General features: G+C 71.5%; 53 protein-coding genes and 1 tRNA gene (2 of these 54 cut by a window edge). 20 read left to right on the forward strand and 34 right to left on the reverse strand.

The window, feature by feature from the left end; genetic code table 11:
* A protein-coding gene (locus ACH4RC_RS24425) for an acyl carrier protein (RefSeq protein ID WP_398204487.1) crosses the window boundary here: on the forward strand, positions 1–13 show its end. It extends 791 nt beyond the left edge of the window; only the last 13 of its 804 coding nucleotides appear in the window; the start codon falls outside the window, past its left edge; its stop codon occupies positions 11–13.
* Positions 14–31: 18 nt separating this feature from the next.
* Here the strand turns inward: ACH4RC_RS24425 and ACH4RC_RS24430 are convergent, their stop codons facing one another.
* From ACH4RC_RS24430 to rsmI, 6 genes are all read right to left on the reverse strand, one after another.
* Positions 32–931, reverse strand: a complete 900-nt coding sequence (locus tag ACH4RC_RS24430; RefSeq protein WP_398204489.1) for a 4-(cytidine 5'-diphospho)-2-C-methyl-D-erythritol kinase — start codon at positions 929–931, stop codon at positions 32–34.
* Positions 928–1800 (reverse strand): 16S rRNA (adenine(1518)-N(6)/adenine(1519)-N(6))-dimethyltransferase RsmA, encoded by an 873-nt coding sequence (gene rsmA, locus ACH4RC_RS24435; RefSeq protein ID WP_398204491.1) that lies wholly within the window; start codon positions 1798–1800, stop codon positions 928–930. The genes ACH4RC_RS24430 and rsmA overlap by 4 nt, the downstream gene beginning before the upstream one ends.
* A 33-nt stretch (positions 1801–1833) precedes the next feature.
* A complete protein-coding gene (locus ACH4RC_RS24440) occupies positions 1834–2982 on the reverse strand; it encodes a ubiquitin-like domain-containing protein (RefSeq protein WP_398204494.1) in 1149 nt (382 codons plus the stop codon).
* A 1280-nt stretch (positions 2983–4262) separates the two neighbouring features.
* On the reverse strand, positions 4263–5147 hold the full coding sequence (locus tag ACH4RC_RS24445; RefSeq protein ID WP_398204497.1) for a TatD family hydrolase: 885 nt from the start codon (positions 5145–5147) through the stop codon (positions 4263–4265).
* 23 nt (positions 5148–5170) lie between these two features.
* Entirely contained in the window at positions 5171–5653 is a 483-nt protein-coding gene (locus ACH4RC_RS24450; protein ID WP_398204499.1) for a hypothetical protein, read from the reverse strand.
* Between the two features lie 197 nt (positions 5654–5850).
* Entirely contained in the window at positions 5851–6762 is a 912-nt protein-coding gene (gene rsmI, locus ACH4RC_RS24455) for a 16S rRNA (cytidine(1402)-2'-O)-methyltransferase (protein WP_398204502.1), read from the reverse strand.
* A 92-nt stretch (positions 6763–6854) separates the two neighbouring features.
* Between rsmI and ACH4RC_RS24460 the strand changes: the two genes are divergently transcribed.
* Positions 6855–8621: a dolichyl-phosphate-mannose--protein mannosyltransferase gene (locus ACH4RC_RS24460; RefSeq protein ID WP_398204505.1), complete on the forward strand. Its 1767-nt coding sequence runs from the start codon at positions 6855–6857 to the stop codon at positions 8619–8621.
* Between the two features lie 134 nt (positions 8622–8755).
* Here ACH4RC_RS24460 and ACH4RC_RS24465 read toward each other — a convergent pair whose 3' ends face one another.
* Positions 8756–9025 carry a DUF397 domain-containing protein gene (locus ACH4RC_RS24465; RefSeq protein ID WP_398204508.1) on the reverse strand — a complete coding sequence of 90 codons (270 nt, stop codon included), beginning with the start codon at positions 9023–9025 and terminating at the stop codon, positions 8756–8758.
* Between the two features lie 61 nt (positions 9026–9086).
* On the opposite strand from ACH4RC_RS24465, the gene ACH4RC_RS24470 reads away from it, so the two are divergent.
* Positions 9087–9281 (forward strand): ATP-binding protein, encoded by a 195-nt coding sequence (locus ACH4RC_RS24470; RefSeq protein WP_398204511.1) that lies wholly within the window; start codon positions 9087–9089, stop codon positions 9279–9281.
* Positions 9282–9352: 71 nt separating this feature from the next.
* Entirely contained in the window at positions 9353–10126 is a 774-nt protein-coding gene (locus ACH4RC_RS24475; RefSeq protein WP_398204513.1) for an SDR family NAD(P)-dependent oxidoreductase, read from the forward strand.
* Positions 10127–10136: 10 nt separating this feature from the next.
* On the opposite strand, the gene ACH4RC_RS24480 is transcribed toward ACH4RC_RS24475, so the two are convergent.
* From ACH4RC_RS24480 to ACH4RC_RS24490, 3 genes are all read right to left on the reverse strand, one after another.
* On the reverse strand, positions 10137–10334 hold the full coding sequence (locus ACH4RC_RS24480; RefSeq protein WP_398204516.1) for a hypothetical protein: 198 nt from the start codon (positions 10332–10334) through the stop codon (positions 10137–10139).
* Between the two features lie 129 nt (positions 10335–10463).
* Complete coding sequence (locus ACH4RC_RS24485; protein ID WP_398204519.1) at positions 10464–12158, reverse strand: penicillin-binding transpeptidase domain-containing protein; 1695 nt, start codon at positions 12156–12158, stop codon at positions 10464–10466.
* A gap of 97 nt (positions 12159–12255) precedes the next feature.
* Complete coding sequence (locus tag ACH4RC_RS24490) at positions 12256–13893, reverse strand: penicillin-binding transpeptidase domain-containing protein (RefSeq protein ID WP_398204522.1); 1638 nt, start codon at positions 13891–13893, stop codon at positions 12256–12258.
* 272 nt (positions 13894–14165) lie between these two features.
* Between ACH4RC_RS24490 and ACH4RC_RS24495 the strand changes: the two genes are divergently transcribed.
* A complete protein-coding gene (locus ACH4RC_RS24495; protein ID WP_398204524.1) occupies positions 14166–14588 on the forward strand; it encodes a hypothetical protein in 423 nt (140 codons plus the stop codon).
* A gap of 650 nt (positions 14589–15238) precedes the next feature.
* Here ACH4RC_RS24495 and ACH4RC_RS24500 read toward each other — a convergent pair.
* The 5 genes from ACH4RC_RS24500 to ACH4RC_RS24520 are packed head-to-tail and all read right to left on the reverse strand — an operon-like array spanning position 15239 to position 19569.
* Complete coding sequence (locus ACH4RC_RS24500) at positions 15239–16447, reverse strand: serine hydrolase domain-containing protein (protein ID WP_398204526.1); 1209 nt, start codon at positions 16445–16447, stop codon at positions 15239–15241.
* Positions 16448–16492: 45 nt separating this feature from the next.
* On the reverse strand, positions 16493–17002 hold the full coding sequence (locus ACH4RC_RS24505; protein ID WP_398204528.1) for a GNAT family N-acetyltransferase: 510 nt from the start codon (positions 17000–17002) through the stop codon (positions 16493–16495).
* On the reverse strand, positions 16999–17760 hold the full coding sequence (locus ACH4RC_RS24510; protein ID WP_398204532.1) for an energy-coupling factor ABC transporter ATP-binding protein: 762 nt from the start codon (positions 17758–17760) through the stop codon (positions 16999–17001). Before ACH4RC_RS24510 ends, ACH4RC_RS24505 begins: the two co-directional genes overlap by 4 nt.
* Positions 17748–18509, reverse strand: coding sequence for a cobalt ECF transporter T component CbiQ (gene cbiQ / locus ACH4RC_RS24515; RefSeq protein WP_398204535.1), 762 nt, complete (start codon positions 18507–18509; stop codon positions 17748–17750). The genes ACH4RC_RS24510 and cbiQ overlap by 13 nt, the downstream gene beginning before the upstream one ends.
* A 1-nt stretch (position 18510) precedes the next feature.
* Positions 18511–19569 carry an energy-coupling factor ABC transporter permease gene (locus ACH4RC_RS24520; RefSeq protein WP_398204538.1) on the reverse strand — a complete coding sequence of 353 codons (1059 nt, stop codon included), beginning with the start codon at positions 19567–19569 and terminating at the stop codon, positions 18511–18513.
* A gap of 152 nt (positions 19570–19721) precedes the next feature.
* Between ACH4RC_RS24520 and ACH4RC_RS24525 the strand changes: the two genes are divergently transcribed.
* Positions 19722–20099: an SsgA family sporulation/cell division regulator gene (locus tag ACH4RC_RS24525; protein WP_398204541.1), complete on the forward strand. Its 378-nt coding sequence runs from the start codon at positions 19722–19724 to the stop codon at positions 20097–20099.
* 3 nt (positions 20100–20102) lie between these two features.
* On the opposite strand, the gene ACH4RC_RS24530 is transcribed toward ACH4RC_RS24525, so the two are convergent.
* The gene (locus ACH4RC_RS24530) at positions 20103–22298 is read right to left on the reverse strand and encodes an MMPL family transporter (RefSeq protein WP_398204544.1); all 2196 of its coding nucleotides are present in this window, start codon (positions 22296–22298) and stop codon (positions 20103–20105) included.
* Between the two features lie 109 nt (positions 22299–22407).
* Complete coding sequence (locus ACH4RC_RS24535; protein WP_398204547.1) at positions 22408–22995, reverse strand: TetR/AcrR family transcriptional regulator; 588 nt, start codon at positions 22993–22995, stop codon at positions 22408–22410.
* 201 nt (positions 22996–23196) lie between these two features.
* Here ACH4RC_RS24535 and ACH4RC_RS24540 point away from each other — a divergent pair, with 201 nt between their 5' ends.
* Positions 23197–26520 (forward strand): S41 family peptidase, encoded by a 3324-nt coding sequence (locus tag ACH4RC_RS24540; protein ID WP_398204549.1) that lies wholly within the window; start codon positions 23197–23199, stop codon positions 26518–26520.
* Between the two features lie 63 nt (positions 26521–26583).
* On the opposite strand, the gene ACH4RC_RS24545 is transcribed toward ACH4RC_RS24540, so the two are convergent.
* From ACH4RC_RS24545 to ACH4RC_RS24560, 4 genes are read right to left on the reverse strand one after another with little or no spacing between them, the layout of a single operon-like run.
* Positions 26584–26853 carry a hypothetical protein gene (locus ACH4RC_RS24545; RefSeq protein WP_398204552.1) on the reverse strand — a complete coding sequence of 90 codons (270 nt, stop codon included), beginning with the start codon at positions 26851–26853 and terminating at the stop codon, positions 26584–26586.
* A gap of 55 nt (positions 26854–26908) precedes the next feature.
* On the reverse strand, positions 26909–27784 hold the full coding sequence (locus ACH4RC_RS24550) for an SDR family oxidoreductase (protein WP_398204554.1): 876 nt from the start codon (positions 27782–27784) through the stop codon (positions 26909–26911).
* Positions 27781–28731, reverse strand: a complete 951-nt coding sequence (locus ACH4RC_RS24555; protein ID WP_398204557.1) for an alpha/beta fold hydrolase — start codon at positions 28729–28731, stop codon at positions 27781–27783. The genes ACH4RC_RS24550 and ACH4RC_RS24555 overlap by 4 nt, the downstream gene beginning before the upstream one ends.
* The gene (locus tag ACH4RC_RS24560; protein ID WP_398204559.1) at positions 28728–30266 is read right to left on the reverse strand and encodes a flavin-containing monooxygenase; all 1539 of its coding nucleotides are present in this window, start codon (positions 30264–30266) and stop codon (positions 28728–28730) included. The genes ACH4RC_RS24555 and ACH4RC_RS24560 overlap by 4 nt, the downstream gene beginning before the upstream one ends.
* 198 nt (positions 30267–30464) lie before the next feature.
* Here ACH4RC_RS24560 and ACH4RC_RS24565 point away from each other — a divergent pair, with 198 nt between their 5' ends.
* Complete coding sequence (locus tag ACH4RC_RS24565; protein WP_398204685.1) at positions 30465–31088, forward strand: MerR family transcriptional regulator; 624 nt, start codon at positions 30465–30467, stop codon at positions 31086–31088.
* A 56-nt stretch (positions 31089–31144) separates the two neighbouring features.
* Here the strand turns inward: ACH4RC_RS24565 and ACH4RC_RS24570 are convergent, their stop codons facing one another.
* On the reverse strand, positions 31145–31282 hold the full coding sequence (locus ACH4RC_RS24570) for a hypothetical protein (protein ID WP_398204562.1): 138 nt from the start codon (positions 31280–31282) through the stop codon (positions 31145–31147).
* A gap of 49 nt (positions 31283–31331) precedes the next feature.
* Positions 31332–32153: an exodeoxyribonuclease III gene (locus tag ACH4RC_RS24575; protein ID WP_398204565.1), complete on the reverse strand. Its 822-nt coding sequence runs from the start codon at positions 32151–32153 to the stop codon at positions 31332–31334.
* Positions 32154–32199: 46 nt separating this feature from the next.
* Here ACH4RC_RS24575 and ACH4RC_RS24580 point away from each other — a divergent pair, with 46 nt between their 5' ends.
* Entirely contained in the window at positions 32200–32706 is a 507-nt protein-coding gene (locus tag ACH4RC_RS24580; RefSeq protein ID WP_398204567.1) for a GNAT family N-acetyltransferase, read from the forward strand.
* A gap of 122 nt (positions 32707–32828) precedes the next feature.
* On the opposite strand, the gene ACH4RC_RS24585 is transcribed toward ACH4RC_RS24580, so the two are convergent.
* The 7 genes from ACH4RC_RS24585 to galU form a co-directional block, all read right to left on the reverse strand.
* Positions 32829–32902, reverse strand: a tRNA-Ala gene (locus ACH4RC_RS24585).
* A gap of 69 nt (positions 32903–32971) precedes the next feature.
* Entirely contained in the window at positions 32972–34105 is a 1134-nt protein-coding gene (locus ACH4RC_RS24590; RefSeq protein WP_398204570.1) for a hypothetical protein, read from the reverse strand.
* Between the two features lie 160 nt (positions 34106–34265).
* Positions 34266–34934, reverse strand: a complete 669-nt coding sequence (locus ACH4RC_RS24595; protein ID WP_398204688.1) for a GNAT family N-acetyltransferase — start codon at positions 34932–34934, stop codon at positions 34266–34268.
* Positions 34931–35482, reverse strand: coding sequence for a molybdenum cofactor biosynthesis protein B (locus ACH4RC_RS24600; RefSeq protein WP_398204572.1), 552 nt, complete (start codon positions 35480–35482; stop codon positions 34931–34933). Before ACH4RC_RS24600 ends, ACH4RC_RS24595 begins: the two co-directional genes overlap by 4 nt.
* On the reverse strand, positions 35479–35970 hold the full coding sequence (gene moaC / locus ACH4RC_RS24605) for a cyclic pyranopterin monophosphate synthase MoaC (RefSeq protein ID WP_398204574.1): 492 nt from the start codon (positions 35968–35970) through the stop codon (positions 35479–35481). Before moaC ends, ACH4RC_RS24600 begins: the two co-directional genes overlap by 4 nt.
* 105 nt (positions 35971–36075) lie before the next feature.
* Entirely contained in the window at positions 36076–37437 is a 1362-nt protein-coding gene (glp, locus tag ACH4RC_RS24610) for a gephyrin-like molybdotransferase Glp (RefSeq protein WP_398204577.1), read from the reverse strand.
* A 4-nt stretch (positions 37438–37441) separates the two neighbouring features.
* On the reverse strand, positions 37442–38344 hold the full coding sequence (gene galU / locus ACH4RC_RS24615) for a UTP--glucose-1-phosphate uridylyltransferase GalU (RefSeq protein ID WP_398204579.1): 903 nt from the start codon (positions 38342–38344) through the stop codon (positions 37442–37444).
* Positions 38345–38438: 94 nt separating this feature from the next.
* Between galU and ACH4RC_RS24620 the strand changes: the two genes are divergently transcribed.
* A complete protein-coding gene (locus ACH4RC_RS24620; RefSeq protein WP_398204582.1) occupies positions 38439–39062 on the forward strand; it encodes a 5-formyltetrahydrofolate cyclo-ligase in 624 nt (207 codons plus the stop codon).
* 63 nt (positions 39063–39125) lie between these two features.
* On the opposite strand, the gene ACH4RC_RS24625 is transcribed toward ACH4RC_RS24620, so the two are convergent.
* Positions 39126–41981: a penicillin acylase family protein gene (locus ACH4RC_RS24625; RefSeq protein WP_398204585.1), complete on the reverse strand. Its 2856-nt coding sequence runs from the start codon at positions 41979–41981 to the stop codon at positions 39126–39128.
* A 223-nt stretch (positions 41982–42204) separates the two neighbouring features.
* Here ACH4RC_RS24625 and ACH4RC_RS24630 point away from each other — a divergent pair, with 223 nt between their 5' ends.
* From ACH4RC_RS24630 to mscL, 6 genes are all read left to right on the forward strand, one after another.
* Positions 42205–43674, forward strand: a complete 1470-nt coding sequence (locus ACH4RC_RS24630; RefSeq protein ID WP_398204588.1) for a potassium/proton antiporter — start codon at positions 42205–42207, stop codon at positions 43672–43674.
* Between the two features lie 316 nt (positions 43675–43990).
* Positions 43991–45292: an MFS transporter gene (locus ACH4RC_RS24635; protein WP_398204591.1), complete on the forward strand. Its 1302-nt coding sequence runs from the start codon at positions 43991–43993 to the stop codon at positions 45290–45292.
* A 69-nt stretch (positions 45293–45361) separates the two neighbouring features.
* A complete protein-coding gene (locus ACH4RC_RS24640; RefSeq protein WP_398204593.1) occupies positions 45362–45733 on the forward strand; it encodes an FmdB family zinc ribbon protein in 372 nt (123 codons plus the stop codon).
* Between the two features lie 173 nt (positions 45734–45906).
* Entirely contained in the window at positions 45907–46764 is an 858-nt protein-coding gene (locus ACH4RC_RS24645) for an S-methyl-5'-thioadenosine phosphorylase (protein WP_398204596.1), read from the forward strand.
* A gap of 159 nt (positions 46765–46923) precedes the next feature.
* Complete coding sequence (locus tag ACH4RC_RS24650; RefSeq protein ID WP_398204598.1) at positions 46924–47481, forward strand: hypothetical protein; 558 nt, start codon at positions 46924–46926, stop codon at positions 47479–47481.
* Between the two features lie 132 nt (positions 47482–47613).
* Positions 47614–48075, forward strand: coding sequence for a large conductance mechanosensitive channel protein MscL (gene mscL, locus ACH4RC_RS24655; RefSeq protein ID WP_398204600.1), 462 nt, complete (start codon positions 47614–47616; stop codon positions 48073–48075).
* 73 nt (positions 48076–48148) lie between these two features.
* Here the strand turns inward: mscL and ACH4RC_RS24660 are convergent, their stop codons facing one another.
* Positions 48149–48331, reverse strand: coding sequence for a hypothetical protein (locus tag ACH4RC_RS24660; protein ID WP_398204603.1), 183 nt, complete (start codon positions 48329–48331; stop codon positions 48149–48151).
* Positions 48332–48867: 536 nt separating this feature from the next.
* Here ACH4RC_RS24660 and ACH4RC_RS24665 point away from each other — a divergent pair.
* The 4 genes from ACH4RC_RS24665 to ACH4RC_RS24680 all read left to right on the forward strand — a co-directional run bounded on the left by ACH4RC_RS24665 (position 48868) and on the right by ACH4RC_RS24680 (position 53714).
* Positions 48868–50145, forward strand: coding sequence for a low temperature requirement protein A (locus ACH4RC_RS24665; protein ID WP_398204605.1), 1278 nt, complete (start codon positions 48868–48870; stop codon positions 50143–50145).
* A 92-nt stretch (positions 50146–50237) separates the two neighbouring features.
* Positions 50238–51329, forward strand: coding sequence for a P1 family peptidase (locus ACH4RC_RS24670; protein ID WP_398204608.1), 1092 nt, complete (start codon positions 50238–50240; stop codon positions 51327–51329).
* A 215-nt stretch (positions 51330–51544) separates the two neighbouring features.
* Positions 51545–52720 carry an Ig-like domain-containing protein gene (locus ACH4RC_RS24675; protein ID WP_398204691.1) on the forward strand — a complete coding sequence of 392 codons (1176 nt, stop codon included), beginning with the start codon at positions 51545–51547 and terminating at the stop codon, positions 52718–52720.
* 208 nt (positions 52721–52928) lie between these two features.
* Positions 52929–53714 (forward strand): DUF6227 family protein, encoded by a 786-nt coding sequence (locus ACH4RC_RS24680; protein WP_398204611.1) that lies wholly within the window; start codon positions 52929–52931, stop codon positions 53712–53714.
* A gap of 15 nt (positions 53715–53729) precedes the next feature.
* Here ACH4RC_RS24680 and ACH4RC_RS24685 read toward each other — a convergent pair whose 3' ends face one another.
* Positions 53730–53975: a hypothetical protein gene (locus tag ACH4RC_RS24685; protein WP_398204613.1), complete on the reverse strand. Its 246-nt coding sequence runs from the start codon at positions 53973–53975 to the stop codon at positions 53730–53732.
* 211 nt (positions 53976–54186) lie between these two features.
* A protein-coding gene (locus tag ACH4RC_RS24690) for a fructose-specific PTS transporter subunit EIIC (protein WP_398204616.1) crosses the window boundary here: on the reverse strand, positions 54187–55922 show its 3' portion. 376 nt of this gene lie beyond the right edge of the window; only the last 1736 of its 2112 coding nucleotides appear in the window; its start codon lies off the right edge, out of view; the stop codon is at positions 54187–54189.

The following is a 55922-nucleotide window of genomic DNA, read 5'->3' on the forward strand; positions in this document are numbered from 1 at the left end:
GCCCCGCACCTGACCACCTGCCGACGGCGCCTCATTCGGCGACGAGTGAGGCGCCCGGCGCGGGCGACGCCGCCACGCGCGCCGTCCGGCAGGTCCCGGAGGCGGTCAGCGCGGCGGCGATCCGGCGCGCGGCCGTCTCGTCCGCCGCCAGGAACGCGGTCGTCGGCCCGGAGCCGGAGACCAGCGCGGCCAGCGCCCCGGCCCCCGTACCCGCGTCGAGCGTGGCCTTCAGGGACGGGAAGAGGGAGAGCGCGGCGGGCTGGAGGTGGTTGGTGACGGTGGCCGCCAGGGCGGACGCGTCGCCGGTGCGGAGCGCCTCAAGGAGCGCCGGGGACGCGGCCGGTTCCGGCGCCTGCGGCGTCAGGCGGTCGAACTCCCGGTAGACGGCGGGGGTGGACAGGCCGCCGTCCGCCACCGCGAACACCCACCAGAACGTCCCGGTCACGTCCAGCGGTTCGAGCTTCTCGCCGCGGCCCGTGCCGAGCGCCGCCCCGCCCACCAGGCTGAACGGCACATCACTGCCCAACTCGGCGCAGATGTCGAGGAGTTCCTCGCGCGACGCCCCGGTCCCCCACAGCGCGTCGCAGGCCATGAGCGCGCCCGCCGCGTCCGCCGAGCCGCCCGCCATGCCGCCCGCGACGGGGATGTCCTTGGCGATGTGGATACGGATCTTTGGGTCGTCGCCGAGCCCGTGCCGCTCGGCGAGGGCGATGGCCGCGCGCGCCGCCAGGTTCGTACGGTCGAGGGGGACCTGGTCGGACCCGGGGCCCGTACAGGTGATCTCGAAGGCCGGGGCGGGCTCCACCGTGACCTCGTCGAACAGGCCGACCGCGAGGAAGACGTTGGCCAGGTCGTGGAAGCCGTCGGGGCGGGCGGCGCCGACCGCGAGCTGGACGTTGACCTTGGCGGGGACGCGTACGGTCACGCTCACGCGGCCGTCTCCTTGTGCTCGGCGATCCGGGCGAACTCCTCGACCGTCAGCGCCTCGCCGCGCGCCTGGGGCGAGACCCCGGCCGCGACGAGCGCCGCCTCGGCCGCGGCGGCCGAACCGGCCCATCCGGCGAGCGCGGCGCGCAGCGTCTTGCGGCGCTGGGCGAACGCCGCGTCGACGACCGCGAAGACCTCGTTCTTGGAGGCCGTCGTGGCGACCGGCTCGGCGCGGCGTACGAGGGAGACGAGGCCGCTGTCGACGTTCGGCGCGGGCCAGAAGACGTTGCGGCCGATGCTGCCCGCGCGCTTGACCTCGGCGTACCAGTTGGCCTTGACGGAGGGGACGCCGTAGACGCGGGAGCCGGGGCCCGCCGCGAGCCGGTCGGCGACCTCGGCCTGGACCATGACGAGGGTGCGTTCGATGGTCGGGAAGGTGTCGAGCATGTGCAGGAGGACCGGGACCGCCACGTTGTACGGGAGGTTCGCGACCAGGGCGGTCGGGGCCGGGCCCGGCAACGCGGTGACCTGCATCGCGTCCATGTTGACCAGGTCGAAGGCGTCCTTCTTGGCCGGGATGCGGGCCGCGACCGTGGCGGGCAGCGCGGCGGCGAGCGTGTCGTCGATCTCGACGGCGGTCACGTGCCGGGCCGCGTCGAGCAGCGCCAGGGTGAGCGAGCCGAGGCCCGGGCCGACCTCGACGACCACGTCGTCCGCGGTGACCTCCGCGGTGCGGACGATCCGGCGGACCGTGTTGGCGTCGATGACGAAGTTCTGGCCGCGCTGCTTGGTGGGGCGGACGCCGAGGGCGGCGGCCAGCTCGCGGATGTCGGCGGCGCCGAACAGGGGGCCTTGGGGGTCAGGGGTGCTCACCGTTCAAGGGTACGGGGCGGCGCCGCCCGGGGTTCACCCGTGCAGGCGGGGCCCGCAGTGCGGCCAGGGGCTGGTGCCGCGCCGCACGTACAGCTTCTTCGCCCGGTACGTCTGCTCGGCGGCGGGGGCGTCCTGTGGGTGGCCCGAGCCGCCGAGGCTCTGCCAGGTCTGCGTGTCGAACTGGTAGAGGCCGCCGTAGGTGCCGGTCGCGTCGGTGGCGGCGGGGCGGCCGCCGGACTCGCAGGCGGCCAGCGAGGACCAGTTCAGGGTGTCGGCGCCCGCCACGGAGCTGGGCAGCGGCCGCGTCCCGACCCGGATCATCTGCGTACGGGGTTCGCGCACCGTCTCCGCGCCCGCGCGGCGCGGCTTCTGCTTGACGCCGTTGACGGTGCGCAGCGCGTACGTGACCCGGCGCATGCCGGGCTCGCCGGCCTGGGTGACGACCTCGGTGCCCTGGAACAGGGCGGGGTCGTCGATGCGCTCGGTGGCGAACGGGACGATCTCCTCGCGGACCTCCTTCCCGCCGGTCACCCGCATCACGGTGATCGTCTGTCCGTCGCGGGGGAAGCTCCGCGCCGGTACGGAGGTGGTGTCCTGGCCACGCAGCCGGACCCCGGCGGCGTCGACGGCCTCGCCGACGGTCGCCGCGTTCGTGCGGATGGTGCGGCGGCGGCCGTCGGCCATGACGGTCACGCTCCGCTCGGTCCGTACGTCGAGGTCGAGGCCGTGGCGCTCGATGCGGCGGGAACGGGACACCGAGACGTACGCGCCCTCCGCCCGCACCCCGAGCTGTCTCAGCGCCCCGGCGACAGTCCGCTCGGTGGTCCACACCTGACGGCGCTGTCCGTCGAGGGTGAGCCGGACGGGGCGGCCGTAGCGGACGGCGATCTCGTCGCCGCTGGTCAGGGCGGTGGTGCGGCCCGGCGCCACGACGTCGTGGGCGCCGACGTCGACGCCCTCGTCCGCGAGCAGCTCGGTGACGTCGTCGGCGAAGGTGTGCAGCGTGCGCTCCTTGCCGTCGACGGTGAGCCGGATCGCCTTGTCGTCGGCCACGAACGCGGTGGTGCCTCCGGCCAGGAACGCGACCACCAGCGCCTGCGGCACGAGCCTTCGCAACGCCTCCGGCCGCTGCTCGGCCTTCCGCCGCCGCGCGGCCCTCCGAGCGGCGATCCGCCCGGTCACGGGCCGCGCTACGGGTTGGGGCGCCCGGGGTTGGGTCGTCCGCGGCGGGGGCGTTCGCTGCGCGGGCGTTGGCGGTGGGGGCGTTCGCTGCGGAGGCGTTCGCCGCGGGGGCGTTCGCTGCGGTGCGGGTTCGGCGGGGGTGGGCTGGCGGTTGTAGGTGTAGGCGGGGCGGTAGGTATCGCGGGCGGGGTAAGAGCCCGGCGCGTTGCGGGGATCGGGCCCGGCTGGGGGGTTGGGCCCGGCGTACGGATCGGACCCCGCGTATGGATCGGACCCGGCGTACGGATCGGACCCGGCATATGGATCGGGTCCGGCATATGGGTCGGGTCCGGCGTAGGAGCTTGGCCGGGTGTGCGCGCCGCGGGCGGCTTGAGGGGCGGGCGGGCCATATGCGTGGCGAGGGGCTTGAGGGGCCGGGGGGCTGTAGTTGCCGCGAGCGGCTTGAGAGGCGGGCGAGCCGTAGCCGCCGCGCGCGGCTTGCGGGGGCGGCTCGTGTGTGGCCGGCGAGGCGTAGGCGCCGCGCGCGGGTTGAGTAGCGGGCGAGTCATAGCCGTCACGCGCCGCGTGCGGGGCAGGTTCGTAGCCGCCGTGCGCGGGTTGAGTGGCGGGTGAGGCGTAGGCGCCGCGAGCGGCCTGAGCGCTGGACACCCCGTAACCGCCGCCCGCCGCCTGCGCGCTGGACACCCCGTAACCGCCGCCCGCCGCCTGCGGAGACGGCTCGAACCCGCGCGCGGGTTGCATGGTCGGCGAGCCGTAGGCGCCGCGACCAGCCTGAGGACGGGGCGAGCCGTAGGCGCCGCCAGCGGCCTGAGCGCTGGGCGGACCGTAACCGCCGTCCGCCGCCTGCGCGCTGGGCACCCCGTAACCGCCGCCCGCGGCCTGCGCGCCGTATGCGCTGTGTTCCGGAGCAACGGCGGGCGCGTCATATGTCTCGGGTGGGCCGTACTCGTTGTGCGGGTTCGAGCCCTCGGCCGCGTACGGGCTGTGGCCGGTCTCCTCCGGGTACCGGTGCGGCGGCGTCACTCGCGGGTCGGGGGCCGGTCCCGGAGGTCCTCCGTACCGGGCGGGCGGGATGTAAGGGCCGTACGTGTCCTCGTACGTCTCGTACGGCGTATTGCTCACACGACGCTCCAGGCGCTCCAGGGGTCCGGACCCCGGGCGGGGGCGGAACGGGCGAGCAGAACCTAGCGGAGGAGTGGTCACTCTCCAAAGCAGATTGGTTACTCAGTGTCGCTATGTCGTGTGTGCGTCGGCGAGTGAGCGCGGGGCGGCGTTATCGGTCAGTAATCGAATGCGCGGGCCGTGTTGGCGGAGACCGACGTGGCGAGGGTTTCCTCCGTGACGCCCTTGACCGCCGCCATCGCGCGCAGCGTGACCGGAATGAGATACGGCGCGTTGGGCCGTCCGCGGTACGGCGCCGGGGTCAGGAAGGGCGCGTCGGTCTCGACGAGGACCAGTTCGATGGGGGCGACGGCGAGCGCGTCGCGCAGCGGCTGCGCGTTCTTGAACGTCATGTTGCCCGCGAACGACATGAAGTAGCCGTTCGCGGCACAGACTTGGGCCATGGCGGCGTCGCCGGAGTAGCAGTGGAAGACGGTGCGTTCGGGCGCGCCCTCTTCCTTCAGGATGCGTAGCACATCCTCATGGGCCTCGCGGTCGTGGATGACGAGCGCCTTGCCGTGACGTTTGGCGATCTCGATGTGGGCGCGGAACGAGCGCTCCTGCGCCGCCTTGCCCTCCGGGCCCGTCCGGAAGTAGTCGAGGCCCGTCTCGCCCACGCCCTTGACCTGCGGGAGCGCGGCGAGCCGGTCGATCTCGGCGAGCGCCTCGTCGAGCCCGGTCTCGCCGAGCGGCTGGCGTGCACCCTGGCGGGACCATCCGTCGGGGTCGCCGTGGACGATGCGGGGCGCCTCGTTCGGGTGCAGGGCGACAGTGGCGTGCACGCGCGCGTGCTGCTCGGCCACGGACGCGGCCCAGCGCGATCCGGCCAGATCGCAGCCGACCTGCACCACGGTCGTCACGCCCACCGACGCCGCTTTGGCGAGGCCCTCCTCCACGGTGCCCGCCTGCATGTCCAGGTGGGTGTGGGAGTCGGCGACCTCCACCGCGAGCGGTGCGGGCAGCGGGGGCGGGGTGACGTCCTTGGCGGTGCGGTCGGAGCTCATGCCCCGATTTTACGAACCCGCGCTCACGCTTCTTTTTTGTGGTGCGCGAAGGGGTGCAGCAGGTCGGACAGGTGCCAGTGGTGGCGCTGCCTGTCCGCGGAGGACGCGGAGGACGCGGAGGACGCGGCGAGTGCCGGTGTTCCGGCCTCGGGCCCGGGGGCCTCCACCGGGCCCGCGGCCGGGGTCTCGTGACGGCGCGAGGGGTGCATCACGTTCTGCGCCGAGGAGACGCGCCCCGCCCGCATGATCCGCAGGACGTGCCCGTCGCAGTTCAGACAGGTGGGCCGGGTCAGCGGCGACGGCACCCGCTCCCCGCCCGCCACGTACTGCACGTACGGCGCGCCGTCCCCGTCGACGTGGTGCTCTATCTCGTACGACTGCTCCCAGCCGTGCCCGCACCGCATGCAGGCGAACGCGTACGACTCGTGGGCGATGGGTATCGCCGCGCCGCGGTTCGCGGGCGTTGCAGCTCCGGTCGACGTCCCGGGGACCCCGAACTCGCTCATGCCGACTCCTCTTGTCCGCTGGACAAGCGCTGCCCGTGGGCAGCGTGGGGACGGGTGCGTCCCTTCAACCAGTGGACGCCTCCGCCGGGCCGGGCGCAAAAGCCCTGCCGACTATTGGAGCCGATTTGGCCTTTCCCTGCCTGAACGGCCGTGACACCCGGTCTTCGCTTTGCTTTTCAGGTTAGTCCTTTACGCCCCTATGGGGTCTCCCGCGCCGCGTTCTTTGCCGCCACGACGGCATCGAATACGTCCCGTTTGGGTAGCCCGGCGTCCGCGGCGACGGCGGCGATCGCCTCCTTGCGCCGCTCCCCCGCCTCCTCGCGCACCCGCACCCTGCGCACCAGCTCATCGGGGGTGAGGTCGTCGCCGGACCTCTCCGGGGCACCTTCCACCACGACGGTGATCTCGCCCCGTACGCCGTCCGCGGCCCATTCGGCGAGCTCCTTCAGCGGACCGCGCTTCACTTCCTCGTACGTCTTGGTCAGCTCACGGCAGACGGCGGCGCGGCGGTCCTCGCCGAACGCCTCGACCATCGCGGCGAGCGTGTCGTCGAGGCGGTGCGGGGCCTCGAAGTAGACGAGGGTGCGGCGCTCGTCGGCGACGTCCTTGAGGCGGCTCAGCCGTTCGCCCGCCTTGCGCGGCAGGAACCCCTCGAAGCAGAACCGGTCCACGGGGAGCCCGGAGAGCGCGAGCGCGGTGAGCACGGCGGACGGACCGGGCACCGCGGTGACCCGGATGTCCCGCTCGACCGCGGCGGCGACGAGCCGGTAGCCAGGGTCGGAGACGGACGGCATGCCCGCGTCGGTGACGAGCAGCACGCGCGCGCCGCCCGCGAGGGCCTCGACCAGCTCCGGTGTGCGCGCGGCCTCGTTGCCCTCGAAGTAGGACACGACACGCCCGCCGACCTGCACGCCGAGCGCCTGCGTGAGCCGCTTCATGCGCCGGGTGTCCTCGGCGGCGACGACATCGGCGCCGGCCAGCTCCTGGGCGAGCCGCGGCGGCGCGTCGGAGACGTCGCCGATGGGGGTACCGGCGAGCACGAGCGTTCCGGCGGCGGCGGCAGAGCCGGCGGACCGGTCGGGCTGGGAAGAATCGGGGCTACCTGTCACCCTCCCATCCTCGCAGGCGGCCATGGCGGCCACGGCCGCCGAGTCGGGCCCGCGCACGGGACTCGCACAGCCCTGTTCCCTACGATGGCGCGGTGACCAGTACCGCGTCGTCGTCCCACCCGGCCCCGACCAGCGCCCCGCCCGAGCAACCGCCCACCGGGCAGCGGCCGTCGTCGGCGTGGCTGCACGGCCTGCGCCGGTTCGGGTACCGGGTGCCGCAGGACCGTGGCGGCGACGTCCGCGCGCGCCTCGTACCGCCGTATCCGGCGCCCTCGTCCCGGCTGTGGGCGTCGTTCGGCCTGAGCCGGTTCACCGCCGGGCAGGCGGGCCGGCTGCTCGGCTGGGCGGGCCCGCTGCTCGTCACGCTCGTCGCCGGTGTGCTGCGCTTCTGGAACCTCGGCAGCCCCAAGGCGGTGATATTCGACGAGACGTACTACGCCAAGGACGCGTGGGCGCTGATCCACCGCGGGTACGAGGTGAACTGGGCCAAGAACGCCAACGACCTGATCCTGGAGAAGAACGGCCACATCCCGGTCCCGACGGACGCCTCGTACGTCGTGCATCCGCCGGTCGGCAAGTACGTCATCGGCGTCGGCGAGTGGCTCTTCGGGTTCGACCCGTTCGGCTGGCGGTTCATGACGGCGGTCCTAGGGACGCTGTGCGTGCTCATGGTGTGCCGGATCGGCCGGCGCCTGTTCCGCTCGACGTTCCTCGGCTGCCTGGCCGGGGCGCTGCTCATGGTCGACGGCCTCGCGTTCGTGATGAGCCGCACCGCGCTGCTCGACTCGGTGCTCGTGTTCTTCGTGGTGGCGGCGTTCGGCTGCCTGCTCGTGGACCGGGACAAGGCACGGGAGCGGCTGGCGGCGGCGCTCCCGGTCGACGAGCACGGCCTGGTCCGCCCGGACGCGCACATCGCCGAGACCCTGCGCCTGGGCTGGCGCCCCTGGCGCCTGCTGGCGGGCCTCTGCCTGGGCCTGGCGGCGGGCACGAAGTGGAACGGCTTCATCTACCTGGCGGCGTTCGCGCTGATGTCGGTGCTGTGGGACGTCGGCTCGCGGCGGGTGGCGGGTGCGCACCGCCCGTGGAAGGCGACGTACGAGTTCGACCTGGGCTGGGCGTTCCTCTCCACGGTCCCCGTCGCGATCGCCACGTACGTCCTGTCCTGGCTGGGCTGGATCCTCTCCCCCGCCGACGGCTCGGGCGGCTACTTCCGCGACTGGGCGGCGACCACGGGCAAGGGCGGCCACTTCACCTGGCTGCCCGACTGGCTGCGCAGTCTGTGGCACTACGAGCACGAGGTCTGGGAGTTCAACACCCACCTCAGCTCGCCGCACACCTATCAGTCCAACCCCTGGAGCTGGATGGTCGACGGCCGCCCGGTCTCCTACTTCTACGAGTCCCCGTCCGCGGGGCAGCAGGGCTGCCCGGCCGACGCCGCGGACAAGTGCGCCCGCGAGGTCCTGGCCCTGGGCACCCCGCTCCTGTGGTGGGCGGCCTGCTTCGCCCTGCTCTTCGTCCTGTGGCGCTGGTTCTTCCGCCGCGACTGGCGGGCGGGCGCGATCGTCTGCGGCGTCGTCGCGGGCTACGCCCCCTGGTTCCAGTACCAGGAACGAACGATCTTCTACTTCTACGCGGTCGTCTTCGCCCCGTTCCTCTGCCTCGCCCTGGCGATGCTCCTCGGCGCGGTCATCGGAAAACCGGGGTCGAGCGACCGGCGCCGGGTCGCGGGCGCGGCGAGCGCGGGCGTCCTGGTCCTCCTGATCACCTGGAACTTCATCTACTTCTGGCCGATCTACACGGGTACGGCGATCCCGATCGACTCGTGGCGGTCGCGGATGTGGCTGGATACCTGGATCTAGCTGGGTGAATGAACGAGAGGGGCGCGCTTCCGGCTTGCCGCCTCAAGCAACAGCAAGTACACGCGCCGGTAGGAGCGTGCTCGTCCGAAGATCGCCGCGGGGCGCGCCTGCCAACCCTCGTTGCAGTGGAACGTCTACGGCTGCGGCAAATTTACGAGTCCGGTGACGAACCCTGCCCAGCTCTCAGGCCCGAAGCGCAGAGCGTTGCCGTTCGAATCCTTGCTGTCTCGTATGGCTATGTCCTCAGACAGTTCGGCGATTTCGACGCAGTCGCCGCCGCCTGAGCCGCCTCCGCTGTAGGTGCTCTTGCGCCACATGACGCGGCCGAGTTCGGGGGCAAGCATCGTTCGTACCTCGATTTCCTGTCCGCTACAGCTCATGCCGGACTTGCTGGATGAGGTCACGGCTGGCTGCTGGGCTCACAATCAGCAAGTCGAGACCAGGTTCGTACGAGGAGCAGATGAGGTGCGCATTGAGGTGCACGACGCGTCCCCCGACCCCGTGAGGGCAGTCGACGCCGATGAACTGGACTGCGGCGGGCGAGGCCTCCACCTCGTCGAGGTGTTGGCGGACTCCTGGGGGACGAGACTCCGGGAGGAGCGACCGGGAAAGGTCGTGTGGGCCGAGGTGTCGGCCCACACGCTGAAGAGACCCACGTAACGCGCTCAAAGAGCAAGTCGGTTGCGCCCAGCCGGTGATCTCGCGTCCCCTCCACGAGTAGCGTCGGGGCCATGACACGCTTCGAGGGATACGCGGCCATGGTCACCGGCGCGGGGCGCGGCATCGGGGCCGCCGTCGCCCGTCGTCTCGCCTCCGAGGGCGCTCAAGTCCTCGTCACCGATGTCGACCTGGCGGGCGCGGAGAAGGTGGCCGGAGAAATCCGGGAGCGGGGCGGCACCGCCACCGCGTACCTCTGCGACGTCGGCGACCGGCGCTCCGTGGAGGCGGCCGTCGCCGCCGCCGTCGAGAGCCTCGGGCGGCTCGACGTCCTCGTCAACAACGCCTACGCCTGTCACCCCGACGCCGCGCTCTTCGAGGACGAGGACGACGAGGCGTGGGCCCGCGACCTCGACCTCACCCTCACCGGGACCTACCGCTGCTGCAAGGCGGCCATGCCGCACCTCGCCGCGTCCGGGCACGGCGCGATCGTCAGCATCGGCTCCGTCAACGGCCTCCAGGACTTCGGCTGTCACGCCTACAGCGCCGCGAAGGCGGGCCTCGTCTCCCTGACCCGTACGCTCGCCGGGCACGCGGGCCCGCGCGGCGTCCGCGTCAACCTCGTCGCCCCGGGCACGGTCCGGACCCCGGCCTGGACGGGCCAGGGCCGCGACCCCGATGTCCTGCGCGACCTGTATCCGCTGGGCCGGGTCGGCGAACCGGAGGACATCGCGGCGGCCGTGGCGTTCCTCGCGTCCGGCGACGCGGCGTGGGTGACGGGCGTGACGCTCCCCGTGGACGGCGGCATCACAGCCGTGAACTCCGGGTTCAAGCGCTCGGCTCCCTGAAGCACGGGCCTCACCCCGCGTGCAGCATCAGCCCGATCCCCGACACCGTCACCCCCGCCGCCACGAGGCCGTGCGCCAGTACGGACAGCGCCGCGCCGACGAGGCCGATCCGAGCCGAGCCGAGCGAACGGCCGCAGTCGGCCGAACAGTTCGCCGCGCCGGCGGTACGCCGCGTACACCGGCACCGCGCGATCCCTCCGAGGATCATCAGCCACGCGATGTATGTACCCGGTCGAGATGCCGGAGGCCCGCACCCCGAGCCCGTCCACGACGCGTGGGTGGCCGCGGTCGGCAGGACCGCGGCGGCGGCCATCGGGGTCACAGGCCGGCGGGCCGTTCAGCCGGCGCCGCCCAGCAGCATCTCGCGGACGACCGGACCCGCCGAGTCGCCGCCGTGACCGCCCTGCTGCACCACCGCCGCCGACGCGAGGTCACCGCGCCAGGCTGTGAACCAGCCGTTGGGCTCCTTCTGCCCGTCGACCTCCGCCGAACCGGTCTTCGCGCCCATGTCGGAGCCGAGCCCGGACATCGGCTTCACGGCCGTGCCCGCGATCGCCGTGTAGTGCATCAGCTCCCGCAGCGAGGCGACCGTACCCGCCGACATCGTCCGCGACGCCTTCGCGAGCGCGCGGTTGTCGACGTCCGGCGAGACCAGGTAGGGCTGGTGGAAGGTGCCGGACTTCACGGTCGCCGCGACCGACGCCATGTTCAGCGGGTTCATCCGCACCCCGCCCTGCCCGATCAGCGACGCCGCCATCTGCGCCTCCGACTGCACGGGGACCGAGCCGTCGAAGCTGGGCACGCCGATCGCCCAGTTGTCGAGCCCGAGCCCGAAGACCTGCTGAGCCTGCTTGGTCAGCGAGTCGTCGTCCAGCTTCGGGGCCTGGCTGATGAAGGCGGTGTTGCAGGACGCGGCGAAGCTCGCCTTGAACGTGCCGTTCTTGATCTGGAACTTGTCGTCGTTCTGGAACTTCCAGTGCCCGTACGTGAAGTACTTCGGGCACGGGTGCTTCTTGTCGACCTCGGCAAGCCCCTTCTCCAGGAGCAGCGACGACGTGATGACCTTCATCGTCGAGCCGGGGGCCAAGGAGCCCTGGAACGCCGTGTTGAAGCCGGGGCTCGAGTTGGCCACGCCCAGGATCTCGCCGGTCGAGGGCCGCAGTACGACGACGGACGCGCGTTCGCGCTTGGCGACCTGCTTCTCGGCCGCCGCCTGCACGGACGGGCTGATCGTCGTCCTGACCGTGCCGGGCGTGCCCTCGGAGAGGGTGAGCAGCGTCTTGTCGGGCACGGCGTTCTTCTCCGAACCCTTCGCGGCACGCACTACGCGCAGTTCGACGCCCGCCGTGCCGCCCGCCTTCTTGCCGTACTTCTCGCGCAGCCCGTCGAGGACGGTCCCGAGCGAGGGGTACTTCTTCGCGGTCAGCTCGCCGCCCGCGCGGTCCACCGCCTTGATCGGCGGATCGCCCGCCTCCCCGGTGACGAGCCGGTCGCCGTCCTTCAGCTCCGGGTGCGCGACGGACGTCTGCCAGCCGACGAGGACCTTCCCGTCGCTCTCGCGGCGCACGGCCGTCAGCGCGGAGTCGTACGCGTACGGCTTGCTGATCCCGGGCCCGCCGGCCTTCTTCTCGTACGAGACCGTCGACGTGACGTGGAAGGGGACCTTGGCGCCGGCCGGGGTGCCCGGGGTCACTTTCACACCGGTGAGGCGGGCGTCCTTGGCGAGACCGGTGAGCGCGGCCCGGGCGGCGGTCGCGTCGTCGGTGTACGAGGCCGCCTTCGCCGCGTCGCCGGACTGCCAGGCGGCGAGGAACGCGTCGGCCACCGCATGGACCTCGGCGGCGCTCGGAGGCCCCGACGGCACCTTCGGCTTGTCGTCCGACGCTGCCGACGCCGAGGGCCCCGCACCGCTGTCCATCAGGGCGTACGCGCCGACCCCCGCCCCGACGACGGCGACCACGGCGGCCGCGCCGATCACCAGCGTGCGGGTGTTGCGGCGCTCGGATTCCCTGCGCCTGCCTCTGGTGCCCAACGTCGTCCTCCGGTGTTCTGCGGGTGGCCCAGGTTACGGGGTGGCCCAAGTCGCGGCTGTTGTAGGACAGAACGCCGTACAACGGTCCCTGGTTTCGTTACGATCCGGCACGCAGCACGGATGCCACGATCGGGCCGGCCGCGTCGCCGCCGTGACCGCCGCCCTCGACCATCGCCGCGGCGGCGACATCGCCCCGGAATCCCGTGAACCAGGAGTTGGAGACGGCCTGGCCGCCGACCTCCGCCGAACCGGTCTTCGCCCCGATGTCGCCTCCGCCGAGCCCGGCCATCGCCTGGGTCGCCGTGCCGATGGCCGAGGTCGCCGTCGCCTGCATCATCTGCCTGAGCTGGGAGACGGTCGAGGCGGGCAGGCCCTGCGCGGTGGCCAGTTGACGGTCGCCGAGCTTCGGGGAGACGATCACCGGCTGCCGGAAGGTGCCGGTGATCGCGGTCGCCGTCACCGAGGCCATGTTCAGCGGGTTCATCGTGACCTTGCCCTGGCCGATCATCCCGGCCGGGTCGTCGGAGTTGCCGTTGACCGGCACGCTGCCGTCGTACGAGACGATCCCCGTCTGCCAGTCCGTGCCGAGGCCGAACCGATTCCGCGCCTCGGCCGCGAACTTCTCCGGGCCGAGCTCGTCGGAGAGCTTGATGAAGGCGGTGTTGCAGGAGCGCTGGAAACTGCTGGAGAGCGTCGCGCCCTCGTCGGGCGCCATGCCTTCGAGGTTGTGGAAGGTCTGGCTCAGCGCGGGGGCCTCGTTCGGGCAGGGCGCCGGGCCGGTCATCGTCGTGACACCGTTGTCGATCAGCGCGGCCGCGGTGATGATCTTCATCGTGGAGCCGGGCGCCAGCTTCGCCTCGAACGCCGCGTTCCACGCCCCGTACCCGTGGTTGGCGACCGCGAGAACCTCACCGGTGGACGGCTTGACCGCGACCACGGCCGACTTCGAGAACTTCGCCGCCGACTGCTCGGCCGCCGCCTGCGCACTCGCGCTGATCGTCGTGTGCAGCGTGCCCGGCTTGCCCTTGGCGAGGGTGAGCAGCGTCTTGGCGGTGGTCGTCCCCTCGACGTCCTGCCGCTGGATGTACGTCTCGACGCCCGGCGTCCCTCCGGCCGCGTCCCCGTACCGGCCGCGCAGCGTTTCGAGCACCGGCCCGAGCGACGGGTACTTCTCCTGGCTCAGCACCACCCCGCTGCGGTCCACGGCCTGGATGGGCGGCGCCGCCGACTCACCGGTGACGAGCGTGTCGCCCTCGCGCATGGCCGGGTGCAGGACGGAGGGGCGCCACTGCACCAGCGGCCGCCCCGTGGTCTCGCCGCGCACGACCGTCAGCGAGGAGTCGTACGACAGCGTCCTGTTCGCCTCGCCGAACTGCACGGTCGCCTTGACCTTGAAGGGCACCTTCGCGCCGACCGGCGTGCCCGGCGTCAGGACGGTGCGCGTGACGTGCGCGTCGTCGTGCCAGCCGGTGAGGGCGGGCAGCGCGCTGTCCGCGTAGTTGGTGAGACCGGCCGCCGTCGCCGGGTCGTTCTTCGCCCACGCCGCCAGGAACTTCCGCGACGTCTCCTTGATCTCCTCGCTCGTCGGCGGCCCGCTCTTGCGCGTCTGCGTGACCGACGACGTGCCACTGTCCTCCGACACCGCCGAGACGATGTTGAACGCCCCGTACCCGGCACCGCCCACCATCGTGGCGAACACGCCGCCGACTATGGCGACCTTGACCCCCTTGCGCATGACGCGCCCCCTCCCCAGGTTGACCAAGGGACTGTAGACACGGAAGGGCCGCGATACGCAGGGCGTTTTCCAGATGGTGTCCGAAGGTGTCCGAAGAGTGATCGGAATCGCGGCCGAAACCGGATCAGAGAGGGTTCCCGGCCCCATCGGCGCCCCCATACGAGTACTTGTACGATCAAGCATTCTGCGGGGGCAATCGCACTTCAAGCCATGTCTTAGGGGGAGCCGTGGGGGGATCCGGTAGATCGCGTAGTGATGACGGGCTTGGCTGCGTGGTGCTGTTGGGCATCCTTGCGCTTGCCGTTGTCGGGTGGCTGACGTGGCTGGCCATCCAGTGGTTCGTCGCTGACTGGCGGTGGAGTTGGATCACTGCGACCTGCGCCGCCGTACCGGTTGTTGCGTACGGATTGACAGTCGCCTGGCGAGAGCCGCAGCCGTTCGAACCGGGCTGGCGGTTGGAGGCCTGGTGCAGTGCTGTGTGCGCGGCCGTGGCCCTGCTCGCCCCCGCCCTTGTGCTTCTGAAGGGTTGGGGCACGGCCAGCGTGGCCCTGATCGCAGGTATATCCGTCTGCGTTGCCCTGGGCTGGCCCTACGGGAACGTCGAGTTTCCGCGCTTCCTGCCCCCGGTCGAGGCGACCGAAGAGGTCGGAGGGGCCGATGAAGCCCCTGGTGCCATGTCGGGCGGGCAGTTGTAGGAGCCGCTGCCAGCGTCTCGCGCCCGAACTCAATCTCACGTCTGGGGGAATTTCAGTGCCGTACGTCCCTGCTTCCCGTCTCCGCGCTCGGCGCCTGGTCACGGTGGCTGCTGTGATCGCGGTAAGCGCCGCCGTCATTGGGATAGGGCGGAGCGGGAGCGATACAGCCACCGAAGCCGCAGCTCATGCGAGCCCAGCGGTCACCATCACAACGACTGCGACCGCGACGGCTACTGCAACCGTCACCACATCGCCGGTGGAGCAGTCGAAGAAGAACAGATCTGACAAGCCGAGCAAGAGGTCACAGTCGGCGGAGCACTCAGCCTCGACAGATCGGGAAGAGCAGTCGGAGGCGGCCGAGCAATCGCCGACGAGCCAAGCGAAACCGACGCCCCGGAGCACGTACTCCGACTCGCCTGGCCGACACGACGGAAGTAATTACGACAATCTCTCGCCGGAGGGGCAGGAGGCGCATGACACGCAGAATTGCGCCGACGTCCCGGGTCATAAGAAGGGCAGCTGCAACGAACCGAACCGGAAGTGCAATCTGGACGGTGCGCAGGTGACCTCGTCCGGCGGGATCCGGCTGACGTGTCAGATGGCCGACGACGGGCGGTTGCGATGGCTCCCCTGAGTCTTCTCGCGGTGGCCTACGCACCGCTGTCGCGCGTTCCAGCGACGGCCTCGCGCACCGCCCGCACCAGCGCCTGTGCCCGCGGGTCCGCCGTCACGCCCTGTCGCATGCCGTTCGTGACGTAGCCGAAGGCGATGCCCGTCTCCGGGTCCGCGAAGCCGAGGGCGCCGCCGCGGCCCGGGTGGCCGAAGGAGTCCGGGGTGAGGAGGGGGGAGGCGATGCCGTGGAGCATATAGCCGAGGCCGAAGCGGGAGGGGACGGCCAGGACGCGGTCCGGGCCGGAGGAGGCTTCCGTGCGGGCCAGTCGCAGCGTCTCCGGTGTGAACAGGCGCTGTCCGTCGGCCACTTCGCCGATCAGGGACGCGTAGAAGCGGGCCAGGCCGTCCGCCGTGCCGATGCCGTTCGAGCCTGGGAGTTCGGCGGCGCGGTACGCCGGATCGTTCTCGTCCGGCGACGGGGTGATCGAGTCGAAGGCCCGGCGGGTCAGCGACTCCGGGTTCGTGTACGCCTCGGCCAGGGCCCGCTTGGGCCTGGCACGCGGGGCGCCGGGGACGGCCGGGGCCTCGGTGGGGCCTACGCGTCCGGCGCGGTGGGCCTCGGCGGCGGGCAGGCCGATCCACACGTCGGCGCGGGCCGGGACGGCTATCTCGTCGGCGACGAACTCGCCCAGGGAGCGCCCGGTGACTCGGCGCACCAGCTCGCCGGTCAGCCAGCCGTACGTCTGGGCGTGGTAGCCGTGGTCGGTGCCGGGCTCCCAGAACGGGGCCTGTGCGGCGACAGCTGCGGCAGCGACATCGTGGTCAGCGGCCTCGGCGGGGGTCAGCAGGCGGTCCAGGGCGGGTACGCCTGCGCGGTGCGCCAGTACGTCCCGTACGAGCGCGTTCCCCTTGCCCCGTGCCTTGAACTCGGGCCAGTACGCCCCGACCGGCGCGTTCAGGTCCAGCTCTCCGCGCTGGTGCAGCAGGAGCAGCGCGGCGGCGGCCACGCCCTTCGTGGCGGATCGCAGGATCTGCGCGGTGCCGGGGCCCCACATCGCGGCGCCGCCGTCCACATCCCGCGTCCCCGCGTACAGGTTCACGACCTCCCGGCCGTCCCGGTAGACGACGACACCCGCGCCGCGCTCGCCCGCCTCCTCGAAGTTCCTGGCGAAGGCGGTCCTGACGCCTTCGAATCCGGGGGCGGTCGTGCCGTTCACTGCTGTATCCACGGTGGGTGCAACAGGCATCGATGCCGGTTGATTCCGACAGCGAGGCCGCACGGCCTCATCGGCTCAGAGCGCGCGGCTCCACCTTGTCTCGCCGTCCTCCACGATGTCTGTCGGGGCGAGCCCCGCGGACCTGGCCACGGCGGCGGAGGCGTGGTGGTCGGCGTGGATGTGCGCGATCACCGTTCGCACCCGTCGGCCGGAGGCCAGCCAGTCGACCAGCCCCCGCGCCGCCTCCCCGGCGATGCCCCTGCCCTGCCACCGCGTGCCCACCACCCAGGCGATCTCCGCGAGAGCCGCGGGGCCGTTCACCGTCGCCTGCACCGTGCCCGTCAGGCAGGACTCGTCGCGCAGGCGAATCACCCAGTTCAGCCACGTGACGGCCGGGTCCGGGGAGCCCGCGGTCAGGCGCTCGTAGCGGGCGCGCAGGGCGTCGGGGGTGTGCGGGGCGCCGCCGATGAAGGTGTGCAGCGCCGGGTCGGAGAGGACCTCGGCCATCTCGGGCGCGTGCGCGACCTCCAGAGGGAGGAGGTCGAGCCGGGCCGTCGCCATGGGCCGGGCGGAGACCGCGCTCAACGCGCCTTCCCCGCGACCGACTTCGGGTCGAATCCGAACGGCAGCTCCAGGCGGTGTGCCCGCATCAGGTCCTCGTCCGTCAGCAGGCCACCCGTCGCGCCGTCCGCCACGATCGTGCCCTCGCTCAGGATCACCGCACGCGGGCACAGCTCAAGCGCGTAGGGCAGATCGTGCGTGACCATCAGGACCGTCACGTCCAACGAGCGCAGGATGTCGGCCAGTTCGCGGCGCGACGCCGGGTCCAGGTTGGAGGACGGTTCGTCCAGGACGAGGATCTCCGGCTCCATCGCGAGCACCGTGGCGACCGCCACCCGGCGGCGCTGGCCGAAGGAGAGATGGTGCGGGGGCCGGTCCGCGTACTCCTCCATGCCGACCGACGCGAGCGCCTTGCGGACCCGGGCCTCCAGCTCTGGGCCCTTCATGCCGGACGCCGCCGGGCCGAAGGCCACGTCCTCGCGGACCGTCGGCATGAAGAGCTGGTCGTCCGGGTCCTGGAAGACGATGCCGACCTTGCGGCGGATCTCCGCCATGTTCCGCCTGTCGACGGGCAGCCCGGCGACCGTCACCGTGCCCGCGCCGCCGGTCAGGATGCCGTTGAGGTGCAGGACGAGGGTCGTCTTGCCCGCGCCGTTCGGGCCGAGCAGCGCGACTCGCTCGCCCTTCGCGATCGTCAGGTCGACGCCGAAGAGGGCTTGGTGGCCGTCGGGGTAGGCGAAGGCCAGGCCGGAAACTTCGAGAGAGGCAGTCACAGCGTCCATCCCAGCAGACAGACCACGAGCGCCGCACAGGGGAGGGCAAGCGCCGCCTGCCACTGCGCCCGTGACGCGGTCACCTCGTCGATCACCGGCATCGAACCCGCGTAGCCGCGGCTGACCATCGCCAGATGCACCCGTTCACCCCGTTCGTAGGAGCGGATGAACAGCGCCCCGGCCGATTTGGCGAGGACGCCCCAGTGGCGTACGCCGCTCGCCTCGAAGCCGCGCGACTCCCGCGCGATCTTCATGCGCCGCATCTCGTCCGCGATGACATCGCCGTAGCGGATCATGAAGGACGCGATCTGCACCAGCAGCGGCGGCAGCTTCAGACGTTGCAGGCCCAGCAACAGCTCCCTCAGTTCGGTCGTCGAGGCCAACAGCACCGACGCCGCGACCCCGAGCGTGCCCTTCGCCAGTACGTTCCACGCGCCCCACAGACCGCTCTCGCTCAGCGACATGCCGAGCACCTGCACCCGTTCGCCCTCCGCCACGAACGGCATCAGGACCGCGAACGCGACGAACGGCACCTCGATCAGCAGGCGCTTCAGCAAGTAGCCCGCCGGGACCCGGGCCGTGTACGCCACCGTCCCGAGGAGCATCGCGTACAGCGCGAACGCCCACATCGCCTCGCGCGGCGTCGAGACGACGACCACGACGAAGCCGAAGACCGCGGCGAGCTTCGTGTGCGGCGGCAGCGCGTGCACGGGCGAGTGCCCGGCGCGGTAGAGGCGGTGTGCGTGTCCGGCGCCCATGTCAGACGCTCTCGCCCACGGTGACCTCGGTGGAGGCCGCGTCGCTCGTACGGCGCCTGCGCAGCGCCCAGAAGATTCCGGAACCGGCGACGACGGTCACGCCGACGCCGATGATCCCGGCGAGGCCCCCGGAGAGGCGGGCGTCGGTGATGTCCTTGACGCCGTAGTCGGCGAGCGGCGAGCCGGCGGAGGCGTGCTCCTCGGTCTTGCTGTCGATGCCCTTGTCGTGGGCGACCTTCTCCAGGCCGTCGGGGTTGGCCGAGGCGTAGAAGGAGACGAAGCCGGCGAGGACGAGGGAGGTGATCAGGCCGGTGATCCAGACCTTGCGGTGCGAGCGCGGGGCCGCGGGGGCGGGCGCGGCGGCGGGGACGGCGTCGACCAGTTCGCCGCCGACCTTCAGCTTGAGCGGCGCTCGCAGGCCGCGGGCGCCGTGGACCAGGTCCGGGCGGACGGCCACCACCGCGCCGACGGTCAGCGCCGTGATCACCGCTTCGCCGATGCCGATGAGGACGTGGACGCCGATCATCGCGGTGGCGACCTTGCCGATGGAGACGTCGGTCGTCCCCCCGATGGCGTAGAGGAGGGTGAAGACGATCGCGGCGGCCGGGACGGAGAGCACGGCGGCCACGAAGGAGGCGACCGTGATCGAGCGGCGGCCGCGCGGCAGCACCTTCACGAGGCCCCGGAAGACGAGGTAGGCGACGACCGTGGTGGTGATCGCCATGTCCGTGATGTTCACGCCGAGCGCGGTCAGGCCGCCGTCGGCGAAGAGGACGCCCTGCATCAGCAGGACGACGGAGACGCAGAGGACCCCTGTGTAGGGGCCGACCAGTATCGCGGCCAGCGCACCTCCCAGGAGGTGGCCGCTGGTGCCCGCCGCCACGGGGAAGTTCAGCATCTGCACGGCGAAGATGAACGCCGCCACGAGTCCGGCCAGCGGTGCGGTGCGTTCGTCCAGCTCACGGCGGGCACCGCGCAGGCTGACGGCCACGGCGCCCGCGGCGACGACACCGGCGGCCGCCGAGACGGGGGCATTGATGAATCCGTCGGGTACATGCATGGCAGGGCACTCCGGCGCTCGGGCAGATGGTTAACCGTTCGATGATAGTGCTTTGTTGCGAACAGCTTGCAAGAGCGTCTCACCACCAATTGCACCCGGTCCGTACACACGGGCCCTGACGCACATAGCGGACTTATGGGACATTGGACGACATGACCGTCGGCATAGAGCAGTACGTCGAGCAGTACGTCCGGGCCCATGTCGTCACCGACTCCCCGGACGTGCACCGGGCCGTACCCGCTGTGCTGCGCTACGACGGCCAGGTCCGCGTCACCCTGCCCGGCGCCGGCGCATGGGCCTTCCCGCGCGATCTCCTCGAACGCGGGCTCCGGGCGCCGGTCCGCGGCGAGCACATCCGGATCTGGCCGTGCGGACGGGTCCAGGTCGTCATCGAGCTCCACCCGCGGGAACGACAGGGGCCCGGACAGCCGAACGGGGTGACGGTCGTGCAGTTCGACGTGAAAGCGCTGATCCGCTTCCTGCGTCGTACGTACACGGCCGTCACCCCGGCGGCGACGGTCACTCCCTGACGGCTAGGCGTCGACGAGCTCCCGCTCCTTCTCCTGGGCCGCGTTCAGGCCCTCGCCCTCGACGTCCACGTTGGGCAGCGCCCGGTCCAGCCACTTCGGCAGCCACCAGGCCCGCTTGCCGAGCAGCGCGAGCACCGCGGGCACGATCGTCATGCGGACCACGAACGCGTCGAGGAAGACGGCGATCGCGAGGCCGAAGCCGATCATCTTGACCATCTGCTCGGAGGAGCCGATGAAGCCGGCGAACACCGCGATCATGATGACCGCCGCGGCCGTGACGACCCGGGCGCCGTGCCGGAACCCGGTGACGATGGCCTGCGCGGGCCGCTCCCCGTGGACGTACGCCTCGCGCATACGGGTCACGAGGAAGACCTCGTAGTCCATGGCGAGACCGAAGACCACGCCCACCATGAAGATCGGCATCATCGACATGACCGGGCCGGTCTGTTCGACGCCGAAGAGCGAGCCGAGCCAGCCCCACTGGTAGACGGCGACGACGGCGCCGAGCGCGGCGAGCACCGAGAGCAGGAAGCCGAGGGCCGCCTTGAGCGGGACGAGGACCGAGCGGAAGACGACCATCAGGAGCAGGAAGGCGAGGCCGACGACGAGCGCGAGGTAGGGCACGAGCGCGTCGTTGAGCTTCTGCGAGACGTCGATGTTCATGGCCGTGGAACCGGTGACGGCGAGTTCGGCGCCGGTGTCGGCCTTGATGTCCTTGCCCGCGTCACGGATGGCGTGGACGACGTTCTCGGTCTCGACGGAGGACGGCTTGTACTTGGAGACGACGTTGACGATGGCCGTGTCACCGGCCTTGTTGAACGTCGCCGGGGTGACGGCGGCGACGCCGTCCGTGCCCTTGATCTCCTTGACGACGCGGTCGACGGCGGCCTTCGGGTCGTCCGCGCCCTTGGCGTCGACGACCGTCATCAGCGGGCCGTTGAAGCCGGGGCCGAAGCCGTCGGAGAGCAGGTCGTAGGCCTTGCGCTGGGTGGTGTCGGTGGGCTGTACGCCGTCGTCGGGCAGGCCGAGTTCGAGCGAGGCGACCGGGACGGCCATCGCGCCGAGACCGATGACGGCCGCGACGAGGACCATGACCGGGCGGCGCAGCACGAAGCGGGCCCAGCGGGTGCCCATGTTGGCCTTGGGCTCGGCGGCCGGGTCGGACGACTCCTGCGCCTTGCGGGCCTTGCGGCCGTGGACGCGCTTGCCCACGTAGCCGAGCAGCGCCGGTATCAGGGTCAGCGCGATGAGGACGGCGATGGCGACCGTGCCGGCCGCGGCGATGCCCATCTTCGTCAGCATCGGGATGTTGACGACGGCGAGGCCGACCAGGGCGATGACGACGGTCAGACCGGCGAAGACGACGGCCGAACCGGCGGTGCCGACGGCCCGTCCGGCGGCCTCCTCGTGCTTGCGGCCCTCGGCGAGTTCGGCGCGGTAGCGGGAGACGATGAACAGCGCGTAGTCGATGCCGACCGCGAGGCCGATCATCATCGCGAGGATCGAGGTGGTGGAGCCGAGGTCGAGCGCGTTGGCGAGCGCGGTGATCGAGGAGACGCCGATGCCGACGCCGATCAGCGCGGTGAGCAGCGGGAGCCCGGCCGCGACCAGCGAGCCGAAGGTGATGACCAGGACGACGGCCGCGACCGCGATACCGATGATCTCGGTGGCGCCGGTCTCCGGCATGGCCTGGAAGGCGTCACCGCCCGCCTCGACGGTCAGCCCGGTCTTCTTCGCGTCGTCGATGACCTTCTGCAGCGCGTCCCGGTCGTCGTCGGTCAGCTCCATCGAGGAGACCTTGTACGTGGCCGAGGTGTAGGCGATCGTGCCGTCCTTGCTCACCGTCTTGGCGACGTACGGGTCGGCGACCGAGGCGACCTGCTTGGAGCTGTTCTTGAGGGCGGCGACGGTGTCCTGGACGTCGGCCTTGTTGGCGGCGCCGGTGAGCTTCTCGTCCGTCGGCGCCTTGAAGACGATGCGGGCGGTCGCGCCGTCCGCGGCGGTGCCGGGGAAGCGCGCGTCGAGCAGGTCGAACGCCTTCTGCGCCTCGGTGCCGGGGATCGAGAAGGAGCTGGAGGCGGCGGTCGGCGCGGTGGCGGCGCCCACGCCCGCGAGGGTGAGCAGCGCGATCCATATCAGGACGACGAAGTGGCGCCGCCGATAGGCGAGCTTGCCGATTTTGTAGAGGAATGTGGCCACGGGGGGCGACTCCCGGTCAGGTCGTTGCGTACAGCTGGGCAGGGATCATCAGCCCGACGACGTGAGCGGTCGCGTCAGGTGCGGGGTGAGGGACGACGGGAAAGGGGGATCAGGCGCTGAGGGCGGGGAGGACTACAGCGTCGATGTACGAGGTCAGGTAGGCCTGGGTCGGGGGCTGTTCGTCGATGAGCGTGCGGGTGGCGAACGCGCCGATCAGCATGTGGATCACATAGCCGAGCCCCGGGTTGTCGGCCCGGATCTCGCCGCGTTCCACGGCTCTCCGCAACAGCCGGTCGAGCCCCGACAGCTCGGGCTCGACGATCCATTCCCGGAAGGCTTCCAGGAGGTCGGGGTTGGCGTGCACGGCGACCATCAGGCCGCGCATCAGCGCACTGTTCTGCTCCATGTGACAGTCGTCCTCACGGACGGCCATCGCGTGCAGGTCACCGCGGAGCGAGCCGGTGTCGATCTCGGCGAAGCGCGGCTTCTGCTGCCGCAGCGCCTTCACCACCAGCTCCGCCTTCCCGCCCCACTGGCGGTAGAGCGTCGCCTTGCTGGCCCGGGTCCTGGCGGCGACGGCGTCCATCGTCAGGGCGTCGTAACCGACCTCGCGGAGCAGATCGAGCACGGCGCCGTACAGCTCGGCCTCGCGCTCGGGGGTGATCCGGCTGCGGCGCGCCGTTGCCTCCGCGACCATGATCGTCACCTCTTCCTCGGATCTCGTACGCCCTGAACATACCCTGCGCCCTAACGAAACGAAACCGTTTCGTACGTGGGGTCCACCACAGTCATAAAGAACGTGTAGGCGAACGTGCAGGGACCCGATCAGGCCGGTACCGGTACCCGTATGTACGGCGGCCCGGTTGCCTAAGCCCCCGGGACGGCAAAGCATGAGGAGGTGACTGAGGCGACTGAGGCGAACGAGGACGACACGGGCCGGGCCTACCTGCGGTTCCCGCACCTGAGCGGCGAGCGACTCTGCTTCGTCGTCGAGGACGATCTGTGGGTCGCGCCCGTCGACGGCTCCGCGCGGGCGTGGCGGATCACCGTCGACCGCACGAAAGTCAGCCATCCCCGGTTCTCCCCGGACGGCGAACACATCGCGTACACGACCTGGCGCAGCCTCGACCCGGAGATCTACGTGTCCCCGGCGGACGGCGGCTCCGCGCGCCGCCTCACCTTCTGGGGCAGCGTCGACACGCAGGTGCGCGGCTGGACCCCGGACGGCGACATCCTCGCGGTGGCCTCGCACGGCGAGCCGTTCTCCTACTTCACCTTCGCCTACCGCGTCCCCACCGACGGCTCCCCCGGCGGCAAGCTGCCCTGGGGCCCGGTCTCCGACATACAGGTCGCCGACATCGGAGGCGAGCGCAAGACGCTGCTCCTGACGGGTACGCCGCCGCACGAACCGGCCTCCTGGAAGCGCTACCGGGGCGGCGCCCAGGGCCGGCTGTGGATGCACGGCGAGCGCATCCTCGCCGACCTCGACGGCCACCTCGACGACCCGATGTTCGTCGACGGCCGCATCGCGTTCCTCTCCGACCACGAGGGCATCGGCAACGTCTACTCGTGCCTGCCCGACGGGTCCGACCTCACCCGCCACACCGACCACGACGCCTTCTACGCCCGCCACGCCTCCAGCGACGGCACCCGCGTCGTCTACCAGTGCGCGGGCGAGATCTGGCTCCTCGACGACCTCTCGCCCACCTCGCGCCCGCGCCGCCTCGATGTCCGCCTGGGCGGGCCGCGCGCCGGGCGCCGCTCCTACCAGGTCCCGGCCGCCCTCCACATCGACGCGCTCTCCGTCGACGAGACCGGCCGCGCCAGCGCCGTCGTCGTGCGCGGCAGCCTGTACTGGCTGACCCACCGCGACGGCCCGGCCCGCACCATCGCCGACACCCCGGGCGTCCGCGTCCGGCTGCCCGAGATGCTCGGCTCCGGCGGCCAGGTCGCCTACGTCACCGACGTGGCGGGCGAGGACACCGTGGAGATCGCCTACCTGCCGCGCGCCACCGGCGACCGCCCGCCGCGCCGCCTCGCGGGCGGCGACCTGGGCCGCGTACAGGAACTGGTCAGCGACCCGGACGGGGAGCGCCTGGCCATCGCCTCGCACGACGGGCGGCTCCTGCTCATCGACGCGGGCGAGGAGCCGGAAGAGTCGGGAGAGCCGGGGCAGTCGGGAGAGCCGGGGGAGCCGGAGGAGCCGGAGGGGCAGGTCACCGAGCTGATCCGGTCCGTCAACGGGCCCGTCCGCGATCTCGCCTTCTCGCCCGACGGCGCCTGGCTGACCTGGTCGCACCCGGGCATCGGCCGCTCCCTGCGGCAGATCAAGCTGGCCCGGATCAAGGACCGTACGATCGTCGACGTCACCGACGGCCGCTTCGAGGACGAGAACCCGGTCTTCACCCGCGACGGCCGCTACCTGGCGTTCCTGTCCTGGCGCGGCTTCGACCCGGTCTACGACGTGCACACCGGCGACCTGTCCTTCCCGCTCGGCTGCCGCCCCTACCTCGTACCGCTGTCGTCCGCGACGGCCTCACCGTTCGCGCTCTCGCCCGACGGGCGCACGGCGGCAGGCGGACTCGACCCGATCGAGGAGACCGGCTCCGGGCTCACCCAGGCCGCGCCGACCGTCGAGATCGAGGGGCTCGCCAACCGTGTCGTGCCCTTCCCGGTCGCCGCCTCCAAGTACTCGGGCCTGCACCCCGTCTCCGGCGGCGGGCTCGTCTGGCTGCGGTGGCCGATCTCGGGCGCGCTCGGCGAGACGTTCGCCAACCCGGCCGACACCTCCTCGCAGCCCACGCTCGAACACTTCTCCCTCGCCAAGTGCAAGAAGACGCAGCTCGTCGACCACATGGACTGGTTCGCGGTCAGCGGCGACGGAACCCGGCTCGTCGTCGGCGACGAGGGCGAGCTGCGCGCCGTCCCCTCCACCGAGAGCGGTGACAGCGACTCCACCGTCTGGATCGACCTGCGCCGCATCCTGCACGAGGCCGATCCGCCCGCCGAGTGGCGCGGCGCCTTCGAGGAGGCGGGCCGCATCATCCGCGCCTACTTCTGGGAGCCGCGGATGGGCGGCATCGACTGGTCCGGCGTCCTCGACCAGTACCGTCCGCTCGTCGAACGGGTCGCGTCCCCCGACGAGTTCGCCGACCTGCTCCGCGAGGTCCTCGGCGAACTCTGCACCTCCCACGCCTACGTCTCCGCCGCCCGCCGCAACGAGGGCCCGGCCCACTACCAGCGCGCCCAGGGCCTCCTCGGCGCCAACTTCGTCTGCCGCGGCGACCGGTGGATGGTGGCCCGCATCCTGCCCGGCGACTCCTCCGACTCCAAGGCCCGCTCCCCGCTGGCCGGCACCGGCATCCGCGAAGGCGCCGTCCTCACGCACGTCGACGGCCGCCCGGTCGACCCGGTCACGGGCCCGTTCCCGCTGCTCGCGGGCGCGGGCGGCACCACCGTCGAGCTGACCTTCGCCCGCTCCGAGGGCGGCGGCCGACCGCGCCGCGTCGCCGTCGTCCCCCTCGTCGACGAACGCCCGCTGCGCTACCAGGACTGGGTCGCCAGCCGCCGCGAGGTCGTACGGGAGCTGAGCGGCGGCAAGTGCGGCTACCTGCACATCCCCGACATGGGCGGCTCGGGATGGGCCCAGTTCAACCGCGACCTGCGCATGGAGGTGTCCCGGCCCGCCCTCATCGTCGACGTACGGGGCAACGCGGGCGGCCACATCAGCGAGCTGGTCATCGAGAAACTCGGCCGGAAGATCATCGGCTGGGACCTGACCCGCAACGCCCAGGCCGTCTCCTACGCCTCCAACGCGCCGCGCGGGCCGGTCGTCGCCCTCGCGGACGAGGCGACCTCCTCCGACGGCGACATGATCACCGCCGCGTTCAAGCTGCTCGGGCTCGGGCCCGTCGTCGGCCAGCGCACCTGGGGCGGCGTCGTCGGTATGACCGGACGCCACAAGCTCGGCGACGGCACGGTGATCACGGTGCCGATGAACGCGGCCTGGTTCCCCGAGTACGGCTGGTCCGTCGAGAACCGCGGCGTCGACCCCGACTTCGAGGCGCTGCGCACCCCGCTCGACTGGGCCGAGGGCCGGTACGCGCAGCTCGACGACGCGGTCCACCTCGCGCTCGACCTGCTGGAGAAGCAGGGCGCCCTTGAACCGCCGGACCTCTCGGACGTGCCGGACAAACGGAGGCCGCCGCTGCCGCCACGGTGAGCGGCATACGGCAGTGGCCCCGCCCGGCGTCCCGGGCGGGGCCACTGCGTTCAGGACAGGGCGTCAGGCGTCGCGGCCCTGGCCGAACTTGTCCTGCGTCCGCTGCGAGGCGTCCTGCGCCCGGTCACGGCCCTGCCGACCACGCTCGCTCAGCTCGTCCTGGCCCTGCTGCCCGCGCTCGCGCGCCTGGTCCTGGGCGTCGCCCATGCGGCCCTTGGCCTTGTTGGAGAGCTCGTCGGCCTTGTCCTGGAACTGGTCCTTGATGCCCATGCTGTGTTCACTCCCGAAGGGGTTGGTGGGGTGGGGCTCGACCAGACTGACACGCCGGGACATCAGCCGCATTTCGATCAATAACGGACCGTGGTGAGGGCCTGAAACCGCAGGTCGGTCAGTGCGTTCGGGCCGTCTCGTCGGCGGCGCCACCCGCCCCCACCAGCCCCCGCGAGACGCTTCCGAGCCGCGGCTCGAACCGGCGCATCTCGCGCTGCCCGACCGTGCCGATGAGCGCGGGCAGATAGCCGCGGATGCCCTGCATGCCCCGCAGCCACCACTGCGCGTACACGTGCGAGGAGCGCCGCTCGATGCCGTCCACGAGCCGGTCGACGGCCGGGCCCAGCGGATACGTCTTGTTCGACGGCCACGGCAGCCGCTGGCGCAGCTCGCGCATCACGTCGTCCTGGTCGGCGCCGCGCACCATGTCGGTGTCGGTCCAGGACAGGTAGCCGACGCCGACCTTCACGCCCTTGTAGCCGACCTCGGCGCGCAGGCTGTGCGCGTACGCCTCCACACCCGACTTCGACGCGCAGTACGCGGACATCATCGGCGCGGGTGTGATCGCGGCGAGCGAGGCGATCTGCAGAAGGTAGCCGCGCGACTCCATCAGTACGGGCAGGAACGCGCGGCCCGTCACGGCGGAGCCGATGAGGTTGACCTCGATGACGCGGCGCCAGGCGACGGGGTCCGAGTCGACGAACGGCCCGCCCGTGGCCACACCGGCGTTGGCCACGACGATGTCGACCTTTCCGAACCGCTCCTTCACCTCCTCGGCGACCCGCGCCATCGCCACGTGGTCGGTGACGTCGGCGTGCCACCAGTCGGCGTCGGAGTGCAGCCGCCCCGCGACCTGCTTCAGCTCGTCCGGCTCCAGACCGACGAGCGCGATCTTGGCGCCGCGCGCGGACAGCTTGCGCGCGAGCAGCTCACCGACCCCGCGCGCCGCACCGGTGACGACCACGACCTGACCCTCAAGGCTGACCCTGCTCATGCGACATCCGCCCCCTTCTCCGTACGGTTCTCCAGGTTCCCCAGGTAAGTGGCGGCCAGTTCACGGATCTCGCCCGTGACGGCCTCCGGCGCCTCGATGGGCGTCATGTGCCCGAGTCCGGGCAGCTCGCTCAGTCCTGCGCACTCGGGCAGCGCGGCGGCGATCCGCCGGGCGTGCACGATCGGGGTGAGCCGGTCCGCGGTGCCGCCGAGCACGGCCACCGGCAGCGTCAGCTCGGCCAGGGCCGCGTCCATGTCGAGCGTCTCCAGGACGTGCGACCAGCCGTGGCGCACGGCGCGCGGGCAGGCGTGCACGATGTGGGCGCACGCCTCGACCTGGCCGGGCGCGGCGCCGGGCCCCATGGTCGCGTACTTGAGGATCCGCTTGCCGAGCGGCGTGACGGGCCCGAGCGGCGCCTTCGACCCGAGGACCGACCGCGTCAGCCTGGTCCGCACCGCGCCCGCGAAGAGCAGCGGCACGACGGTCGCCTCGGCCACGAGCCGCGAACTGCCGGTGCTGCACAGCAGAACAGCGGCCGCGTGCTCCTTGAACCTGTCCCGCCCCGCGGCGGCCATCATCGTCATGCCGCCCATGGAGTGCCCGGCGAGCACGGCCCGCTCACCCGGCGCGAGCACCGCGCCGAGCACGGCCTCCAGGTCGTCGGCGAGCATGCCGGCGGTGTACGGGAGGTGCGTGGCGGCGGGTGAACGCCCGTGCCCGCGCTGGTCGTAGACGATCACCCGGTGATCGGTGGCGAGGGCGCGGATCTGCGCGGCCCAGAACGCCGTCGAGCAGGTCCACCCGTGCGAGAGCACCACGGCGGGCGCGTCGTCGGGGCCGTGCACCTCCACGTACAGCCGTGATCCGTCCGCGGAGACGGCGGTCAGTTCGCGGGCGGGGACGGGCGGTGCGTAGGGCCCGGTCCGCATATGGGTCAGCCGGCTCATGCGGCGCTCACCTCAGCCTTCTTCGCAGTGTCCTCGGCGGCTGCCACCGGTGGATCGGCGGGGGCGCGCAGTACCTCGTACTCCCCCACGTCCACATGGCGCGTGGCCTGCCGGAACTCGGTCGTCGTGCCGGGCCACACGGTCGTGTTGACCCCGTTCTCGTCGAGGTACCAGCTCTTGCAGCCGCCGGTGTTCCACACGGTCCGCTTCATCCGGTCCTGTACGCGGTTGTTCCAGCCGGTGACGGCACTCTCGCGCGGGGTGAGGGCGACCCGGCCGCCGAGCACGTTCAACTGGCGCAGGTAGTCCGCCAGGTAGTTCAGCTGGGCCTCGATCATCAGGATCATCGAGGAGTTCCCGAGCCCGGTGTTGGGCCCGATGACCGTCATGAAGTTCGGGAAGCCCGCGGCGGTCGCCCCGCGCAGGGCGGCCATCCCGCCCTTCCAGCTCTCGGCCAGGCTGACGCCGTCGGCGCCGATGACGCGCTGGGCGATCGGCATGTCGGTGACGTGGAACCCGGTGCCGAAGACGATCGCGTCGGCCTCGGCCTCGGTGCCGTCGGCGGCGACGAGGGTGCTGCCCCGTATCTCGCTCAGCCCGGAAGCCACGACATCGACGTTCGGCCGGGCGAGCGCGGGATAGTACGTGTTGGACAGCAGGATCCGCTTGCAGCCGATGCGGTAGTCCGGGGTGAGCTTGGCGCGCAGGGCCGGGTCCTTGACCGCCCGGTACATGTTCCGCTTGGCGAGCTGTTCGACCAGGCCCAGTTCGTCGGGGTGCTTGGTGAACGCCTGGACCTGCAACTCCCGTATGCCCCACAGCACTCCGCGCCGCGCCTGCGTGGTGAACGGCAGTCGGCGGTGGAGCCAGCGTTCGGCCTTGGTGATGGCGCGGTCGGCGCGCGGCATCACCCACGGCGGGGTGCGCTGGAAGAGGGTGAGCCGCCCGACCTCCTGCTGGACGGCGGGCACGATCTGAATGGCGGAGGCACCGGTCCCGATCATGGCGACGCGCTTGCCGCGCAGGTCGTAACCGTGGTCCCAGCGGGCGGAGTGGAAGACCTTGCCGGGGAAGGTGTCGATGCCGGGTATGTCGGGCACCTTGGGGTCGGAGAGCGGCCCGGTGGCGGAGACGACGACATCGGCGGTGAGCGTGCCGGAGGCGGTGTCGATCTCCCACCGGAGCCGCTCGCCGTCCCACCGCAGTTGCCGCACCTCGGCGTTGAGACGTATGTGCGGCCGCAGCCGGAAGGTGTCGGCGACGTGCTCCAGGTACTCCCGGATCCGCTCCTGCCCGGAGAAGGTGCGCGGCCAGTCCGGGTTCGGGGCGAAGGAGAACGAGTACAGGTGCGAGGGCACGTCGCAGGCGCACCCCGGGTAGCTGTTGTCGCGCCAGGTGCCGCCCACCGCGTCGGCGCGCTCCAGGACCACGAAGTCGGTGACGCCCTCGCGGCGCAGCCTGACCGCGGCGCCCAGACCGCCGAAGCCGGACCCGATCACCGCCACCCGTACGTGTTCGTGCTCCTGTTCGGGCATCTCGGCGCCTCCCTTGCCGCGCGACTGCGCCAGTGAACACTGGCACAGTTGGTGAGCGTAGAGCAGGGGCGTACTGATGGGTAGGGGTCGGGTCGAGGAAAGTTACCGGCAGTACGGCTTAGGGTCGTGGGCGTGGCAGAAACGGTGACGGAACCAGACGACCCGGCCGACGAGGACAGCGGCCCGCGCGAATACCGCATGGAGGAACTGGCGGCGGCGGCCGGCATCACCGTCCGCACCGTCCGCTTCTACCGCGAACGCGGCCTGATCAAGCCGCCCCGTCGCGAGGGCCGCATCGCCTGGTACGACGAGACGCACCTCACCCGGCTGCGGACGATCGCCGCGCTCCTGGACCGCGGCCACACCCTCACCGGCATCACGGAACTCTCCGAGGCGTTCGACCGGGGCCGCGACGTCGGCGAACTCCTCGGCCTCGGCGAGCCCACCGAGGAGACCCCGGTCCGCCTCACCCCCGAGGAACTGGCCGACCACTTCGCGGGCGAGGTGACCCCGGAGAACCTCCAGGCCGCCCTCGACCTCGGCTACCTCGGCACCGACGGCGAGGAGATCGTCCACGTCAGCCGCCGCCTCCTGGAGGTCTCGTCGGCCCTGGTCCGCGAGGGCATCCCGCTGGCCGAGGTCCTCTCGGCGGCGAGCCGCGTCCGCGAACACGCCGACGCCATGGCCACCCTCTTCACGGACATGGTCCTGGCCCACGGCACGGAGAAGGACGTGCAGCGCTTGCGGCCGCTGGCCAAGTCGGTGGTGGAGGCGGAACTGTCCATGGCCCTGGACAGAAAACTGCCGCCGCCGGGGCCGTGACATGGCCCCGGCCCTCGCCCTGGCCGGGAGGCTGCCGCCGCCCTCCGACCGGTGACTCAGACCGGCAGCCACCACCGCGCCCCGCAGATCCCGCCGCCCACCAGCTTGTACGCCCCCGGCGGCCGGCGCAGGTCTTCGAGGCCGGGCTCCGGCACGGTGGTGACGACCCGTCCCGTACGCGGGTCACCGCCCACGCACTTCACGCTTCTACGGGCGACCGGGTGCGGCAGTGCGGCTGCTCGCCTACGAGAAGACCACCGTCACCGGTGCGTGATCCGACCACCGCTCAGCGTGGGTGGCGGCCCGCTCCACGAACCCCTTGACCGCGCGCCCGGCGAGCCCGGGGGTCGAAACCAGCACGTCAATGCGCCAACCGGTGTCGTTGTCGAAGGCCCGCCCCCGGTACGACCACCACGAGTACGGCCCCTCGACCCCCGGGTGCAGCGCCCGCACTACATCCACGTAGCCGCCGTCCGCCGCGTCGTAGACCCGGCTCAGCCACTCCCGTTCCTCGGGCAGGAAGCCGGAGCTCTTCTTGTTGCCGCGCCAGTTCTTGAGGTCGGCCTCGGTGTGGGCGATGTTCCAGTCGCCGCAGACGACGACCTCGCGGCCCTCGGCGGCGGCCCGTACGCGCAGCTCCTTCAGGTACTCCAGGAACTCGGCCATGAAGCGGATCTTCTCGTCCTGGCGCTCGGTGCCGACCTCGCCGGAGGGCAGGTAGAGGCTGGCGACGATCACGCCGGGCAGGTGGGCCTCGACGTAGCGGCCGCTGGTGTCGAACTCCTCGGACCCGAAGCCGATCCGTACGTGGTCGGGCGCGCGCCGCGTGTACAGCGAGACGCCGGCCCGGCCCTTGGCGGCGGCGGGCGCGTGCACGACGTGCCAGCCCTCGGGGGCGCGCACCTCGGCGGGCAGCTGCCCGGGTTCGGCGCGGACCTCCTGCAGGCACACGACGTCGGCCTCGGTGGCGCCGAGCCACTCCACGAAGCCCTTCTTGGCGGCGGCGCGGAGCCCATTCACGTTCACGGTGGTCACAGTCAGCACTGGGCCACGGTACCGGCACACTGAACAAGTACACCGCCCCTGCAAGCATAGAGATACGATCACACGCATGAGTATCCAGACCTCGCCCGGCACGGCGATAGCCCTGCGCACCGTCTCCTACGGCCACCCCGACGCGGTCGCACTGAACGACCGCGTGCAGCTCGAGTACGCGGAGCGCTACGGCGACGAGGGCGACATCACACCGCTCGACCCGACGATGTTCACCCCGCCGCGGGGCCTCTACCTGATCGCGTACGACGAGGCGGGCACGCCGCTCGCCACCGGCGGCTGGCGCGCCCAGGACGCGAACGAGGAGGCGTACGCGGACGGCGACGCCGAGCTGAAGCGCATGTACGTCACACCGGAGGCGCGCGGCCTGGGTCTGGCCCGCCGGATCCTGGCGGCCCTGGAGGCGGACGCCCGCGCGGCGGGCCGCAGGCGCATGGTCCTGGAGACGGGCACGAAGCAGCCGGAGGCGATCGCCCTGTACGCGTCGAGCGGGTACGAGGAGTGCGCCAAGTTCGGCCTGTACCGCTTCGAGGAGCTGAGCCGCTGTTACGCCAAGGCGCTGTAGGAAGTGGCCGTGTGGTGACCGTCACAGCGGTCCCCACAGCGGTCGCCACACCGGGGCGCAGTGGGGCGCATGCCCACAAAGCAAGAACCCCGCCGGTTTCCCGGCGGGGTTCTCAATTGCGGTGGACCTGTGGGGATTTGAACCCCAGACCCCCTCGATGCGAACGAGGTGCGCTACCAGACTGCGCCACAGGCCCTTGCAACGAGTGAAACTCTAGCACCCTCACCCGGTAGCCCCAAAATCGCTTCCTGGCAGGTCAGCCAGGTCACTCGTTGGCGGCTCGCGGACGGCCCCCGGCCTCGGCGCCGTCGTCGTACTGGTCGAAGAGCGGCGTGCGGCCCCGCTCGCGGGAGCGGCGGGCGGAGGCGGCGCGGCGGGCGTCGCTGCGGCCGTCGTCGGCGGGCTGCTCCTGCGGCGGCTCGGGGGCGGCCTGCCCGGCCGCGGAGGAGCGGGCCGCGCTCCATGTCTCGGGAGCGCCGTAGTCGACGCCGCCGCCCGCGCGCGGGGCGACCGGTGCGGTCACGTAGGTCGGCAGCGGTACGGGGACGGGGTCCCAGCTCTCACCGGCGCCGGGCGGGCGCTGGCGCTCGCGCTGCTGGTCGACCCACTCGGCGTGATCGGTCTGCTCGACGAGCGCGCGCCGGTCGGCGGCGAGCGCCTCCAGGCCGGGGTCGGTGCCGATCTCGGTGTCTGGGCCGTCCTCCAGGTCTTCGGCGGCGCCGCGCTGCGCGGCCGGCTGGCGGCGGCGCGGCTGGCGCTCGCGCAGGCGCTGGGCGGCGATCTCGGCGCGGCGGCGGTCCATGACGTAGGCGAAGCGGCGTCGTTCCTGGGCGCGCAGGTGGACGATGTAGGTGCTGAGCAGCAGCGCGGGTACGACGGGCGCCCACAGGAACGCGACCCCGCCGACCCCGGCGACGACGGCGCCCGCGGTGAAGGCGGCGAAGAGCAGCACGGTCGTACGGCGCCTGCGCGCGAGCACCTTGGTGCGGCGGGCCCGCGCCTGCGCCTCGGCGGAAGTGACGCGCGCGGGGCGGGACTTGGCGGCGGACTTGGCCGCGGGCTCGACGGCGGGCTCCGGCTGGGGTTCGGGCGCGCGGGCCGGCTCGGGGCGCTGTCGCGTGGTGGCCGCGGGCGCGCCGAGGGCCCGGACGTCCACCGCGTCGGTGGGCGCGTCCGGGTCGGCCGGGGGCCGCTCGTCCGTCTCCGGGGAGCGCGCCTGCAGGTCCTTGGCGTACCGGCGCTCCATGCCCGCTCGTCCGGACAGAAGTCGGATGGCGGTGCTGAAGCGTTCCGTCGGACGGGCTTCGTTCAGCTCGTCCTGCCTACGGAGCCACATCGGCACCAAGTAGGCGGCCCAGGCCCCGACGATGACTGCGTAGATGAGGCCGCTGCTGCTCACGCCTCACACCGTAGAGGGGTTTACGGGGAGCCATCCGCCAATTGAGCCGGTGTGTCGCACGATCTGCCTGATATTTCGAGCATTTTTTCCGACTGGTGCGATCAACTGGCCGCCGCGGGCACGAATTCATTGGCGCCGAGGCCTAATTCGAACATTTATTTCATTTTGAGGGTGCGCCCGGATCGATGGCGCTGGAACCGGCCGGACCTGCGGTGTTTCCGCGCCGTCCGCGCCGCCAGCGACGAAGGAGCCCTTCGGGGACCTCTTCGGCGGTGAGCGCGAAGACGAGGTGGTCGCGCCAGCCGCCGTCGATGTGCAGATAGCGGGGCCGCAGCCCCTCCTCGCGGAATCCGAGTTTCTCCACGACGCGGCGGCTCGGCCCGTTCTCCGGGCGAATGCAGACCTCGATGCGGTGCAGGCCGACCGTGCGGAAGCAGTGGTCGACGGCGAGCGCGACGGCGGTGGGCATCACCCCGCGCCCGGCCACGCCCTGATCCACCCAGTAGCCGACGTGGCCCGAGCACATCGAGCCCCAGGTGATCCCGGCGACCGTCAACTGGCCCACGACCACGCCCTGGTACTCGATGACGAACGGCAGCATCCGGCCCGCGTTCGCCTCCGAGCGCAGATGGCGGACCATCTGGCGGTACGTGGGACGGTGCGAGACCGGGCCGCTCGCGGTGGGCGGCGGGATGGTCGCCTCCCAGGGGCGCAGCCAGTCGCGGTTGCGGCGGTTGACCTCACGCCAGGCGCGCTGGTCGCGCAGCCTTATGGGCCGGAGGACGACATCGCCCTCCGCCAGGACGACGGGCCAGGACGAGCTGTTCAGTGCGCACCCCCGGCTTCGTGGGCGTCAGGTCCGGGGTCAGCTTCGGCGTCAGGTCCGGTGTCGGGCCTGGGGTGGTCGCCGCCGCGCAGTTGGTCCACGGCGTGCGCGAGGAGCGGCGCCAGGACGGCGAGACCGTCCTTCACCCCGCCGCTCGAACCCGGCAGGTTCACGATCAGTGTGCGCCCGGCGACCCCGGCCCGGCCACGCGAGAGCGCGGCGGTGGGCACCTTCTCGCGCCCGTACGCGCGGATCGCCTCGGGGATGCCCGGGACGTCGTACTCGATGACGCGGGCGCTCGCCTCGGGGGTGCGGTCGGTGGGCGAGATCCCGGTGCCGCCGGTGGTGACGACGACGTCGTACGCCGCCTGGACCGCTCCCCGCAGCGCCGCCTCGACGGGGTCGCCGTCCGGTACGACCTGCGGGCCCTCGACCTCGAAGCCGAGCTCGCGCAGCCCTTCGACGATCAGGGGGCCGCCCTTGTCCGCGTAGACGCCGGCGGCGGCGCGGTTGGAGGCGGTGACGACGAGGGCGCGGTAGGTCTGGATCATGCCTGGGCCTCGCGGTTCCAGGTGCCGGACTTGCCGCCCGTCTTCTCCTCGACGCGCACGTCCGTGATGACGGCGCCCTTGTCGACCGCCTTGACCATGTCGACGACCGTGAGCGCGGCGACGGAGACCGCGGTGAGGGCCTCCATCTCCACGCCGGTACGGTCCGTCGTCTTCACCGTGGCGAGGATCTCCACGGCGTCGTCGGCGACGGAGAGGTCCAGCTTCACGCCGGAGACCGCGAGCGGGTGGCAGAGCGGAATCAGGTCCGGGGTGCGCTTGGCGCCCATGATCCCGGCGATCCGGGCGGTCGCGAGGGCGTCGCCCTTGGGGACGCCCTCGCCGCGCAGCAGCTCGATCACGCGCGGCGAGACGAGGACGCGGCCGCTGGCGCGGGCGGTGCGCGCGGTGACGTCCTTCTCCGAGACGTCGACCATGCGGGCCGCGCCCGCCTCGTCGATGTGGGTGAGTCGGTCCTGCGAAGTGCTCATGGTGCTGTGGCGCTCCCGATCCGAGCCGTGCGCGGTGCGGCGCGCCGGACTGCTTGTGCGCGACACGGTATCGCGGGGCCCGGAAAAACGGGCGGGCCGGGCCGGTCAGCCGAGGCGGACGACGGCCACTTCCGTGCCCGGTTCGAGCGTCGTCACGTCCTCGTCCACCACGATCAGCGCGTCCGCCTGGGCGAGCGCCGCGATCAGGTGGGAGCCCGAGCCGCCGACGGGGGCGACCGTGCCCGCCTCGGCGTCGTGGACGCCGCGCAGGAACTGGCGGCGGCCCTCCGGTGAGGTCAGCGCCTTGTCCGCGCTGAGCACCGCGCGCGTGGTGCGGCGCGCGCTGTCGTCGTCCAGGCCCATCAGGGCGCGGATCGCGGGCCGGACGAAGAGTTCGAAGGAGACGTAGGAGGAGACCGGGTTGCCGGGCAGGGCGAGCAGCGGGGTGTGGTCGGGGCCGACGGAGCCGAAGCCCTGCGGCTTGCCGGGCTGCATGGCGAGCTTGCGGAAGTCGACGCCGCTGCCCGCGCCGATGCCGTCCTCCTCGTCGGGGTCGCCGACCGAGGAGAGGGCTTCCTTGACGACGTCGTAGGCGCCGACGCTGACGCCGCCGGTGGTGACGACGAGATCGGCGCGGATCAGCTGGTCCTCGATGGTGGAGCGGAGCGTCTCGGCGTCGTCGGCGACCGCGCCGACCCGGTAGGCGATGGCTCCGGCGTCGCGGGCGGCGGCGGTGAGGGCGAAGCTGTTGGAGTCGTAGATCTGGCCCCGGCTCAACGCCTCGCCGGGCTGGACGAGTTCGCTGCCGGTGGAGACGACGACCACGCGCGGGCGCGGGCGTACGCGTACGGTGCCGCGGCCGATGGCGGCGAGCAGGGCGATCTGCGGCGGCCCGAGGATCGCGCCGGTGCTGAGGGCGCGGTCGCCCGCCCGGACGTCGCTGCCCTGCGCGCGTACGTGCGCGCGTGCCTCTGCGGGGCGGTGCACGCGGACCTCGCCGGAGGCGCCCTCGGGGGCGCCGGCGTGGGCGGACATCGTGGTGACGGGGCCCGCGCCGAGCCCGCCGTCGGTCCACTCCACGGGGACGACGGCCTCGGCGCCGGGCGGCAGCGGGGCGCCGGTCATGATGCGGGCGGCCTCGCCGGGGCCGACGGTGAGCTGTTCGGCCTGGCCCGCCGCGATGTCGCCGATGACGGTGAGTACGGCGGGGTACTCCTCGCTCGCCCCGGCGACGTCGGCGACGCGCACCGCGTATCCGTCCATCGAGCTGTTGTCGAACGGGGGCAGCGAGACCGGGACCGTCACGTCCTCGACGAGCACACAGCCCTGCGCGTCGAGGAGCTGCAGCTCGATGGGGTCGAGCGGGTGGACGGTGGCGAGAATGTCCGCCAGGTGCTCGTCCACCGACCAGACGTGCTGGCCGCCAGTGGTCGGCCCGGGGTGGGACGGGGTGGTCGCGCTGCTCAAAGTGCTACATCTCCTCGGTGACGTAACTGCGGAGCCAGGTCCGGAAGTCGGGGCCCAGATCTTCACGTTCGCACGCGAGTCTGACAATGGCACGCAGATAGTCGCCACGGTCGCCGGTGTCATAGCGGCGGCCCTTGAAGACGACGCCGTGCACGGGGCCGCCGATCTTCTCGTCGGCGGCGAGCTGCTGGAGGGCGTCGGTGAGCTGGATCTCGCCGCCGCGGCCCGGCTCGGTCTTGCGCAGTATGTCGAAGACGTGCGGGTCCAGGACATAACGGCCGATGACCGCGTAGTTGGAGGGGGCGTCGGCCGGGTCGGGCTTCTCCACGAGGCCGGTGACCTTGACGACGTCGTCGTCCTCGGTGGTCTGGACGGCGGCGCAGCCGTAGAGGCCGATCTGCGCGGGCGCCACCTCCATGAGGGCGACGACGCTGCCGCCGTACCGCTCCTGGGTCTCGACCATGCGCGCGAGCAGCGGGTCGCGGGGGTCGATCAGGTCGTCGCCGAGGAGGACCGCGAACGGCTCGTGGCCGACGTGCGGGGCCGCGCACAGCACCGCGTGGCCGAGGCCCTTGGGGTCGCCCTGGCGCACGTAGTGCATGGTCGCCAGGTCGCTCGACTCCTGGACCTTCGCGAGGCGGGCGGCGTCGCCCTTCCTCTGCAGGGCGTTCTCCAGCTCGTAGTTGCGGTCGAAGTGGTCCTCGAGCGGGCGCTTGTTCCGGCCGGTGATCATCAGAACGTCGTCGAGCCCCGCGGAGGCGGCCTCTTCGACCACGTACTGGATCGCCGGCTTGTCGACCACGGGGAGCATCTCTTTGGGAGTCGCCTTCGTGGCGGGCAGGAACCGGGTGCCGAGGCCCGCGGCGGGGATGACAGCCTTGGTGATCCTGGGGTGCGAGTCAGTCATGCCCGTCACCATATCTGCCACCTATGGGCGGAAACTGTGGTTCCGCTTTGTGTGTACATATATGGATGGAATAGGAGAGGTTTGTGAGTCGGCTATGAGCCCACATCCAGACAACCCGCGTGGCGCTCACCCTGACAAGCGCACATTGCGACGAAGGTTCCTCGCGGTGAGGAGCACCTTGCCGGTGGATGACGTACGGAAGACGGAGCTGGCCCTCGCCGAGCGGGCGTTCGAGGTCGAGGAGCTGGCGCGGGCCCGCACCGTCGCGGCGTACGTCTCCGTGGGCGGCGAGCCGGGCACCGCGCCGCTGCTGGACGCGCTCCGCGCGCGCGGGACGCGGGTCCTGCTTCCGGTGCTGCTCGACGACAACGACCTGGACTGGGGCGTCTACGAGGGCCCCTCCTCACTCGTCGCGGTCCAACACCCGGGGAGGATCGCGCTGTTGGAGCCGGGCGGCGAGCGGCTCGGCCCCGACGCGGTCCTGGCGGCCGACGTCGTGCTGCTTCCGGGGCTCGCCGTGGACGGGCGCGGGATGCGGCTCGGCCGGGGCGGCGGCTCGTACGACCGGGTTCTCGCCCGGCTGGAAACGGCCGGTGCACGCCCCGCACTCGTCGTGCTCCTTCACGACACCGAAGTGGTCGCGCACGTCCCGGAAGAGGCGCACGACAAGGCGGTGCACGCCGTGGTGACGCCGTCGGGGGCGCGCCGCTTCACGTAGCGCCGTACGTGCGTAAGGGGCCGCCACGCGCGCGTGGCGGCCCCTTACGTCACTTCCACCGCTCTACGGCTGCAGCACCAGCGTGTCCGACGTGCTGTCGCCGACGGCCTTGTCCGTGAAGTTCCACGGCAGCAGCTCGCCCTTGACCCACTTGTCGGTCTGGTCCGTGTAGTGGGCGCTGTAGGTGTGGCCCGAGGCGCCGGTCAGGTTGATCCACTTGGACTTGTCGAGGTCGGCCAGGTTGACCACCATCCGCATGGAGGGCACCCAGTCGACGCCGTAGCCGCCGGCCGCGTTCCAGCCGGTCGCGTTGACGGCCGCCTCGCCGCCGCCGAGCTTCCAGGGGCCGCGGTTCAGTACGTACTGCAGCCAGCCCGGGCCCTCGGTGCCGAGGGTCTGGTTCTTCAGCTCCAGCTTGTGCAGGCGGCCCCAGCTCCAGGTGTCGATGTCCTTGCCGAGCTTGGCCGTCAGGTCCCAGCGGGCGTCCTTCATGGCACGCGCGAGCAGCTCGTCACGCGTGGCGGTGGCCTTGTTGTTGCGGTTGCCCGGCGTCTTCCACCAGTCGTTCTTCTCATCGTTGATGATCTTGCGGACCACCTCGAACCAGCGGTCGCCGCCATCGGGCTGCGCCGAGTGCGCGTCGCGCTGGCCGCACTCGCGGACCTTGCGGTCCTCGTCGGCCGGGCCCGTGTTGTCGACCGGCGTCACGCTCAGGCACTGGCCCTCGACGCGCAGCTCCTTGGGCAGCTTGTTGCCGAAGGCGAGCTTGAGGACGTTGCGCCACACGGAGTTGAAGTACGCGGCCGCCGCCGAGTCCGGGTTCTGGGTGTAGTCCCAGTTCTCCAGGAGCTGCTGCGCCTCGCGGACGTAACTGTCCTTGACGTCGATCTTGAGCAGCTTGGGCACGAGCAGCTTGGCGATCTCGCTGCTGTTGTCCATCTGCATGAGCCGCATGTCGTCGGTGGAGATCTTCCCGCCGCCGTCGATCTTCGACTTGATGAGGTCGGTGATCCGCTGGCTGCGGGTGCCGTAGCCCCAGTCCGTGGTGAGCGTGTACGGGTAGTCCTTGCCGACCACGGCCTGGTTGGCGGTCACGATGTAGCCGCGCTTGGGGTTGTACTCGTAGGGCAGCTCGTCCTGGTCGAGGTAGCCGGTCCACTTGTACTTCGAGGTCCAGCCCGGCGACGGCAGCGAACCGTCGCCCTCGCCGCGCTCCGGAATGCGGCCGGGCAGCTGGTAGCCGATGTTGCCCTCGGTGTCGGCGTACACGAGGTTCTGCGAGGGGACCTCGAAGTCGGTGGCCGCCTTGCGGAACTCGGTCCAGTCCTTCGCCTTGTCGATGCCGAAGACGGCGTCCATGGTGTTGCCCGGGTCGAGCGCGGTCCAGCGCAGCGCCATGCCGTAGCCGTCGCCGCGGTCCGGCGCCGTGGTGCCCACCGGGGCCTTCTTGCCGACCTTGACGAGCTCGTCGTTGCGGTCGGACAGCAGAGGCCCGTTGTTGGTCTCGCGGACGGTGATCGTCTTGGAGGAGCCGCCGGCGACCTTGATGACTTCCTGGCGGGTCTTGAAGGCGACCGTCTTGCCGTCGTACAGGTAGCCGTCGTTCTGGAACTTCTCCAGGTAGAGGTCCGTGACATCGGCGCCCGAGTTGGTCAGGCCCCAGGAGATGTTCTGGTTGTGGCCGATGACGACGCCGGGCATGCCCGCGAAGGAGTAACCCGCGACGTCGTACTGGCACTTGGCCGAGACGCTGGTGCAGTGCAGGCCCACCTGGTACCAGACCGACGGGAGTTGCGGCGCCAGATGCGGGTCGTTGGCGAGCAGCGGCTTGCCGGTGATGGTGTGCTCGCCGTCGACGACCCACGAGTTGGAGCCGATGCCGTTGCCGTTGGGGCCCAGGCCCGCGGAGTCGGGGATCTGGTCCAGGACGTCGGCGAGGCCGCCCAGCTGGCTCTGGAAGCCGCTGGGGGCGCCTGCGCCGCCCGTCAGGCCGGTACCTGCGGTGCTGGTGCCTGTGCCGGTGCCTGTGCCGGTGCCGGTGCCGGTGCCTGTGCCGGTGCCGGTGCCCGTGCCTGTGCCGGTGCCCGTGCCCGTGCCCGTACCGGTCCCTGTGCCCGTGCCCGTCCCCGTGCTGGACGCCGAGTCGTCGTACGTGCCTGTGGCGCTGTCGTAGGCGCCCTCCTGCACGATCGACTTGTTCCGGTCGTACGGGTACTCGGGGTACAGGTCCTTGATCTGCTTCGTGGTGAGGCGGCTCGTCATCAGCGAACGGTCGATCTCGTCCTGCATGTTGCCGCGCAGGTCCCAGGCCATCGCCTTCAGCCAGGCCACGGAGTCGACCGGGCTCCACTTCTGCGGCTTGTAGTCGTTCTCGAAGCCCAGCGCCACGTACTCCGCGGAGATCTGCTTGCCGCTCTTGCCCGCCAAGTAGGCGTTGACGCCCTTGGAGTACGCCTGGAGGTACTTCTTCGTCTCGGGCGACAGCTTGGAGTCGTACTCCTTCTGCGCCACCCGCTGCCAGCCGAGGGTGCGCAGGAACTCGTCCGTCTTGACCTGGCCCTTGCCGAACATCTCGGAGAGGCGGCCGGACGTCGTGTGGCGGCGCACGTCCATCTCGTAGAACCGATCCTGCGCCTGGACGAAGCCCTGCGCCATGAACAGGTCCTCGTCGGAGGAGGCGTAGATCTGCGGGATGCCGTAGCCGTCCCGTTTGACCTGCACCTGGCCCTTGAGGCCGTCGATCTTGACCGAGCCGGTCGTCTGCGGCAAGGACGCGCGCACGCTGTCCACGCCCCAATAGGCGCCGTATCCGATGCCCGCGACGACGGCCAACACGAGGACGATCACGAGCAGTCGGGCTCGGCGCCCCTTCTTCTTGCCGGACTGGCGACCGGAAGAGGCGTTCGTAGTGGAGGGCATCGCGATCCTTGCTGTCCTTCGCTAGCGGCTGGCTGGAGCAACCATACGAGCAGTGCGGTGCGGGCCCGGACGCGGAGTCGCGAACCGAAGGGCCAACCTCCGGCCGGGCGTCAAGAAAGCGTTAACGATTAGGTAAGGTAACGAAGTACCTGAACCCCCTTTGCGGCGCCCCTCTCGGAAGGACCGGCCCCTGACTGTCCACCACCTCAACCAGCTCCTGCTCGTGAGCGCGCTCGTGCTGCTCGTCGCGGTCGCCGCGGTGCGCATCTCCTCGCGCAGCGGGCTGCCCAGCCTGCTCCTCTACCTGGGCATCGGCATCGCCATGGGCCAGGACGGCATCGGCGACGTCTCCTTCAGCGACGCGGAGATGACCCAGGTCATCGGCTACGCGGCCCTCGTCGTGATCCTGGCCGAAGGCGGCCTGGGCACGAAGTGGAAGGAGATCAAACCGGCGCTCCCGGCAGCCGCCGCCCTGTCGCTCGTCGGCGTCGCCGTGAGCGTGGGGGTGACAGCGGCCGGCGCGCACTACCTCGTCGGCCTGGAGTGGCACCAGGCCCTCATCATCGGCGCGGTGGTGTCCTCCACGGACGCCGCGGCCGTCTTCTCCGTCCTGCGCAAGGTGCCGCTCCCCTCGCGCATAACCGGCGTCCTGGAGGCGGAGTCCGGTTTCAACGACGCCCCCGTCGTCATCCTCGTCGTCGCCTTCTCGGCCGCCGGACCCGTCGAGCACTGGTACGTCCTCATCGGCGAGATCGCCCTGGAGCTCGCGATCGGCGCGGCGATAGGTCTCGCGGTCGGCTGGGGCGGCTCCTACGGCCTGCGCCACGTCGCGCTGCCCGCCTCCGGCCTCTACCCGATCGCCGTCATGGCCATCGCCACCGTCGCCTACGCCGCGGGCGCCATGGCCCACGGCAGCGGCTTCCTCGCCGTCTACCTGGCCGCCATGGTCATGGGCAACGCCAAACTGCCCCACTGGCCGGCCACCCGCGGCTTCGCCGAAGGGCTCGGCTGGATCGCGCAGATCGGCATGTTCGTCCTGCTCGGACTGCTCGTCACGCCGCACGAACTGGCCGACGACATAGTGCCCGCACTCCTCATCGGCCTCGTCCTCACCGTGATCGCCCGCCCGCTCGGAGTGATCATCAGCACGACGCCCTTCCGCGTCCCCTGGCGGGAGCAGGCACTCATGTCCTGGGCGGGGCTGCGCGGCGCCGTGCCCATCATCCTGGCGACCATCCCGATGGTGACCGGCGTCGAGGGCAGTCGCCGCATCTTCAACATCGTCTTCGTCCTGGTCGTCGTCTACACGCTCGTCCAGGGGCCCACGCTGCCCTGGCTCGCCAGGAAGCTGCGCCTCGGCTCCTCGGACGCCGCCGCCGACCTCGGCATCGAGTCCGCGCCCCTGGAGCGGCTTCGCGGGCACCTGCTCTCCGTCTCCGTCCCGGACGGCTCCCGCATGCACGGCGTAGAGGTCGGCGAACTGCGCCTGCCCAAGGGCTCCGCCGTCACCCTCGTCGTCCGCGAGGGCGCCTCCTTCGTCCCGTCACCCACCACCGTGCTGCGCAACGGGGACGAACTCCTGGTCGTGGCCACCGACCCGGTGCGGGACGCGGCCGAGGCCCGGCTGCGCGCCATCGCGCACGGCGGAAAGCTCGCCGGCTGGCTGGGCACAGGGGGCGAAACCGCCCGTTAACATGGTCGGACAGACATCGCTTCCGGCATTGCTCCCTGCATTGCTCCCTGCATTGCTTCCTGCTTTGTCTCCTGCTTCGTTTTCCTGAACCACTGAACTACCGACTCTGCCTGATGTAGAGCCGGCGCGACCGCAAAGCGGCCGCGGTCCCCTTGCGGCACCTCGCCCACGCGCGTGTGCACCGCTCGGCCCAGGGCCTCTCCTGGCGCGGACCGCAGGTATCACTCGGTTCCCGGCGCATGTGAGGACGGCTCTCGGCCCGGTACTCCTCGACCAGGAGACCACCGGGCTACCAGGCGGCAGAAAGGCGAGGGCCGTGCCACAGAAGGACACGGTTCCCACCACCGACATCCGGCCGGGCTACGGACGGCTGCTGCGCACCCGCGGGGCGTGGACGTTCCTGCTCCCCGGCTTCGCGGCGCGCCAGCCGTTCGCGATGCTGACCATCTCCATCGTGCTGCTCGTCCAGCACACCTCCGGTTCGTACGGCACCGCGGGCGCGGTCTCGGCGACGACCGGTGTCGCCATGGCGCTGTTCGCGCCCTACAGCGGCAAACTCGCCGACCGCTTCGGCCAGCGGGCCGTCCTGCTGCCCGGTGTCCTCGTGCACTGCGCCGCCGGAATCACTCTGACCGTGCTCGCCCTGTCCGGGGCGCCCACCTGGGCGCTGTTCCTCGCGGCCGTGCCCACGGGCGCCTCCACGCCCCAGATCGGGCCCATGGTGCGCGCCCGCTGGGGCGTCAAGCTCCAGGGTTCGCCGCTGATGCAGACCGCGGCCGCCTTCGAATCGGTCACGGACGAGTTCACCTTCGTCCTCGGCCCGCTCTTCGCGACCGCGCTGTGCACCGGCATCAACCCCGCCGCGGGTCTGATCACCGAAGCCGCGCTCACCCTGGTCGGCGGTCTGCTGTTCGCCGCGCAGAAGAGCACGCAGCCGACGCCCACGGCGGCCGGTCGTACGGGCGGCCCCGCGGACGGCCACGCGCGCGTGGAGCACGTCTCCGCGCTGCGCGTCCCCGGCGTACGGGTACTCATCGTGACGTTCCTCGGCATCGGCTCCGTCTTCGGCGGCATGCAGGTCTCGCTCGCCGCCTACACCGAGGCGATCGGCGAGCCCGGCCTCAACGGCGTCCTCTACGGCACCTTCGCCGCCGGCAACATGCTCTCCGGCCTCGTCTGCGGCGCCATCGCCTGGAAAGTCGCACCGCAGCGCCGCCTGCTCGTCGGCTACACCGCCCTCGCGCTCACCGCGTCCGGCCTGTGGGCGGCACAGTCAGTACTGCTGCTCGCCGGGCTCGGCCTGCTGGTCGGCGTCTGCATCGCGCCCTCCCTGATCACCGGCTACACGCTCGTCGAGTCGATCGTCCCGGCGAGCTCCCGCACGGAGGCCTTCACCTGGCTGACCGGCGCGGTCGCCCTCGGCCAGGCCGCCGCCGTCACCGTGGCGGGACAGCTCGAGGACCGCTACTGGGACGGGGCGGGGTTCCTGGTGCCGATGGGCGGCACGGTGCTCGCCCTCGCGGTCATGTTCCTGCTGCGCTCACGACTCGTACCGCCGCCCTCCGGGCGCACCGTCGCACGTGGCGTGGGTCACCGACAGCCGGTGGCAGTGGACTGATCTCGCGGAATAGGTCACTATGGACCGTCGTTAGCACTCAATGAGTGAGAGTGCCAGGAGGAAGACACAGTGCCGACTTACCAGTACCAGTGCACCGAGTGCGGCGAAGGCCTCGAGGCGGTGCAGAAGTTCACCGACGACGCCCTCACCGAGTGCCCCAACTGCGGTGGCCGCCTGAAGAAGGTTTTCTCGGCCGTCGGCATCGTCTTCAAGGGCTCGGGCTTCTACCGCAATGACAGCCGCGGTTCGTCGTCGAGCAGCAGCCCGGCGGCGGCGTCCTCGAAGTCGGGCTCCGACTCGTCCTCGAAGTCGTCCTCCGACTCCTCGTCGTCGTCTTCCTCGTCCTCCTCGGACTCGAAGTCGTCGTCCGGTTCGTCGTCGGGTTCGTCGACCGCTTCCGCGGGTTCCTCCAGCTCCTCCAGTTCGTCGTCCGCCGCCTAGGCGCGACCTTTCACGAGCGTCCTGCCAGACCCTGCCGTACACCTGCGGCGGGGTCTTCGGCGTCTTTGGCCTCGGTCACTGTGCTGACCACGGCGGTTACCGTGCTGGCTGTGGCGGTTACTGTGCTGACCACCGCGGTTACCGTGCTGACTGTGGCGGTTACTGTGCTGACCATGGCGACCATTACGAACACGCATGCCGACGCCGCCGAGATCGGCGTGATCGGCGGCTCCGGCTTCTACTCGTTCCTCGACGACGTCACCGAGGTGCAGGTCGACACGCCCTACGGGCCGCCGAGCGACTCCCTCTTCCTCGGCGAGGTCGCCGGGCGCCGGGTCGCCTTCCTGCCCCGGCACGGGCGCGGCCACCATCTGCCGCCGCACCGCATCAACTACCGCGCCAACCTGTGGGCGCTGCGCTCCGTGGGCGTACGGCAGGTCCTCGGGCCGTGCGCGGTCGGCGGGCTCCGGGCGGAGTACGGGCCGGGCACGCTGCTCGTCCCCGACCAGTTCGTGGACCGTACGAAGGCGCGGGCGCAGACCTACTTCGACGGGCACCCGCTGCCGGACGGCACCGTGCCGAACGTCGTGCACGTCTCTCCGGCCGACCCCTACTGCCCCACGGGCCGCAAGGTCGCGGTGAAGGCCGCGCGCGGCAAGGGCTGGGAACCGGTGGACGGCGGCACCCTCGTCGTGGTCGAGGGCCCGCGCTTCTCGACCCGCGCCGAGTCCCGGTTCCACGCCGCGATGGGCTGGTCCGTGGTGGGCATGACCGGACATCCCGAGGCGATGCTCGCGCGTGAGCTGGAGCTCTGCTACACGTCGCTGACCCTCGTCACGGACCTCGACGCGGGCGCGGAGAGCGGCGAGGGCGTCTCGCACGACGAGGTGCTCGAGGTCTTCGCGGCGAATCTGGGACGGCTGCGGACGGTGCTGTTCGACGTGGTCGCGGGGTTGCCGGTCGGCGGGGAGCGGGACTGCCTGTGTGCGGACGCGCTCGGAGGGATGGACCCGGGGATCCGGTTGCCGTGACGGGGTCGCGGGCCTGGAACTGCGCGTTCGAGTGAGGGAGTTGTCCACAACCGGGCGGTAGTCCACGGGGTTCAGCGGGATTCGGCCGGGAGGCGGATCGTGGTCGGCGTGACGGGCGAAGGGCTCGTCCTCCGACCCGACCCGTAGGCGGTGACAGCCATGTCCGTGACGACTCCCCCGGCCCAGCTCAGCACTCCCCCGACCTCCGAGGTGCCGCCCTTCCCTCCCGTACGCGTACGGGGCCCGCGGTGGCGGCACGGACGCCCGGGGCGCCGCCGCGGGCCCGCCCTGGTCGCCGGAGTCGCGCTCACGGCGGCGGCGCTGGTGGTCGCGGTGCCGTCGTCCGGCGCGGGGCGCGGCCATGAGCGGGCGCAGGCGCCACCGGGCGAGCGGGCGCGAGGGCCCGCCGTGTCGGTGTCGGCGCCGGTGCGGATCGCCGACGCCGGGGCGGTGCGGCTGCTGCGGGCCGGGGACCGGGTGGACGTGGTGGCGGCGCGGGCGGACGGCGGTCCGGGGGTACGGGTCCTGGCGTCGAGGGCGCGGGTGGCGTCCGTGCCGGAGGCGGAAGCGGGGCCCGGTGAACCGGACGCGAGCGGGGCGACGGCAGGCGGGGCTACGGCGAGCGGGGCGTTGGTGGTGCTGTCGGTGGGCCGAGCCACTGCTGTGCGGCTCGCGGGCGCCGGCGCCACTTCTCGGCTGGCGGTGACGGTGTGGTGACCGGCACTTCGACGGCGTGCGGGGCGTCAAGTCCCCCGATCGAGTTACCGAATTGGACAGGTCTGACCCGTGCTGTCGTAAGTTGCGAAGCCGTCTGCTCCGCAACCGGCGCACGTGTAGAGAGGCCTCCTGGTGAGCAAGAAGAACGAGCCGAGTCTGTGGGAGGGCTTCAAGGCCTTCCTGATGCGCGGCAATGTGATCGATCTGGCGGTTGCGGTCGTCATCGGAGCCGCGTTCACGAACATCGTGAACGCGGTGGTGAAGGGGGTCATCAACCCGATCGTCGGCGCCTTCGGCACCAAGGACCTCGAGGTCTACAAGTCCTGTCTGAAGGGCCCGTGCGGCGGGGACGAGGGCATCGAGATCCTGTGGGGCTCGGTCCTGAGCGCGGCGCTCGGCTTCGTCATCACGGCCGCGGTCGTCTACTTCCTGATGGTTCTGCCGATGGCGAAGTACCTGGCGCGGCAGGCCGAGCGCAAGGCGGCGCGGGAGGGCGCGGCGGAGACCGTGGAGGTGTCGGAGCTGGAGGTCCTGAAGGAGATCCGCGACGCGCTGGTGGCCCAGCGGGGCGGCCCGGGGCGCGCCGAGCCCTAGCCGTTGCCCGGTACGGAGCGCGTCGCGTCCTGACCGTTGTCCGGTACGGGGCGCGTCGCGTCCTCACCGGGGTTCAGATGTGGTGCGGTGGCTTCTCGTCGAGGAAGCGGGCCAGGTCCGCGGCGCTGTTGTCCCCGGCCGAAGGCCGCTCGCCCCAGCCACGGTCCGTGTCGTCGGCGGACTGGGCCGTCAGCGGGTCGTCGAAGATCAACGCGGCCTTGGGGTCACGCGGCTCGGGGGCGGCGGCGGTACTCATGCATCCAGGGTACGTCGGGACCGCGGACAACCGGACCCTTGGGCGTCTGGGCCTGGGCCTGGGTCCGGGCCCAGGCCCGGGTCCGAGCCAGGGACGGGGTCCGAGCCAGGGACCGGGTCCGAGCCAAGGCCACGGCCAGGGCCAGGGACCGGGTCCGAGCCAAGGCCAGGGCAAGGGACCAGGTCCGAGCCAAGGCCCGACTCCAGCTCCAGGCCCGGCTCCCGCTCCGGCTCAGGGTCCAGGCCCGGCTCTCCCTCCGGCTCAGGGCCCAGGCCCGGCTCTCCCTCCGGCTCAGGGTCCAGGCCCCGCTCAGGATCCAGGTCCGGCTCCAGTTCCGGCTCCCGCTCCCGCTCCGGGTCCAAGTCCGGGTCTAGGTCCCGCTCCAGGTCCAAGTCGAAGTCCAGGTCCGGCTCCGGCTCCAGGCCTGGCTCCCGCTCCGGGTCCCGCTCCCGCTCCCGCTCCCGCTCCCGCTCCGGTGTCCAATGACCCAGGTGCCGGTGCCCTCACCCCGCCTCCACATCTGGTGTCCTGTCCGCATGAAGCCCACGTCCTCCTCCCCTCCTCCCTCGCCCCGCACCCCGGACGCATCCGGTGGCCAGGCACCCGCCCCGCACACCTCACCGCAGCCGCAGCCGCAACCGCACGGCTCCCCCGTGCGCCGCTTGCGGGCGAGGGGCCGGGACGAGAAGCACCGCGTCGCCTCGTCGCTCGAGCTGTTCTTCGATCTCTGCTTCGTCGTCGCGGTGGCGCAGGGCGGTGTGGAGCTGGTGCACGCGGTCGCCGAGGGCCACACGGGCACGGGCGTGATCGACTACGCGCGGGTCTTCTTCGCGATCTGGTGGGCTTGGATGAACTTCACCTGGTTCGCCTCGGCGTACGACAACGACGACGTGATCTACCGGGTCGTGACGCTCGTCCAGATCGCGGGCGTCCTGGTGCTCGCCGCGGGGGTCTCGCGCGCCTTCGAGGACGACTTCACGGTGGTCTGGCTCGGCTACCTGATCATCCGGCTCGCGATGGCGGCGCACTGGCTGCGCGCGGCGAAGGCGACGAACGGGGCCGAGCGCACGGTCGCGCTGCGGTACGCGGGCGGCATCCTGCTCTGCCAGGTCGGCTGGCTCGGGCTGATGTTCACCCCGTCCGGGGCGCGGAACTGGGTGTTCCTGGCGATGGCGATCCTGGAGATGTGCGTCCCGGTGTTCGCGGAGAAGCACCGGCAGACCTCCTGGCACCCGCACCACATCTCCGAGCGCTACGGCCTGTTCACGATCATCGTGCTCGGCGAGACGATCGCGGCGGCGACCGTCGCGGTGAAGTCGGGCGTGCAGGAGAACGACGCGCTCGGCGAGCTGCTGCCGATCGCGGCCGGCGGTGTCCTCATCGTCTTCTCGGCCTGGTGGATCTACTTCGCGGCGCCGATCCACGAGCGGCTGCGGACGCGCGGGCAGGCGTTCCTGTGGGGCTACGGCCACTACTTCGTCTTCGCGTCGGCGGCGGCGATCGGCGCGGGTCTCGAGGTGGCCGTGGAGCAGGCGGTCGGCGAGGCGCACATCTCGACGACCGCGGCGTCGGCGGCCGTGACGATCCCGTCGGCGTTGTTCCTGCTGATGGTGTGGGCGCTGCACGCGCGGTACTTCAAGGTGGGCACGGCGCAGCAACTGACGCTGCCGGTGGGTGCGTTGCTGGTGTTGGCCTGCACGTTCGCCGGGGACTGGGCGGTGTTCGGGGCGGGTCTCGTGGCGGGGCTCACGGTCGCGACGGGCGTGATGTTGTCGGCGCGCGGAGCACGGCAGGCGGGTGCCGAGCACGCCTGAGCCACGCACAACTGCCGTGGTACGCATGGCGAATGGCGACGGATCGAACACACATACCGAAAACCCCGACGGCCGCGACCACGCCTGCGACTATGCCTGCGAACGCGACTACGACCGGACCGGTAAGGGCGTCCCGGCCCTTGAACGACGCGCTCACCGACGTGACCGGGCTGCGGGTCGGTCACGCGACGCTGACCGGTGACGGCTTCCTGACCGGTACCACCGTCGTGCTCGCTCCCGAGGGCGGCGCGGTCACCGCCGTCGACGTGCGCGGCGGCGGCCCCGGCACCCGGGAGACCGACGCGCTCGACCCGCGCAACCTCGTCCAGCGCATCGAGGCGATCGTGCTGACCGGCGGCAGCGCGTACGGGCTCGACGCCGCGTCCGGCGTGATGGCCTGGCTGGAGGAGGCGGGCCGCGGTGTCCCGGTCGCCGGGCCCGGCCGGGTCGTTCCTGTGGTGCCCGCCGCCTGCGTCTTCGACCTGGGCCGCGGCGGCGACTGGCGGGCCCGGCCCGACGCCGCCACCGGCCGCGCGGCAGTGGAGGCCGCCGCCGCGACGGAGCCGAACTCTCCGGTGGAGGAGGGCAATGTGGGTGCGGGCACCGGCGCGCTCGTGGGCCGGTTGCGCGGCGGCACAGGCACCGCGTCCACGGTGCTCGGCACGGGGATCACGGTGAGCGCGCTGGTGGTGGCCAACGCGGCGGGCTCGGCGCTCGACCCGGCGACCGGCGCGCTGTACGGGGAGTTCTTCACGGCACAGGGCCCGGTGACGTACCCCTCCCCCGACCTCCACGAGGCGGCGACGAACCGCCTCTCCGCAGCAGCCGCCAAGGACCCCGCGCCCCCGCTCAACACCACGCTCGCCATAGTCGCCACCGACGCCGAGCTGAGCCGGGCGCAGGCGCGGAAGGTGGCGGGCACGGCGCACGACGGCATCGCGCGGGCCGTACGTCCGGTGCATCTGCTGAACGACGGCGACACGGTGTTCGCCGTCGCCACCGGGGCCCGCCCGCTGGACGCGGCGAACTCGCTCGCGTTGAACGAGATACTCGCGGCCGGCGCCGACCTGGTGACGCGGGCGATCGTGCGGGCCGTACGCGCGGCGGAGTCGGTGAACGGCCCTGGCGGCACACACCTGTCGTACGGCGACCTGTACGGCACTGGAGAGCCGTCGCCCCGGTAGCCGAAGCCCATGGGCCGGTAGCCAGGGCCCGTGCCCCTGTGGCCGAGGCCGTACGTAACAGCGCCTTCACCGGCGTAACAGAACTGTCCCTGTGCCCCCCTTCACAGCAAGCGGAAGGAACCTCTCCGGCCGTCCCGGGCTCTCTCCACGTACCGGATCAACCGACCGCATCACCCAAGAAGGAACAGAAGGAGCAGACCGTGAGAAGGCAGAACATGGCCGTCGCGTGCGCCACTCTCGTCATCGGCGCCCTCACCCTCACGGCCTGCGGCGGCAGCGCCAATGCCGACGACGACAAGAACGGCAAGGACAGCGCGGGGAACGCCCCGCAGATCACGATCTCGGCGAAGGACGGCTCGACCGGCGCGTCCATCAACTCGACCGGGGTCAAGGTCAGCGACGGCAAGCTCGCCGACGTCAAGATGGTCGAGTCCGCCTCCGGCAAGCAGGTCGCGGGCGCGATAGCCGCGGGCGGCACCGTCTGGAAGCCGAAGGAGCAGCTGGAGCGCGGCACCAAGTACCGCCTCTCCGCGACCGCGAAGGACGGCGAGGGCCACACGGCCGCCGCCAACTCGATCTTCACCACGGTCTCCGACGCGAACAGCTTCATCGGCACGTACACCCCGGACAACGGCACGACGGTCGGCGTGGGCATGCCGGTGTCGTTCACGTTCGACAAGGCGATCACCGACCAGAAGGCCGTGCAGTCGCACATCAAGGTCACGTCCAGCAGCGGCCAGCAGGTCGTCGGCCACTGGTTCAACTCGCAGCGTCTGGACTTCCGGCCGGAGGACTACTGGAAGGCCGGCTCCAAGGTCACGATGAAGATCGCGCTCGACGGGATCGAGGGCGCCAAGGGCATCCACGGCGTGCAGAACAAGACGGTCACCTTCACCGTCGGCCGCAAGCAGGTCGCCACCGTCGACGCGAAGACGCAGCGGATGACGGTCGTGCGCGACGGCCAGAGCCTCAAGACGGTGCCGGTCTCCACGGGCAGCGCCGATCACCCGACCTACAACGGCCAGATGGTGATCTCCGAGAAGTTCGTCCAGACGCGGATGAACGGCTCGACGGTCGGCTTCGGCGGCGAGTACGACATCCCGGACGTGCCGCACGCGATGCGCCTGTCGCAGTCCGGCACGTTCATCCACGGCAACTACTGGAGCTCGCCCGGCATCTTCGGCGCACAGGGCACCAGCCACGGCTGTGTCGGCATGCGCGACGTGCAGGGCGCGGGCGGCGACACGACCGCGAAGTGGTTCTTCGACCAGTCGCTCGTCGGCGACGTCGTGATCGTCAAGAACTCCCCCGACAAGACGATCTCCCCCGACAACGGCCTCAACGGCTGGAACCTCAGCTGGAGCGAGTGGACGGCGGGCACCGGCGCCTGACCTGACCGGGGGTAATCGCCCCCTCACCAGGACAGTACGGCGGGACACGGCGTGACGGGCCGCGCGGGAACCTCCCGCGCGGCCGACGCGTTGTCAGGACAGGTTTCCCAAATGCCGTTCCCCGTTTGCGATTTCCCGGACATGATGTCCGAAGCAGGGGCTACGGTATGCACCCACAAGGTGACATGCAGCAATGCCGGGAGGTGCCTTGAGCGTTCCGCACGACTACGAACACGACGCCGTCTCGTCGGCCACAGCCCCCTCGTCGCCCACGCCCGACGAGCACTTGGCGCAGCTCCTCGGCCGCGCCCTCAACTCCTTCGAACTGCCTGACGAGACCCTGCGCCTTCTCGACAGCGCGCTCGCGTACGCCGGTTCCCTGCACTCGGCCCACCACAGCGGCGGCCTCCACCGTGAGACGTACCGGCACACCTGGCTGCTCGCCGACGGCAGCGCGCTCACTCTGTGGGAGCTGGTCCACAACACCGGCCGGGACGGCACGGGGCAGCACGAGGTCTACGTCACCGAGGACGAGCTGCATCTCGCCACGGGCCGCCTGCCGCTCCCGCCGGAAGCCACTCCGGACTTCGATCTCCAGGTGCCCATCGCGCCCGTCCAACTGCCCGCGGTCCCGCCGGAGCGGCACCGTTTCGGACCCGCCGATCCGGACAGCTCCGTCGACCACGCGCGCCGGCTGCTGCGCCGCGCGGAGAACCCGGACCCGTCGACCCGCCCGGGGCCCGGCACGGCAAGACTGCTGCGGGAGGCGTGCGCGCACCAGATCACGCAGGCGTTCGGCCGCCGCGTCAACCAGGGGTTCGCGCTGTACGAGCACGCGTTCCTGCTGCGGGACGGGGCCGAGGTCAGTCTGTGGGAGGTCGAGCACACGGCGACGCCGGACGGCCGGCACATGTGCGAGGTCTACGCGACCCAGGAAGCGGCCCGCACGGCGATCGAGCACCGGGCGGCGACGACGCGCCGTACGAGCGCCTAGCCTTCGCGCGTCGGCTCAGCTCCGGCCGAACTGCCGTACCAGCCCGGCGAACGCGTCCTGCTCGTCGGGCGTCAGCGGAGCCGACTCCACCGCCGGGGCCCGCCCCTGCTTCGGCAGCACACCCTGCGGCAGCCGTGGCGCCTCGGGCGGCGCGAGAGCCACGACGCGCACCAGTCGGACCAGTCCGACCACCCATGCCACCGTGGCGACCGCGAGAATCGCCAGGCCTATCTGCTGAAGGATCGACACGTGCTCAGGCATGCCCCCAGTGAACACCACGCTCCGGGCCTTTGGTCCCGGACCGTGATGTTTATCGCAACACCGGACAGTTCACACCGAAGTCACCCCCTCTAACTCCCTCGGCCCTCGCACCTCCCGCGCTGACGCTGGGCGTCCATGTCCGGCAGCCCGACGACGAGTCCGACGACGAGCCCGACGACGACTCCGACGCCGAGCGTGGACCCGATGGCACCTACCTCGACGCCGCCGTGGGCTGTACCGACCGCGCGTCCTGCTCCGGCGCGGTCCGGCGGGCGACGGCGGAACGGGGCGAAGCTGCCTGCGTGACGGAGGCCGCGGACTTCGTCCCCTCGTCCGCCCGCGAGCCGTCCGCGGCACCTCCGCGCAAGGATTTCAGGAGAACGGTCAGCGCCGCCGTGACGCACGTACCCACGGCGATCGCCACCAGGTACAACCACGCGTGACCGATCAGCGGGACCACGAAGATGCCGCCGTGCGGGGCCCGCAAAGTGGCGTCGAAAGTCATCGACAGCGCACCGGTGACACCGCCGCCCACGATCGACGGAACGATCACCCGCACCGGATCGGCCGCGGCGAACGGGATGGCCCCCTCACTGATGAAGGACGCACCGAGCACCCAGGCGGCCTTGCCGTTCTCCCGCTCCGTCTTGGTGAACAGCTGCGGGCGAACGGTCGTCGCGAGCGCCATGGCCAGCGGCGGAACCATGCCTGCCGCCATGACCGCCGCCATGACCTTGAGGGAGCCGTCATTCGGCGTGGCAAGGCCCCCGACGGCGAAGGCGTACGCGACCTTGTTCAGCGGACCGCCCAGGTCGCTGGCCATCATCACGCCCAGCACGATGCCCAGCACGATCGCGTTCGAACCGGAGAGCGAGCCCAGCCAGTCCGTCAGACGCGTCTGCACCCATGCGATCGGGTGCCCCACGACCGCGAACATCAGGAAACCGACCACCGCGGAGGAGAAGAGCGGGATCACCACCACCGGCATGACGCCGCGCAGCACATCGGGCACCTTGATCCGCTGGATCGCCAGCACCACCGCCCCCGCGATCAGGCCACCGGCCAGACCACCGAGGAAACCGGCGTTGATCGTGACCGCGATCGAACCCGCCACGAAACCAGGAACCAGACCGGGCCGATCCGCCATGCCGTACGCGATGTACCCGGCCAGCACTGGAACCAGGAAACCGAACGCGGCCTGCCCGGTCCAGTACATCAACGCCGCCCAGCTGTGGGCGGAACCCCACTGGAAGGCGTCGATCAGAGACTCCACCTTCGTATTGGCGATCTCGTAGCCGCCGAGCGCGAAGGACAGCGCGATGAGCAACCCACCCGCCGCCACGAACGGCACCATATAGCTGACGCCCGACATCAACCAGTTACGGAGTTTTGTACCGTAACCGTCCCGAGGGTCGCCGGAGTTGTCCACAGGTGTGGATGACGTCGCGTCGCCCGATGGTGCTGTTGCTTCGCCGCGGGCCGCCTTCTCCCGTACCTCCGTGATGAGTTCGGCGGGGCGGTTGATGCCCGCCTTCACGCCGACGTCGACCGTGGGCTTTCCGGCGAAGCGGTCCTTCTCGCGGACCGGGACGTCGTGAGCGAAGATCACGCCGTCCGCCGCGGCGATCACCTCGGGGGCGAGGCGGGTGAAGCCCGCCGAGCCCTGGGTCTCCACCGCCAGTTCGACGCCGTCGGTGGCGCGGGCGGTGTTCTCCAGGGACTCGGCCGCCATGTAGGTGTGGGCGATGCCGGTGGGGCAGGAGGTGACGGCGACGATCCTGAAGGTCCCGCTTGCCGTGGGCGCCCCTTGCGGCTCTACGGGGTCCGGTTCCGGGGCCGGGGCGTCCGGTTCCGGGGCTGGGGCGTCCGGTTCCGGGGCCGGGGCGTCGCCGCGGATCAGGGCCGCCGTGTGCTCCGCGTCCGTCGCCGCGCGCAACGACGCCTTGA

Origin of the sequence: Streptomyces sp. NPDC016845 (assembly GCF_044332585.1) — a bacterium.
Lineage (GTDB): Bacteria > Actinomycetota > Actinomycetes > Streptomycetales > Streptomycetaceae > Streptomyces.

What these genes read in the sequence shown, in the direction of transcription:
- ACH4RC_RS24620 (WP_398204582.1), top strand. Translation starts at nt 38,439, where the DNA reads ATGAGCCCACATCCAGACAACCCGCGTGGCGCTCACCCTGACAAGCGC.
- galU (WP_398204579.1), bottom strand. Translation starts at nt 38,344, where the DNA reads ATGACTGACTCGCACCCCAGGATCACCAAGGCTGTCATCCCCGCCGCG.
- moaC (WP_398204574.1), bottom strand. Translation starts at nt 35,970, where the DNA reads ATGAGCACTTCGCAGGACCGACTCACCCACATCGACGAGGCGGGCGCG.
- ACH4RC_RS24545 (WP_398204552.1), bottom strand. Translation starts at nt 26,853, where the DNA reads ATGTCCCGGCGTGTCAGTCTGGTCGAGCCCCACCCCACCAACCCCTTC.
- ACH4RC_RS24685 (WP_398204613.1), bottom strand. Translation starts at nt 53,975, where the DNA reads ATGCCTGAGCACGTGTCGATCCTTCAGCAGATAGGCCTGGCGATTCTC.
- ACH4RC_RS24675 (WP_398204691.1), top strand. Translation starts at nt 51,545, where the DNA reads ATGGCCGTCGCGTGCGCCACTCTCGTCATCGGCGCCCTCACCCTCACG.
- ACH4RC_RS24490 (WP_398204522.1), bottom strand. Translation starts at nt 13,893, where the DNA reads ATGCGCAAGGGGGTCAAGGTCGCCATAGTCGGCGGCGTGTTCGCCACG.
- ACH4RC_RS24600 (WP_398204572.1), bottom strand. Translation starts at nt 35,482, where the DNA reads ATGATCCAGACCTACCGCGCCCTCGTCGTCACCGCCTCCAACCGCGCC.
- ACH4RC_RS24510 (WP_398204532.1), bottom strand. Translation starts at nt 17,760, where the DNA reads ATGGACGCTGTGACTGCCTCTCTCGAAGTTTCCGGCCTGGCCTTCGCC.
- ACH4RC_RS24480 (WP_398204516.1), bottom strand. Translation starts at nt 10,334, where the DNA reads ATGATCCTCGGAGGGATCGCGCGGTGCCGGTGTACGCGGCGTACCGCC.
- ACH4RC_RS24660 (WP_398204603.1), bottom strand. Translation starts at nt 48,331, where the DNA reads ATGAGTACCGCCGCCGCCCCCGAGCCGCGTGACCCCAAGGCCGCGTTG.
- ACH4RC_RS24520 (WP_398204538.1), bottom strand. Translation starts at nt 19,569, where the DNA reads ATGCATGTACCCGACGGATTCATCAATGCCCCCGTCTCGGCGGCCGCC.
- ACH4RC_RS24665 (WP_398204605.1), top strand. Translation starts at nt 48,868, where the DNA reads ATGAAGCCCACGTCCTCCTCCCCTCCTCCCTCGCCCCGCACCCCGGAC.
- ACH4RC_RS24445 (WP_398204497.1), bottom strand. Translation starts at nt 5,147, where the DNA reads ATGAGCTCCGACCGCACCGCCAAGGACGTCACCCCGCCCCCGCTGCCC.
- ACH4RC_RS24550 (WP_398204554.1), bottom strand. Translation starts at nt 27,784, where the DNA reads ATGAGCAGGGTCAGCCTTGAGGGTCAGGTCGTGGTCGTCACCGGTGCG.
- cbiQ (WP_398204535.1), bottom strand. Translation starts at nt 18,509, where the DNA reads ATGGGCGCCGGACACGCACACCGCCTCTACCGCGCCGGGCACTCGCCC.
- ACH4RC_RS24475 (WP_398204513.1), top strand. Translation starts at nt 9,353, where the DNA reads ATGACACGCTTCGAGGGATACGCGGCCATGGTCACCGGCGCGGGGCGC.
- ACH4RC_RS24500 (WP_398204526.1), bottom strand. Translation starts at nt 16,447, where the DNA reads ATGCCTGTTGCACCCACCGTGGATACAGCAGTGAACGGCACGACCGCC.
- ACH4RC_RS24450 (WP_398204499.1), bottom strand. Translation starts at nt 5,653, where the DNA reads ATGAGCGAGTTCGGGGTCCCCGGGACGTCGACCGGAGCTGCAACGCCC.
- ACH4RC_RS24625 (WP_398204585.1), bottom strand. Translation starts at nt 41,981, where the DNA reads ATGCCCTCCACTACGAACGCCTCTTCCGGTCGCCAGTCCGGCAAGAAG.
- ACH4RC_RS24560 (WP_398204559.1), bottom strand. Translation starts at nt 30,266, where the DNA reads ATGCCCGAACAGGAGCACGAACACGTACGGGTGGCGGTGATCGGGTCC.
- ACH4RC_RS24555 (WP_398204557.1), bottom strand. Translation starts at nt 28,731, where the DNA reads ATGAGCCGGCTGACCCATATGCGGACCGGGCCCTACGCACCGCCCGTC.
- ACH4RC_RS24580 (WP_398204567.1), top strand. Translation starts at nt 32,200, where the DNA reads ATGAGTATCCAGACCTCGCCCGGCACGGCGATAGCCCTGCGCACCGTC.
- ACH4RC_RS24645 (WP_398204596.1), top strand. Translation starts at nt 45,907, where the DNA reads ATGGCGACCATTACGAACACGCATGCCGACGCCGCCGAGATCGGCGTG.
- ACH4RC_RS24565 (WP_398204685.1), top strand. Translation starts at nt 30,465, where the DNA reads ATGGAGGAACTGGCGGCGGCGGCCGGCATCACCGTCCGCACCGTCCGC.
- ACH4RC_RS24650 (WP_398204598.1), top strand. Translation starts at nt 46,924, where the DNA reads ATGTCCGTGACGACTCCCCCGGCCCAGCTCAGCACTCCCCCGACCTCC.
- ACH4RC_RS24670 (WP_398204608.1), top strand. Translation starts at nt 50,238, where the DNA reads ATGCCTGCGAACGCGACTACGACCGGACCGGTAAGGGCGTCCCGGCCC.
- ACH4RC_RS24535 (WP_398204547.1), bottom strand. Translation starts at nt 22,995, where the DNA reads ATGGTCGCGGAGGCAACGGCGCGCCGCAGCCGGATCACCCCCGAGCGC.
- ACH4RC_RS24525 (WP_398204541.1), top strand. Translation starts at nt 19,722, where the DNA reads ATGACCGTCGGCATAGAGCAGTACGTCGAGCAGTACGTCCGGGCCCAT.